Source organism: uncultured Paracoccus sp. (assembly GCF_947496875.1).
Classification (GTDB): Bacteria; Pseudomonadota; Alphaproteobacteria; order Rhodobacterales; family Rhodobacteraceae; genus Paracoccus.
In genome coordinates this window covers 1-56,396 of sequence record NZ_CANMEH010000004.1, presented here as the reverse complement: position 1 = coordinate 56,396, position 56,396 = coordinate 1, and the positions used below count along the sequence as shown (strand labels likewise).

Below are 56,396 nucleotides of genomic sequence, written 5' to 3'. Positions count from 1 at the left end.
TTCGAACTTCGTGTGGCGCTTGGATTGGCTCAGCGGCGGGCTTGGGCATCGATGCTGCGAGAGACGGCAGAGCGTTCCGAGGAAAAGCTTCAGGTTCGACTACTCCGCGCGATGGGCCTGACTGTATCAGGTGAAAAGGCTGACTTACTAGACGTTCTGCGAGAGGCCGCAGACACCATGTCGCGCGGCCTCAAGGACGCACCATTTCAAGACTGGGAGATAGCCGGAATCGAAGATCTGCTCGGCTTCATCCACGACCGGCTCAAGGTCCATCTCCGCGACCAGGGTGTCCGCCATGACGTGATCGACGCGGTGCTGGCGATGCCGGGCAACGATGATCTCGTGCTGCTGGTCGCCCGCGCCACCGCGTTGAACGAGACTCTGGGCACCGATGACGGCACCAACCTGCTGCAGGGGCTTAAACGCGCGGCCAACATCCTCAGCCAGGCAGAGGAAAAGGACGGCGTCGAATACAGCTTCGGGGCCGACCCGAAATTCGCCGACACCGACGAGGAACGCGCCCTGTTTGCGGCACTCGACGCGGCCGAACCGCGCATCCGCGATGCGGTCGCGGCACAGGATTTTCCGGCCGCCATGTCCGCGATCGCGGCGCTGCGTGCGCCCATCGACGCGTTCTTCGAGGCGGTTCAGGTCAACAGTGACAACAGCGTCCTGCGTCGCAACCGCCTGAACCTGCTGAACCGGATCCGCGAAACCGGGCGCCTGATCGCCGATTTCGGACGCGTGGAAGGCTAGCCGCCCCGGACCCGGGTTCTCGCCCGGCCGCGGCCCGCGACCGGGGTGCGTGGCGCAGCGATCAGCGCCGGACCGGACAGGTGCTGACACCCAGCAGGCTGTAGATCCCGCACCAGCCGACAAGGCCGGTGACCAGCGGGATGAAGCCCAGCAGGAACAGCCACCGGTATCCGGCCGCCGGATAAGCGAAATACAATGCGATCAGCACCACACCGACGATGATGCGGATGATGCGGTCAGGCGTGCCCATGTTGCGTGACATCGGCCAACTCCCCTCACATGCGAATGGCGCGATATGTAGCATGACTGAGGAGGTGCAGGAAGTCAGAAGTCCCCGAGCGGGACATGGTGGCGGGACTCATCCTGCCACGGTCACGTGACCGCATCGGTGGCCATCTGCCGGAATGCGTCAGACCCGACCGGTATCGTCTCCGTCGTCAGGGTATTCGTCATCATCGCCGAACCTGGCATCGTCGTCGGATTCATCCTCGCCCTCGCCCACGTATTTCGACGACAGGGCGATCGAATGGTTGTCGTGGAGCGGGTCCATGACGACATCGGCCGGGATCTCGCCGGCCAACCACTCGCGGATCTCCTCGCGCGCCTCTGACGGCTCGGATTCGGTCAGCTGTGCGATATAGGCGACGAACCCCCGCTGGTCCCCGTCGATCTCGTCCAGTTCCGCCTCGTCGGCCTCGGGCCATTTCTCGATGATCGCCTCGTAAAAGGCAGACCAGTTTTCCTTCACATGCGACCACTTCATCGGGTGTCCTTCCAGTTCGACCGGGCGGCGGGGCACGCCCGTCCTGACCGAAACCAAGAAACGGGGTCCGGGTTCCCGCGTCCGCGTGTCGTCAGTCGGACGGCTCGACCCACCAGGTGTCCGGCAGAAAACCCGGCCAGTCGCCATAGATCGGCACATGGTCGGGATAGCGCAGGGCGGCGGAATGGGCGAGCCGGCTGACCTGCGGGTACGACACGGGAATGACATAGCGTCCGGCGGTCAGCAGCCGGTCCAGCGCGCGCACCGCGGCGACGTAATCCTCGCGCGTGGTGGCGTTCACCATGCGCTGGATCATCGCATCCACCGCGGGCGACGCGACGCCCATCCAGTTCTTGCTGCCCGGCTCGGTCGCACTGGCCGATCCCCAGTAAAGCGCCTGTTCGTTGCCCGGCGACAGCGACAGGCCGCGTTCATACCAGGTCATGTCGAACGCGAAGCGGTTGGTCCGCTCGATGTACTGCGCGCTGTCCAGAACCGTCACGCTGGGGCGGATGCCGATATGCTTCAGGGCCTCGACATAGATGCCGACGATCTTCTGCACCTCGCTGCCCGATCGCATGGCGCTGCCCGACTGGTTCAGCACGATCTCGAAATCGAATGGCGTGCCGTCGTCGCGCCGCAGCAGCCCGTCGCCCTGCACCGTCCAGCCTGCGTCGGCCAGCAGCTTCAGTGCCCGGCGCAGACTCTGGCGGTCCAGCGCGCCCGGGTAGCCCGACGGCAGCGTATATCCGGTCAGCGTGTCGGGGGGCAGGTCGGCCGCAAAGGGATTCAGCAGCGCGGCCACGGCCCCCTCGGCCGGCCCGGGCCGCATCGCCAGATCCGAGTTGGCGAAGTAGCTGGTGATCCGGGGGTCGGTGGCGCCGGACAGGGTCATGGCGATGAACTGGTGGTTGAACGCCTCGATCATCGCCTGCCGCACGCGCCAGTCGGCAAAGACCGGACTGCGGGTGTTCATCACGAGCCCGATGATCCCCGAGGGGCGCTGGTGCGGGATCTCGGACTGGACCACCTCGCCCCGGGTCAGCAGCGGAAAGTTGTACTCGCTGGTCCAGCGGGCGCCGTTCAGTTCCCGCCAGACATTGACCTCGCCGGCCTTGAAGGCCTGGAACATCGCGTTGGTGTCCGAGAAATAATCATAGCGGATCGCGTCGACATTGTGCAGGCCGCGACTGACCGGCAGCCCCTGCCCCCACCAGTCGGGGTCACGACGGAACGTGATCGAGCGGCCGGGGTCCACCTGATCGATCACGTAGGGGCCGGATCCGATCGGCGGCTCAAGCCCGGATTGCGCGAAATCCTGACCCTCCCACTGCGCCTTCTTCAGGATCGGGCGCATCCCCATCAGCATCGCCATCTCGCGGTCCGGCGCGTTGAAGGTAAAGCGGATGGTGCGGTCGCCGGTCTGCTCCATGCGCTCGACCTTGCGCCAGGCGCCGGCATAGCGCGGGTGCCCCTGGGTGCCCAGCGTCTCATAGGACCACATCACGTCCTCGACGGTCACCGGCGATCCGTCGGAAAACCGCGCCTCGGGGCGCAGCGTGAATTCCACCCAGGTCCGGTCGGGATCGGTCTCGACGCTTTCGGCCAGCAACCCGTACAGCGTGAAGGCCTCGTCGATCGAGCGGTACATCAGCGTCTCCGCCACCAGCGACCCCACCGCCCACACCGCGTTGCCCTTGAGCACCCAGGGCTTGAGGCTGTCGAAACCGCCCGGCTCGGCCAGGCGAATCGTCCCGCCCTTGGGTGCCTGCGGGTTGGCATACGGCAGGTGCGAAAACCCCGGGGGCAGGGCTGGTTCCCCCACCATTGCAATGGCATGCGCCGGCGCGGCGGCGCTTGCCAGCGGCATCGCTGCAACACCCAGCAGGCCCAGGGCCGCGACACGCAGCAGGCGCCTGATCGCGAAAACGTTAGAGTTTTTGAAGATTCGCATCCGCGCCCGCCTTCTGCTCGTCCGGTTTGTTCCACTGGCCCGGCGCAACCTACCGTTCGGTTAACTGGCTGGCAAACTTGAGCCTTGGACTCGGCGGTTCGACGTCGTATATCAGATGCACTGCTCGATAGGTTTCTTGCCTGTATGAAACCTGCCTCATGACTTGACGCCCGCCTTGTGCGGGCGTCTTTTTGTTTTGCGACCCGCGTCTTCGGCCCCTGACGCCAAGCCGATCCGGCCGCCTGTCCCATGCGCTTCCGCCCGAACCCCGGGGCTGATGCCGCGGCCGCAGCCGGTTCGCAAGGTCTGGCAGTTCCCGCTGTGCCGGCGTTAAGATCGCGCCGCGCAGAACGGGGGACGCGACATGACGGACAGGTTCCTGACGGGCAGGACGGCGATCATCACCGGATCGAACAGCGGCATCGGCCTGGGCATCGCCCGGGCGCTGGGCGGGGCAGGGGCCGACTTGGTGATCAACAGCTTCACCGACAGCGCCGAGGATCACGCGCTCGCCGAGCGACTGGCGTCGGATCACGATGTGACGGTCCGCTATATCCAGGCCGACATGTCGCGGCCGGATCAGTGCCGGGCGCTGGTGGAACAGGCGGGGCGCTGCGACATCCTGGTCAACAACGCCGGCATCCAGCATGTCGCCCCGATCCCCGATTTCCCCGCCGAGAGATGGGATGCGATCATCGCCATCAACATGTCGTCGGCCTTTCACACCACCGCGGTGGCGCTGCCGATGATGCGGAACGGCGGCTGGGGCCGGGTGATCAACGTGGCCTCGGCCCATGGCCTGACCGCCAGCCCCTACAAGTCCGCCTATGTCGCCGCCAAGCACGGCGTCGTCGGACTGACCAAGGTGACCGCGCTGGAAACCGCGACCGATCCGATCACCTGCAACGCCATCTGCCCCGGTTACGTCCTGACCCCGATCGTCGAAAAGCAGATCCCCGACCAGATGAAGACCCACAACATGAGCCGCGAGGACGTGATCGCAAAGGTCATGCTGCAGCGCCAGCCGTCGGGCGAATTCGTCACGGTGGAACAGCTGGGCGGCACGGCGGCGTTCCTGTGCAGCGACGCTGCCGCACAGATCACCGGCACGTCGATTTCCGTGGATGGCGGCTGGACCGCCTTGTGACACGGCCGCGCGGCCGGCGCGGGTGCGCCACGGCCGCGACCTGAACAGCACACGGCGCAGGCAGGAGGAGAGATCGAATGGATCTGGGCATCACGGGGAAACGGGCGCTGGTCTGCGCGGCTTCCAAGGGCTTGGGACGCGGCTGCGCAGAGGCGCTGGCCGCCGAAGGCGTGAGCCTCGTCATCAACGCCCGGGGACGCGACGTGCTGACCCAGACCGCGTGGGAGATTGCCGACCGCTACAAGGTCGAGGTCACCCCGGTCGCCGCCGACATCACCACCAGCGAGGGGCGCGAAAAGGTGCTCGAGGCGCTGGGCGGGCAGGCCGACATCCTGGTCAACAACGCCGGCGGGCCGCCCCCCGGAAACTGGCTGGACTGGGACCGTGACGACTTCATCCGCGCCATCGAGGGCAACATGCTGTCCGCCGTGTCGCTGATGCAGGCGTTGGTTCCCGGCATGATGGAGCGCGGATGGGGCAGGGTGGTCAACATCACCTCGGCCGCGGTCCGCGCGCCCATCGCGCAGCTGGGTCTGTCGAACACCGCCCGCACCGGGCTGACCGGCTTTGTCGCCGGGGTATCGCGGCAGGTGGCGGGCAAGGGGGTCTGCATCAACAACCTGCTGCCGGGCCTGCACGACACCGACCGCGCCACGGCGCTGGACACGGGCGTGTCCCAGGCGCAGGGGATCACCGTTGCCGAGGCGCGGGCCCGGCGCGAGGCCGCTATCCCCACCGGACGATATGGCCGGGCCGAGGATTTCGGCGCCGCCTGCGCGTTCCTGTGTTCGCAGCAGGCGCGGTTCATCGTCGGCCAGAACCTGATGCTGGACGGTGGCGCGAACAACGCGACGATCTAGCCTCCGGCGATCGGCGCACCGCGTCCGTGGCGTCGGTCAGGCCAGGCCGGCCGGAACTGCCCGGCCGGGGCATCCGTTGGGGTGATCCAAGGCGAAAGGAGACCCGAGATGCATCACGGCAATCACGACATGCAGGCCTGCATCGACGCCTGCCTGACCTGCTATCGCACCTGCCATACCATGATGATGGGCCATTGCGTCGAGACCGGCGGCGCGCATGTCGCCCCCGACCACGTCCGCATCATGACGGCCTGTGCGGAAATGTGCCGCGCCTCCGCCCACATTATGATAACCGGCTCGCCCCTGCACGCGCATAGCTGCCGCGCCTGCGCCGAGTTCTGCGACGCCTGCGCCGCCGATTGCGAGCGGGTCGGCGACATGGAGGACTGCGTCGCCGCCTGCCGGCGCTGCGCCGAGGAATGTCGCAAGATGGCGGCCTGACTGCCGCCGTAATCTGGGCCGACGCCGCGCCACGGTGAACCACTTGCGGCTGGCGGGGTCGGACGAGGCCCTTGCCAGCCGCCCCGACCGGCGGCTATTGCGGACCCAATGTGAAGCACGGCCGACGAGGGATGGCGACCCGCGCCCGGGAGCACGCGGGGCAAGGACGGCCCGTTCATCCGGAGCGCACTGAAACGCAGGGGACGCCGATGGCCGAATTGCGCCGCACACCGCTCTACGACCTTCACCTGTCGCTGGGTGCCAGGATGGTGCCCTTTGCCGGGTGGGAAATGCCCGTCCAGTATCCCACGGGGGTTCTGACCGAACATCGCCACACCCGCGCCGACGCGGGGCTGTTCGATGTCAGCCACATGGGGCAGATCATCCTGCGGGGCGAGAACGCTGCCGCCGCGCTGGAAACCCTGGTTCCCGCCGACATCGTCGGCCTGCCGCCGTTCCGACAGCGCTACGGGCTGTTCACGGCACCCGATGGCGGCATTCTCGACGACCTGATGATCGCCAACAAGGGCGACCACCTGCTGCTTGTGGTCAATGCCGGGCGCGCCGAACAGGATCTGGCCCATCTCGCCCAGCTTGCCGCATCGCATCCCGGCATCCGCGTCGATCCGGTCGAGGATAGGGCGCTGCTGGCGCTGCAGGGGCCGGGCGCCGAACGGGCGTTCAGCTGGCTGGTCCCGACCGCACCCGATCTGCGGTTCATGGATGCCAGCGATCTGGACTGGGACGGCACGTCCCTCTGGGTCAGCCGTTCCGGCTATACGGGCGAGGACGGCTTCGAGATTTCGGTGCAGGCCGACCGCGCCGAAACTCTGGCGCGGTTGCTGCTGGCACACGACGGGGTCGCGCCGATCGGTCTCGGCGCCCGCGACAGCCTGCGGCTGGAAGCGGGGCTGCCGCTCTATGGCCACGACATGGACGAAACGATCACTCCGGCGCAGGCCGGGCTTGGGTGGTCCATTCCGAAAATCCGCCGCACAGGGGGCGCGCGCGCCGGTGGCTTTCCGGGGGCCGACATCATCCTGCCGGAACTGACCGCGCCGACCCGCGTCCGGCGCGGCCTGCGGCCCGAGGGTCGCGCCCCGATCCGCGAGGGGGTGACACTCTACGCGCAGCCCGAGGGTGGCGAGCCGATCGGTCGGGTGACATCCGGCGGGTTCGGCCCGTCGATCGATGCGCCGATCGCCATGGCCATCCTGCCCGCCGACCTGCCCGATGGCGCGACCGTCCATGCCGAGCTGCGCGGTCGCCGGGTGCCGGTGACGATTGTGCCGACCCCGTTCATCAAACCCACCTACAAGCGCTGAGGCTGCATATGCTGAGATACACCGAAGACCACGAGTGGCTGCGCGCCGAGGGCGACGAGATCGTCGTGGGCATCACCCGGCACGCCAGCGAGCAGCTGGGCGACGTGGTGTTCATCGAACTGCCGGAGACGGGACGCGAGGTGGCGGCCGGCGAAGAGGTCGTGGTGATCGAGTCCGTCAAGGCGGCGTCGGACATCCTGGCCCCGGTGGCGGGCACCATCACCGCCGTGAACTCGGGCCTTGCCGATACGCCCGGCGAGGTGAACGAGGATCCGATGGCTGCCTGGTTCTTCCGGGTGAAACCCGCAGACGGCGCGTGGCTGGACGGGTTCATGGACGAGGCGGCCTATCAGGCGATGATCGCCGGCTAACCGGTCGCCGCCTTGCCAGCCCGAGAACTGACCCCGCCTGGGCGGTCGACGAACCGTTCAAGCGCGACTCGTTGCTGATGGGGCGCGGACCGGCCACTCTGATCCAGAAGAACCGGGCATTGCGAGGCTTAAGGCGGCCGAGCGGCCAGCGCGTGGGTCAGTCGGCTGATCGGTCCGGGGCGTCGGACCCGCGGCGCGGGGCGTCGTAGGATGCCTGCTTGACGATCTCGCCCGAGGCATCGACGGTCAGGCGCAGCGCCCGTCCTTCGTGATAGAAGGTCAGCCGGTGAAAGCCGGCGTGTTCCTCCTGCCCGGTTTCGGTGCGGCTGGTCAGCCGCCCGGACCGCATCAGATCCGGTATCTCCGCCGGATCCAGCCCCAGCCCCGTGCCGATGATCCGGGCATCCACGACAATGCCGGATTCGGTAAAGTCCACCTCGCTCATCCGCCTACCTCCTGTGCCGCCACCATCGTGGCACAAGCAGGCGCGAACGCAACAGCGCCGCGGAGGACGAAGGAGGCGCGGGGACGGGGGGAGCCCGTCCGACCAGCCCGGCCGCGCGGCTTGTGGAGTGCTTCAGGCAGCCAGTGCCATGGCGACGGCGGTCCGCCCGGCCGCCCAGCGTCTCTGCAGCGACGCCGGCGTGTAATCGAATGCCTTGCCGCCCACTTCCCAGTCGGTCTGGTTCAGGATGAGTTCGCGGAATTCCACCGGTCCGGTGTTCGCGTCGGCCCGGTCCAGCAGGGTTCGGACATGTTCCAGCGCCCATTGCCGCTGGGCGGCGAATGCCAGATCCTGGGTGCGGCCCAGAACCTCGTCCAGCGAGGACGCGCGCGGGGCCCTGGCGGGCCACAGGTCGGCGACCCAGCACCGGGTGGGCCGGGTGATCGGGTGATCGAACAGCCGGCGGACCGGGCAGTTTTCCGACAGCCCGGCATCCACCATCGGCCGCCCGTCGATCAGGACAGGCGGAAACGCCAGGGGAAGCGATGAACTGGCCAGCACGTGGTCGATCGTCAGGTCGATGCTGCGGTTGTCGAAGGTCAGGACCTCGCCGCTCGACTGGTCCAGCGACAGCATGGTGACGCGGGTCGGGCTGGCGTTCAGGGCATCGACATCGACCAGGCGTTCCAGCAGGCGGTGCATCGGTCGGGTGTCGAACAGGTGATCATCTGCCGGGGCCCCCGGGAGCGCCGCCAGGAAGCCCGGAAAGCTCGGGTGGAACAGCCCGGCCCGGCCCAGCAGCAGGGCACGGGTCAGCGCGCTCTTGCGCCATGTCGTGGTCAGTCCGAACCCAGACTTGTCTGCCGCGGCCTGCCAGAAGGCGCGCAGCCGATCTACCGCGCCGTCGACCGGTCCGCCCAGCCATAGCGCCGCGGTCACCGCGCCGATCGAGGTGCCCGCGACGTGTTGCGGCAGGATGCCGTGGTCGAGGAACGCCTCGACGACGCCGCCGTGGAACGCCCCCAGCGCGTTGCCGCCGCTGAGCGCCACGATGTCGTCGGGGGCCGATGGTCCCGCGTCGGCCATGATGTCGTCCGCCATCTCCACATCCTTCGCATGTGCCGGTTCTCGGTAACCCGGGACGGGGCGAGATTGCCCGCGTCCGCGCCGACGGCTCAGGGCCGAGGACCTATCGCGCCGCCCACTTCGGATCAACCGGGACGGCCGATCGACTGGGGATCCTGGCCCTGCGCCTTTTCCGGAGGGCCACCACCGTTGTGCCCGGGGCGCCGACATGGGCACCGACTGTCGTCATCGCACCAGCCCCAGCGCGGCGAAATCCAGGTCGAGCGGCCCCGCCAGATCCTCCATGGAGTCGTGCAGCAACTGCAGCGCGTAAGGCGGATTGTGGACATGCGCGCCCGGGTCGGCGTTGACGAACTTCCAGTTGTAGGCGGCCCGCAGCAGGCGGGGTGTCCAGGCGTTGTAGGCGACCGGGCGGCCGCCGGACTGATCCACGACACCGTCGTCATTCGCGTCGGTAAAGAAATACGGATGTCGCTCGCCGTCATAGATGACCGGCACACCGGCGACCTTTGCGGCATAGTCGAGGATCATCGATTTCAGCCGTGCGGCATTGGCGTCGATATCGGCGCGGATCCCCTTTGTCGTCACGCCGCTGCCGTCATGGCTCTGGCGCGAAATGCGGATGTCGCGGGACTGTCCGGTGGTGTGGCAGGTCCTGCACGCCGTCTCGTTCACGCGCAGGCTGTGCGGATCGTGACAGGAATTGCAGGTCGTCACCGGGGGCGCGTGGAGAAAGCGGCCTGCATAGGTCTTGCCGGGGTACTGATAGCCCAGACCGGCATGGCCGCCGAGCCAGGTGGCCGCGGCGATGGCGTAATGCGGATTGATGAAGCTCAGCGCCGGGTTCGGCGTGTCCGGCGGCATGTTCTCGGTCGCTGCGGTCACGCTGTCGCCCGACGAACGGCCCTGGTGACAGGTGAGGCAGGTCACTTCGCCGGGGGGAACGGGATGGCTCATGCCATTCGGCAGCACCACCTCGGTCACGTCGGCGAGACCGGGGCTGTGGCAGGTCGCGCAGTCCACCACGCCGCCCGTCTGCACCGGCGCCTCAAGGGGCCCGGGGCTGCCGCCATCAAGCCCGTGAAAGGCCCGGAACCCCATGCCGGAATGGCAGTTCGCGCAAACCGGCGGGATCTCTCCCTCGTCATTCCAGTGGCTGAAGGCCTCCGAGCCCGCATCGGCATGTGCCGACCGCGCCCAGGCGGCGATGGCGGCGGCATTCGGCACCGGAATGGTTTCGGGGTTGAACGGGCCGGACGGGGGGATCACCCACGGCACCTCGCCCGGCAACGCTGGTGCGGGCACCGGCGCGGCGCCGCTGCCGGCCGACGCGCCTGCCCCCGGGGGTGCGGCGGTTGCACCGCCCGGCTCAAGCCCCGTCTGGGCCAATCCGGGCCGGGGCAGGCCCGGCATCGCGGCGAGTGCGAGGACGATGATCCAGGCAGGTGCAAGGGGGTGTGCAGGCATGGCGTCCTCGACTGTTCTGTGCTAACCGCGTCAGGGGCCATGCTAGCCAGAAATCGCCTTTGAAACAAACCAAAGGGTCACCGGAGGGAGGACAGCCGCGATGCGACTGCCCGCACGACGAGGTCTGACCGTGCCGGTCGGTGCGTCGCCTGCGCCGGATGCGCCGATCGTCACGATGCTGTCGGACGAGGCCGCGGTCCAGCCGGCCCCTGGCGAGGTGCTGCGCGTCGCGCCCCTGGTGGCCGCGGGGGACATCGTGGCCGCCGGCGCACCGCTTGCCCGGCTGCGCCATGCGCCGGAGATCACGCTGACCGCCCCGATGCCGGCCCGTGTCGCCGCGGTGGATCTGGCGCCCGGCCGCATCCTGTCCCGGATCCTGCTGTTCCACGAACCCGGTGCAGATCGCACCCACCTGGATGTCTCTGGCGCGTCGGATGCGGGCGGTCTGCGCGACCTGCTGCTGGCGTCGGGCGCCTGGCGGCTGCTGCGGCGGCGCCCGTTCGGCCGGATGCCGCCGCCCGGGGAACGGCCGGCGGCGATCTTCGTGATGGCTGTGGACAGCCGTCCGGCCGCCCCGGACCCGCTGCGGGCGCTGGAAGGGGCCGAGGCCGACCTTGATCGCGGCCTGGCCGGGCTGGCGATGCTGACCGACGGTCCCGTCCTGCTGTGTCTGCCGGTCGGCGCCGATCCGGCGCTGGGCCGCGGCGTGCCCCGCCTGCGCAGGATCGAGGTGGGCGACGGCCACCCGCTCGGGCTGGCGGGGATGCAGGTTCACGCCCTGCACCCGGCACGGGGTGACAGGCCGGTCTGGGACCTGCATGTCGAGGATGCAGCCGCGATCGGCGGTCTGCTGCGCAGCGGCAGCATGCCGGAGACGCGGCTGGTGTCGGTCGCGGGCGATGCCCTGCGGGCCGGGCGCCTGGTGCGGACGCAGCCCGGCGCGCATCTCGGCGCGCTCAGCCGCGATCTGACGCGTCCCGGTCCCCATTCGGTCCTGTCCGGTTCGGCCCTCGACGGGCACGAGGCCGGCTTCCTGGGCCCGCGGGACCGACAGGTCACGGTGCTGGTCCGCCGCGCCGCCGCCCGGCCGCCGCACTGGTTCGTCGCCGCGCTCGGCCGCGCCTCCCGGCCGCGACCGCTGATCCCGACCGCGGCGCTGGAACAGGCGCTGGGCGGCAGCATTCCCGCGGCCCCCATACTGCGTGCCCTTGCCGCGGGTGACGCGGAGACCGCGCAGCGCCTGGGGGCCCTGTCGCTGGTCGAGGAGGACCTGGCGCTGGCGGACTACGTCACTGGGGCCGTCCCCCGGTTTTCCGCCTTGCTGCGGGTGTTCCTGGACCGCGCGGCGATCGAGCACGAGGGAGCAGAGGCGGCATGATCCGGGGGCTGTGGGACCGCGAGACCGTGGCGTTGCTGATGATCGCGGCCGTTGCCCCGCTGGCGGCCGCATGGCTGTGGTATGGCGGCGTGCCTGCGGCGCTGCGCCTGGTGATGATGCTGCTGATCGCCGGCGCCTGGCACCTGATCTTCCTGCTGGCCCGCGCGCAGCCGCCATCCTACGCGGGCGCCCTGACCGCGCTGGCGGTGGCGATGCTGGCCCCCGGCGGGCTGGGGCCGCTGCAGATCGCATTGGGGCTGAGCTTCGGCGTGGTGATGGGCGAACTGGTGTTTGGGGGATGGGGCCGCAACATCGTCAACCCGGCGACCGTCACGGCGATGTTCCTGGGCTTCGGCTTTCCCGCCGCCGGATGGCCGGGGGTGACGGCGCCGCTCGCCTGGGCGGCGATCGGCGGGGTGGCCCTGGGCGTGGGGTTCGGCGTGATGTCGGCCCGGCTGGCGGCGGGCGCGATCGTCGCCGCGGCGATCGCCTGGGCGGCGGGGATGGCGCCGGACCGCGCCTGGATGGCGGCGGCCGTCGTCTTCGTCCTGCTGGTCGCCGATCCGGTGACGAGCGCCGCGACGGCCTTGGGCCGGTGGCTGGAAGGCGCCGCCTATGCGGGGCTGGTGGTCCTGTTCGCGGCCAACTGGCAGGGCGCGACCCCCGTGCAGCTGTCGGTGGCGGCCGCTTTCCTTGCCTCGCTTGCGGCGCCGCTGCTGGACGAACTGGCGCTGTGGGCGTGGCTGCAGCGGCGGGGGCGGATCCATGGGTGACCTGAACCCGCTGTCGGCGTGGCGCCGGTTCCTCGCTTTGCCGAACGACAGCCGGACCAAGACCCTGATCGTGGCGTTTCTGGTCGCGGGCGTCTGCGCGCTGATGGTCAGCGGCGCGACCGTGCTGCTGCGCCCGATCCAGGCCGCGAACCGCGCGGCCGAGGAACAGGCCCGGCTCGGGGCGCTGGTCGCAGGCGTGCCGGGCATGGAGGACCTGCTGGCCCGGTCGGACGGTGCGCTGAGCACGGTGGTCGTGGACCTCGACCGGGGCGGGGCGGCCGAGGGGGTGACACCCGCCGGCCTGGAGGCGGCTCTGGGAGACGCGGGCAACTGGACCGATCTGGCACAGGCCGACGATGTGGCCGGGCTCGGGCGCCGCCCCGACCTGGCCCAGATCTATCTGCTGCGCCAGGACGACGCAGTCAGGCTGTTGCTGCTGCCGATGGTCGGGTCGGGGTATAACGGGCAGATCCGCGCCCTGATGGCGCTGCAGGGCGACATGGCCACTGTCGCGGGGCTGGCCATCACCGCCCAGCAGGAAACCCCGGGGCTCGGCGCGCGGATCGAGGAACCGGCGTGGCTGGCGCAGTTTCCCGGGCGGCAGGCGGTGGACGACAGCGGCCAGGTCCGGTTCGCCGTCGCCCGCGGCCAGGCCAGCAGCATCCACGAGGTGGACGGGATCACCGGGGCAACCCGGACCAGCAACGGCGTAACGCAGATGGTCCGGTTCTGGCTGGGGCCCAAGGGCTATGGCCCGCTGCTGGATGCGATCCGGCGGGGGGAGTTCTGATCCATGCCCCCGCCAGCCGCCGCCGCACCCGCCACCACGCCAGCCGCGCCGACCGTCGGCCTGTCGCGGCAACGCCTCTGGCGCGCCCTGACGGAACCGCTGCTGCGCCAGAATCCGGTCACCCTGCAGATCCTGGGGATCTGCTCGGCCCTGGCCGTCACCACCTCGCTTGCCGCCGCGCTGACGATGTCGGCGGCGCTGACCGCGGTGGTCGTGATGGCCGCGGGGATCATCAGCGTCATCCGCCGCCACATTCCGCCCTCGATCCGCAACATCGTGCAGATCGTCATCATCGCGTCGCTGGTGGTGGTGATCGATCAGGTGATCCGGGCCTATCTGCCCGACCTCAGCCGGCGGCTGTCGGTGTTCGTCAGCCTGATCGCCACCAACTGCATCGTGATGGGGCGGACGGAATCATTCGCCCGCCGCAACCCCCCGCTGCCTGCGATGGCCGACGCGCTGGGCAACGGGCTGGGATACTCCATCGTCCTCATCCTGATCGGCACGGTGCGCGAACTGTTTGGCGCCGGCACGCTGATGGGACGGCCGATCCTCGTCAGCGTCGATGCCGGCGGCTGGTACGAGCCGCTGGGCCTGATGCTGTTGCCGCCCAGCGCCTTCTTCCTGCTGGGCTTTCTCGTCTGGGCGGTGCGCAGCCGCTGGCCCGAGCAGGCCGAGCCGCCCGATTTCGTCCCGCCTGACGTGGCAGAGGGTCGGCCATGACCGGACTGGGTGCCCTGTTCCTGCAGGCGGCGCTTGTCGAGAACATGCCGCTGACCTTCTTCCTTGGCCTGTGCACCTTTCTGGCGCTGTCGCGCCGGCCAGGAACCGCAGCCGGACTGGGTGCCGCGATGATCTTCGTGCTGGGCGTCACCGTGCCGCTGAACCATCTCGTCTACCGCGCGCTGCTGGCGCCCGGCGCATGGGGATGGGCGGGGATGCCAGAGCTGGACCTGTCCTATCTGTCGCTGATCGCCTTCATCGGGGTGATCGCGGCAACGGTGCAGCTGCTCGAGATGCTGATGGACCGGTTCATGCCCGGACTGCATGCCGCATTCGGGGTGTTCCTGCCGCTGCTCACTGTGCAGTGCGCGATTCTGGGGGGCAGCCTGTTCATGGTCGAACGGCGCTACGGGCTGGCGGAATCTGCGGTCTACGGGCTGGGGGCCGGGGCCGGGTTCGCGCTGGCGGTGGTGATGCTGGGCGCCATCCGCGCCCGGCTGGCCTATGCCGACCTGCCCGCGGGCCTGCGCGGGCTGGGCGTGACCTTCATGCTGGCCGGGATGATGTCGCTGGGCTTTTCGGCCTTTGCGCAGATGGTGGCGCAATGACGGAAATCCTGCTGGCCAGCTCGGTCATCGTGCTGCTCCTCATGGGGCTGACCCTGGGCCTGGTGCTGGCCCGCCAGCGGCTGATCCCGCAGGAGGCGGCGCTGGTCATCGTGAACGACACGACCGAGATCGAGGCGGGGCGTGGCGACAAGCTGCTGACCGTGCTCCACGGCGCCGGCATTGGGATTCCCGCGGCATGCGGCGGCAGCGGCACCTGCGGGCTGTGCCGGGTCACCGCCGAGGGGCCGGGGGTCGGCCAGCCCCAGGCGACCGAGCGGGGCATCCTGTCGGCGGCCGAGCGGCGGGCCCATGTCCGCCTGGCTTGTCAGGTCACGCTGCGCGGCGCTGCCACGGTGACCGTGGGCGGGGATGTGCTGGACGCCGCCAGCTTTGCCTGCCGGGTGGAATCGAACCGTCAGCTGGCCCCGTTGATCCGGGAACTGGTGCTGGCCGTGCCGGACGGGCGCGAGATCGACTTTCGCGCGGGCGGGTTCATGCAGCTGAGCGCGCCACCCTACCGGCTGGACTTTGCCAGCATCGACATAGATCCCGCCTACGAACAGGAATGGCAGATCGCCGGCTGGCCCCCCATCCGGGCGGTGTCGGCCGAGCGCGTGACCCGCGCCTATTCGGTGGCCAACCGGCCCCAGGATGCCGGCCGGCTGGTGTTCAACATCCGCCTGGCGGTCCCGCCCGCCGGACGAGAGGGCGAGGTTCCGCCCGGCGTCGTCTCGTCCTGGCTGTTCGCCCGAAGCCGTGGCGACAGCGTCGACGTGTCGGGTCCGTTCGGCGACTTCTTCGTCCAGCCGACCGGGCGCGAGATGGTCCTGATCGGCGGCGGCGTCGGCATGGCGCCGCTGCGCGCGATGATTCACGACGAGGCCGCCAGGGGCGCCGCCCGCAAGATGACGTTCTTCTATGGCGCGCGGTCCCGGATCGACCTGTTCTACGTCGAGGAGTTCGCGGCCCTGGCGGCCAAACGACCGGCGTTCCGCTTCGTTCCGGCCCTGTCCGACCCCGCACCCGGCGATCGCTGGACCGGGGAAACGGGTTTCATCCATGAAACCGTGCGGGCGCATCTTGCCCGTCATCCGGCGCCCGAGGATTGCGAATACTACCTGTGCGGCCCGCCGGTGATGATCTCGGCCGTGATCGGCGTGCTGGAGTCCCTGGGGGTCGAGCAGGGCAACATCTTCAATGACGATTTCGGAGTGTGACGATGCGCGCTGCTGTCTTTCCGTCAGGCCTGCCGCGCCGACTGCTGCTGACCCGTCGTGACGTCCTGTCCGCCGGCCTGGCCGCGCTGGCGGCGCCTGCACTGGCCCGGGCGGCGGGTCCGGTTGCCGTGCTCGCCGGTGCCGCGTTCGGCACCGGCTGGCGGGTGACGCTGCCCGCCGGGCGGCACGTCGACGTGCATCGCGGGGCAATCGAGGCGTTGCTCGCCAGCCTCGACGCCGCGCTGTCGCCGTGGCGGCCGGACAGCGCCGTGTCCCGGTTCAACGCCGCCGCGGCTGGGGGACGACCGGTGCCGCAATCGACCCTGCGCGTCACCCGGGCCGCGCTGGACATCGCGCGGGCCAGCGCCGGGTGCTTTGATCCAACCGTAGGTCCGCTGGTTGCGCGCTGGGGGTTCGGGCCGATCGCCGGCGATGCGGCGGCGCGCTGGACCGGGGTCCGTGTGGACGGCGGTCATCTGGTCAAGGAAGACGACGGGCTGACCCTGGACCTGTGCGGCATCGGCAAGGGTCATGCGCTGGATCGGATGGCAGAGTTGCTGGTCGAGAGGGGCGAGGCCGATTTCCTCGTCGATCTGGGCGGCGAGCTGCTCGCCCGCGGTCGGCACCCCTCCGGCCGCAACTGGACCGTTGCGGTCGAGGATCCCCGTGCGGACCGGCCGGACGGGATGGCCGCGGCGGTGCTGCGCCTCAACGGCGAGGCGGTGGCGACGTCGGGCACCCGGCGTCAGGGCTATGACCTGGGCGGACGGCGGATCAGCCATATCATCGACCCCCGGCGTCGGGCGCCGCGTCAGGGGCGGCTGGAACAGGTCTCGGTTGTCGCTGCAGATGCGATGACGGCGGATGGCTGGGCAACCGCGCTGATGGCCGCCGGCGCGACCGAAGGTCCGGCGCTGGCTCGCCGCGCCGGGATCAATGCGCTGTTCGTGCTTGCCGACGAGCCGGCGCCGGTGATGACGGGCAGCTTTGCCGCCAGGCTGGTCTGAGGAGGCGGTCATGGAGATGCTGGTTGTCCTTTCGATCCTGATCCTTGCGATGCTGGGCCTGGGCCTCGGTACGCTGCTTGGCCGACCGCTGCGCAGCGGCTGCGGCGGCGGGGAATGCAGCGGGGGCAGTTGCGCCGCCTGCCCGCGCAGGGCCGCCGGGCAGGAGGGGGAGCGATGACCGCCAGTCCCCGCGTCGCTTCGCTGCTGCATGGCCCGGTCACACCGCTGGCCGAATCCGACAGCATCCGCGCGGCTGCGGAACGTCTGGTGGCGTATCGCGCCGCGGCGCTGCCGGTGGCGGATGCGGCGGGAGGGCTGGTCGGCGTGCTGTCGCAGAAGGACTGTTTCGGACCGGCGCTGACCGCGAGCTACCACCAGGAATGGCGGGGAACCGTGGCCGACCACATGGCGCGCGAGGTGATCACCATCGATGCCGAGACCGAGATCGTCGCCGCGGCCCGGATATTCCAGTCCCAGCCCCATCGCACCCTGCCGGTTATGCGCGGAGACGCGCTGGTCGGAATGCTGCGACGCTCGGATGTCCTGCGCGCGTTGCTGGCGATGACCTCGGGGCGGTGGCAGTAACGGACGGCGGACAATCCTGCCGGAGCGGACCGCGCCGTGCGCAGCGAAGGGGTGGCAGGGATGATCGACAGGCTGGCGCGTGAATCTGCGGACGGCCCGGCGGGCAGCGCCGGCGAGGTGTTTTCCGTGTTCCTACGGCTGGGGCTTACCTCGTTCGGTGGACCGATCGCCCATCTCGGCTATTTCCGTGACGAACTGGTGACTCGCCGCCGCTGGCTCGGCGATCCGGCCTATGCCGATCTCGTCGCGCTCTGCCAGTTCCTGCCTGGCCCGGCCTCCAGCCAGGTTGGGTTCGCGCTGGGGATGATGCGGGCCGGGTGGCTCGGCGCGCTGGCGGCCTTTGCGGCCTTTACCCTGCCTTCTGCGCTGATCCTTGTGGGCGTCGCCTACAGCGCCGCACGGATCACCGGACCGCTGGGCAGCGGCGTGCTGCATGGGCTGAAGATCGTGGCAGTGGCGATCGTCGCGCAGGCCGTCTGGGGCATGGCCCGCAACCTCTGCCCGGATCGCAAGCGGGCCAGCATCGCCGTCACCGCCGCCGCCGTGCTGGCCTTCGTACCGGGGGCGTTCGGCATGGTGGGCGCGATCCTCATGGGGGCGCTGGCGGGGCTGTTGCTGGTGCCCGCCGGCGGCCCGCCCGCCGGCGGGCACGTGGCCATGCCGGTGTCGCGCCGGGTGGCCGCTGCAGCGCTGGGATCGTTCGTCGTCCTGCTGTTCGGCCTGCCGCTGGTGGCCGGACAGGCACAGTGGCTTGCGGTCGTCGACAGCTTCTATCGTGCCGGTGCGCTGGTCTTCGGGGGCGGGCATGTCGTCCTGCCGCTGCTGGAGGCCGAGGTCGTCCAATCCGGCTGGGTGACCCGCGACGCCTTCCTCGCCGGCTACGGCGCGGCGCAGGCCGTGCCCGGGCCGCTGTTCACCTTTGCCGCCTATCTCGGGGCCCTGCTTGGCGCGGAACCCAACGAGTTGATTGGCGCCGCCCTCTCCCTGTCTGCCCTGTTCCTGCCGGGATTCCTGCTGCTGGTCGGTGCATTGCCCCTGTGGGATCGGTTTCGGACGCTGGCCCCGGCCCGGTCGATGATGCAGGGCGCGAACGCAGCCGTCGTCGGGATCCTTGCCGCCGCGCTTTACTCCCCGGTTTTCGTCAGCGCCGTCGGCGACATGCGTGACTTCACGCTGGCGCTCGCCTGTTTCGTCGCCCTGACACTGTGGAACTCCCCGCCCTGGCGGGTCGTGGTGCTGGCCGTGGCGGGCGGTGTCCTGCTGGTGCTGACCGCCTGACCGACCTAGACTGCCCGGGTTGTCCGTCGGCCGCGGCGATCGCGCGGCCGGTGCCCCGGACCATCCCTCCTGACGGAGACGCGTGTGCCACAGAGACTGCATCGAACCCCGTCCACCACCCCGCCGGGGATCGTCCATCTCGGCCTCGGCGCCTTCTTTCGTGCCCACGGCGCGCTGTACCTGGCCGAGGCGATGCAACTGTCCGGCACCGACGCGTGGGGCGTCACCGGCGTGTCGCTGCAGTCGCCGGGCACGCGAGACCGGCTGCAGCCGCAGGGCTGGGCCTATACCGCGGTCGAGCTGGGCCCTGATGGCGAGCGGGCGCAGCTGGTGACCGTCCTGCGTGACGTGCTGGTGGCGCCCGAAGATCCGCAGGCGGTGCTGGAGGCGATGGCCGCGCCGACGACACGGATCGTCAGCCTGACGATCACGGAAAAAGGCTACCACCACGCCCCCGCGACAGGCCGGCTGAACCGCGACGACCCGGACATCCGGCACGACATGGACAACCTCCTGCCGAAAACGGCGCCGGGTTTCCTGGTCCGGTCAATGCAGATTCGGCGCGATCGCGGGCTGGATCCCTTTACCGTGCTGTGCTGCGACAACCTGCCCCGGAACGGCGCGGTCGTGCGTGGCGTGGTGCTGGAACTGGCCGGGCTGATCGATCCGCGCCTGGCCGACTGGATCGACCGCAACGGCGCCTTCCCGGCGACGATGGTGGATCGCATCGTGCCGGCCACGACCGACGCCGATCTGGACCGGCTGGCGACAGCCACCGGCATTCGCGACGAGGCCGCGGTGTTCCATGAGCCGTTTCGGCAGTGGGTGGTCGAGGATCGGTTCTGCGCCGGCCGGCCGCCGCTGGACCGCGTGGGCGTGCAGATGGTCGGCGACGTCTCACCCTATGAGCACATGAAGCTGCGGATGCTGAACGGGACCCACAGCGCACTGGCGTATCTGGGCTATCTCGCCGGCCACGAGACGATTGCCGACACGATGGCGGATCCCGTCTTCGTCGCGTATGTGCGGCGCCTCTGGGGCGACGAGATCATTCCCGCGCTGACGCCGCCGCCGGGCGAGGACCTGACGGTCTATGCCGATGCGCTGGCCCACCGCTACGCCAATCCCGCCATTCGCCACCGGCTGTGGCAGATCGCGATGGACGGCAGCCAGAAACTGCCACAACGTATCCTGTCCACCATCGCCGAGAACCGGGCAGCCGGGCGGCCCACCGCCGGCCTGTCGATGGTCGTTGCCGGGTGGATGCAGTATGTGTCCGGCACCGACCTGCAGGGCCGTCCGATCGACGTCAGGGACCCGCTGGCCGCGCGTCTTGCCGAATCGTGGCGCAACGGCGACCCGGCCGCGACGGTGCGCGAATTCCTCGCCCTGTCAGAGGTGTTCCCGCCCGAACTGCGGCACGATGCAGCCTTTGCGGCCGAGCTGACCGTCTCGCTAGCGGGGCTGCTCCGGGACGGCGCCCGCGCCAGCGTCGCAAGGCTCGGTCATTAGGCGGCCGCAATCCCGCCGCGCGACCGCCCGGACAGGCCATGGTCGGGATGCCGCAGGGCAGTTTCGACCCCGCGCAGTTCGGCGAGGCCCTTCAGCCGGCCGATCGCGGGATAGCCGGGCTGCCCGTGCCGCGTCAGGTCGTCCAGGATGTCCTGACCGTGATCGGGGCGCATCGGGATGTCGGCGTCGTCGCGACCAGAGGCACGACGCCTAGCCTCCTGCCGCAGCACCGCGGCGATCAGCGCGACCATGTCCGTGCCTCCCGCCAGATGCTCGTCCTCGAAGAACGAGTTCATCAGCGCCGTACCCTCCAGCCGCACATTCCGCAGATGCAGGAAGTGCACCCGGTCCCCCAGCCGGTCCATCATCCCTGGCAGGTCGTTGTCGGGCCGCGCCCCCAGCGATCCGGAACACAGCGTGATGCCGTTCGCCGGCAGGTCGACGGCGGCCATCCGCTCGGCATAGTCCGCCTCGGTCGACATGATCCGCGCCAGCCCCAGCAGTGGAAACGGCGGATCGTCCGGATGGCAGCACAGGCGCAGGCCGAGATCCTGGGCAACCGGGGCGACTTCGGCGAGGAAATCGTGGAAATGCTGGCGCAGCCGGGCCGAGTCGAGCGGCGCATAGGTCTGCAGCAGGTCCCGCACGTCCTGCAGGGTGAACCGCTCCGCCGCGCCGGGCAGGCCGCAGACGACATTGTCGGCCAGCTGCCGCTTGCGATCTTCTGTCATGGCGGCAAAGCGGCGCGCCGCCTCGTCCCGGACCTCTTCGGGAAAATCGTCGGCAGCGCCGGGTCGGGCCAGGATATGGATGTCGAAGGCCGCGAAGTCGGGCAGGTCGAACCGCATGCAGGTCGCGCCGGTCGGGCGGCGCCATGCCAGATCGGTACGCGTCCAGTCCAGCACCGGCATGAAGTTGTAGCAGATCACCTCGATGCCCGCCCGCCGCAGGGCCTGCATCGAGCTCTTGTAATTGGCGATGTGCTCGCGCCAGTCGCCGGTCTGCGTCTTGATTGCCTCGCTGACCGGCAGGCTTTCGACCACCTCCCACCTCAGGCCCGAGGGGCTGCCGTCCCGCATCCGGCCGATCTCGGCTTGCCGCGCGGCGATCTCGTCGTCAGTCCATGTGGCACCGGTGGGCACGTGGTGAAGGGCGCTGACCACGCCCTGCACCCCTGCCTGCAGCATGTCGTCCGTCGAAACCAGGTCATGGGGACCGAACCACCGCCAGGTGTGACGCATCGAAACTCTCCTTCAGGCCAGATCGTCGGACCAGAGCATGTCGGGGCCCACGTCGCGAATGTCGTTGATGCCGCACAGCGCCATGGTCAGGTCCATCTCGCGGCGGATGATGTCGATGGCCGTCTCGACACCCTTCTGCCCCATGGCACCCAGGCCATAGGTGTAGGCGCGCCCGATGAACACGCCCGCGGCACCCCGTGCGATCGCCTTCAGCGCCTCCTGCCCGGACTGGATGCCCCCGTCGAGATAGACCGGCATTCGGCCATCCACCGCCCGCAGGATGGAGGGCAGCGCCCGGATCGTTGAGGCCGCGCCGTCCAGCTGGCGTCCGCCGTGATTGGAAACGAGCAGCGAATCGGCCCCGGTGTCCAGCGCTCGGCGCGCATCCTCGGGGTCGTTGATGCCCTTCAGGATCACCTTTCCGCCCCAGCGGCGGACGATGTCCTCGACCCGCGCCCAGTCGAGCCGGGGGTCGAACTGGCGCGACGTCCAGTCCATCAGGTCGCCCAGGCTGTCCACCCCCCGGGCATGGCCGACGATGTTGCCGAAGCTGCGCCGGCGGGTGCGCAGCATCCCGAATGCCCAGCGGGGGTGTAGCGCGATGTCGATCAGGTTCGGCAGGGTCAGCCGCGGCGGCGCGGTCATCCGGTTCTTCAGATCCTTGTGGCGCTGCCCCTGGATGGTCAGGTCCAGCGTCAGCACCAGCACGCTGACCCCGGCGCGGCGGGCGCGGTCCAGGATGTCGTCCAGGAAATCCTCGTCGCGCAGCGTGTAGAGCTGAAACCAGAACGGCGCGCCGGTCGCCTCGGCAATGTCTTCCAGCGAGGCCATCGACATCGTCGACATCGTGTAGGGCACGCCGCGTGCGCGGGCCGCCCGGGCGGCATGGATCTCGCCGTCGGGATGCTGCATCCCCAGCAGGCCGACCGGGGCCAGCGCGACCGGCATCGACACCGGCTGGTCCATCATCGTGGTCGACAGGCTGCGGGTCGAGATGTCGCGGGCGACCCGCTGGCGAAAGCGGATGTCGCGGAAATCGGCACGGTTCTCGGCATAGGTCTGGCCGGTCCAGGCGCCCACGTCGACATAGTCGTAGAACATCCGCGGCACCCGCGCCTGATGCAGGCGGCGCAGGTCCTCGATCTCGGTGAAGACCGCCGGCATCAGGTGAAATCAAGCTGGACCTTGACCGCGCGGCTGCGGTCGCTGGCCAGATCGAAGGCGCGCACCGCATCCGCCGCCGGCAGGACGTCGGTCACCATCGGCGACAGGTCGATCCGGCCGGATCCGATCAGGGCCACCGCCTCGGCGTATTCACGGTCGAATCGATGCGTGCCGACCATCCGTATTTCCTTCGACACGATCAGGTTCAGCGGCAGCGGCACGGTGCCGGCCACGCCGATCTGGACCAGCGTGCCCTGGGGCCGCAGGACCGTGATCGCCTGGGCGATGGCCTGCGGATTGGCCGAGCATTCCAGCACCACGTCGAACCGCCCCTTGCCGCCCTGCCAGTCTGCCAGACCATCGGGCGCGGTGGCGACGTTGATGGCGTGATCCGCGCCCATGCGGCGGGAGATGGCCAGGGTGAAGTCCTGGACGTCCGTCGCCACGATCTCGGCGGCGCCGCGCAGCCGGGCCAGGGCGACGCAGATCGCCCCGATCGGCCCGGCGCCGGTGACCAGCACCCGGGCGCCGGCGAGATCGGGCGCGTGGCTCAGCGCGTGCAGGCAGACGGCCAGCGGCTCGGCCCCGGCCGCGGCGGCGGCGGTGGCGCCATGGGGTAGCGGAATGCACTGCGCCGCCGGATGGGCGATGCGGCTGCGGAACAGCCCCTGTTCGTGGGGGACGCGCATCGCGCTGCCGTTGAAGCGCATGTTCAGGCAGTGACGCTCCATTCCCTGCCGGCAGAACGCGCATTCCGCGCAGGGCCGCGACGGCGACAGGGCGACGAGCTGGCCTTGTGTCAGACCCGATCCCTCGGGCGCCTGTTCGACCATGCCGGCGGCCTCATGCCCCAGGATGATCGGCTCGCGCACGCGGATCGGCCCGAAGCCGCCGTCGTGATAGTAATGCAGGTCGGATCCGCAGATGCCGCCCCGCAGCACCCGCACCACGACATCGCCGCGGTCGGGCTGGACGGCCGGCGCGTCTTCGATGCGCAGGTCGTGGGCGGCGTGCAGGCGGCAGGCAAGGTCGGTCATGAGGGTCAATCCATCAACGAGGGCAGCCAGGTCGAGATCGCGGGGATGTAGGACACCAGCAGCAGGACGATGAAGTTGGTCACCAGATAGGGGACCAGCGCCCGGATCACCGGCCCCAGCGGCAGCCGGGCAATATTGGCGCAGACGAACAGGCAGACCCCGACCGGCGGCGTGGTCAGGCCGATCATCAGGTTCAGCACCGCGAACACCGCGAAGTGCAGCGGGTCGATCCCCACGCCCTGCGCCAGTGTCAGCAGCGGCACGAACAGGATGATCAGCGCGGCGATCGTTTCCATGAACATGCCGACGAACAGCAGCACGATGTTGATCAGCAGGATCACCAGGAACTTGTTGTCGGTCACCGACAGCACGGCGCCGGCGATCATCTGCGGGATCTGCTCGCTGACCAGGATCCATCCGAACACGTTGGCGGTGCCGACCAGGAACAGGATCGCGGCCGAGGACACGGCGCTGTCGGTGATGATCTTGGGCACGCGCGCCAGCGGCAGTTCGCGATAGACGAAGGCGCCCACGATGACCGCGTAGACCGAGGCGACGACCGCGGTTTCGGTCGGGGTCACGTAGCCGGTCAGCATGCCGCCGACGATCAGCGCCGTCATCGCCAGCGCCCAGAACGCGCCGATGAACGAGCGGCCAAGCTCTGCCCAGCCCTGCCACGCCTGGCGCGGAAAGTTGCGGCGGACCGAAATGATGTAGGTGGTGACCATCATCGCCACACCCAGCAGGATGCCGGGCAGGGCACCGGCGATGAACATCTTGCCCACCGAAATGCCGGACAGGGAGCCGACGATGATCATCGGCACCGAGGGCGGAATGATGGGCCCCACGGTGGACGACGCGGCGGTGACGGCGGCCGAGAAATCGGCCGGGTAGCCCGCGCGCTTCATGCCGGGGATCATCATCCCGCCGATGGACGCGGCGTCGGCGACCGCGGTGCCGGAGATGCCGCCGAACAACATGGAGGATGCGACGTTGGTCAGGCCCAGCCCGCCGCGCATCCACCCCACCATCGCCTGGGCAAAGCGGATGATGCGTTCGGTGATGCCGCCGCCATTCATCAGGTTGCCGGCCAGGATGAAGCCGGGGATGCACAGCAGGACGAAGACGTCGATGCCGGCATAGATCTTCTGCGGGATAACGACCAGCGGCAGACCCGCCGAGACGATGTAGGCGAGGGACGACACCCCCAGCGTCACCGCAACCGGCAGTCCGATGACCAGCCCGGCCAGGAACGTCAGGGCGAGGATCGCAAGGCTCATTCGATTTCTCCCGGCGCGTGTTCAGGCAGGCCGTCCGTCGTACCGCGCAGCATCCCCGCGACGCGGATCGCCGCGGCCAGCGCCAGCGCCGCCAGCATCAGCAGCACCGCGGCGTGGATCCAGCTCATCTTCAGGCCCAGTGCGGGCGAGCCCTGCATCGCGCCGATCGCGGTGAACCGCCACGCCGGCCAGATCAGCACGAGGCAGAAGCCCAGCGTGATCAGGGCCGAGACCAGCCGCAGCATCCAGGGCGACCGCCCCGGCAGCGACTCGCTGACCAGATCGACATTCACCAGGTCGCCTGTCGACAATGACAGGGCGGTGCCGAATGCGGCGAGGTACAGCAGCGCGAAACGGGTCAGTTCCTCGGTCCACACCGGGGACGACCCGAGGAAGGTTCGCGCGAACACCTGCAGCAGCACCGCAGCCATCAGCACGGCAAACGACAACCCGGTGGCGACGCGCAGCAGGGCGCGGATCAGGGCGGCGGCTCGGTCCATCGGTGCTTTCCTCGGGTGTGTCGGAAAGGGGGCGCCGCGGATGGCGCGCCCCCAAGGCGGCCGGTCAGTCCTGGGCCGCGAACAGCTCTTCGACCGTCGGCTTGATGTCGGCCGAGACGTTGTTCAGCACGGCGTCGCGCGCGGCGGCGGCAAACGCGGCCTTGTCGCTGTCGACGAAGGTCATGCCGCCATCCTTCAGGGTCTGTTCCAGGCTCTGCTCATCGGCCAGGAACAGCTCGCGCTCGTATTCCTGGGCGCGGCGCGCGGCCTCCATCACGGCCTCCTTGTCCTCGTCCGACAGCTTGTTCCACGCCATCTCGGAGATCGTCAGGTAGATCCACGACCGGACGTGCTCGGTCCGGTTCACGAAGTCCTGCACCTCGTTGAACTTGGCGGATTCGATCAGCGCCAGCGGGTTCTCCTGGGCGTCGATCGTGCCGTTCTGCAGCGACGTGAATACCTCGCTGAACGCCATCGGGGTGGGGGCGGCGCCCATCGCTTCCCACGTCTTGAGGAACAGCGGAACGTTGGGAACCCGCAGCTTCAGCCCGTTCAGATCGTCGGGGGTCATGATCTCGCGGTTGGACGTCAGGTTGCGGGGACCGCGGGCGAAATAGGCGATCGGCCGGATCTGCGCCTTGGCGATGATCTCTTCCTCGATCTCGTCCCCGATCGGCCCCGACGCGACCTCGTCCATCTTTTCAAGCGACGGATAGGCATAGGGAACCGCCAGCAGCGCGGCCTTCGGCGCCCAGTTCTGCAGGCTCTCGCCGGTGATCGTCATGTCGGCGGTGCCAAGCTGCATGCCGTTGATCAGGTCCAGTTCCTTGCCGAGCGATTCGTTCGGGAACACCTGAACCTCGATGCGGCCGTCGGTCAGGGCAGCCAGCTCTTCGCCGAATTTCACGGCAGCCTTGTGCCAGCTGTTCTGCTCATTGGCCAGGTGGCCCAGCTTCAGCGTCGTCTCGGCGGCCGCGGCGGGCAGGGCGAGCTGCAGCGACAGCAGCCCGGCGGACAGCGCGGTAAAGGTACGACGGGTCAGATTCATGGTCGGGTCCTCCTTGGATGTCACTCGGTGAAATAGTCGGGGTGGGCGGCCGTGATCTCGGGCAGGTCGGCCAGCAACTGGCGCAGATGGGTACGCATGGCGGCCGTGGCCGGTTCGACCTGGCCGGCGGCAATCGCGTCGACGATGCGGGCGTGCTGGTCGACCAGCCGCCTCAGGTCGGACTGCCGCGCGGTGATGTGGCGGACACGGTTCATGTGCGATTTCAGATCCTCGAGAATCGTCCAGACCTCGGCCTGTCCCGCCAGTTCCGCCAAGGCGCGGTGGAACGCGTCGTCGAGGTCGACGAACCGATGTGCATCCCCGTCCTGCGCCGCTTTGGCCTGATCCTGCAGGGCGGCGCGCACCCGTTCAATGGCGGCTGCGGGCTGCGGGTCCGACGCGAGCAGGGCCACGACATCTGCCTCGATCGCCTCACGCACGAAGCGAGCCGACAGCACCGCCCGGGCCGAGATCATGGTCACGTAGGTTCCGCGCTGCGGGCGGACATCGGCCAGCCCCTCTGCGGCCAGGCGAATGAACGCCTCGCGGACCGGCTGGCGGCTGGTGCCCGCCCTGGCGGCCACGTCGACTTCGGACATGCGGGTCCCGGGCCGCAGCATCCCCCGCAGGATCTGCTGGCGCAGCATGTCGCAGATCTGCGCTGCGCCGGGCGCAAAGCCGGTCAGAGTATGGAATGCGTTCATCCGAATCTCCCCGGGGATCTGATTAACGCGGTCTTCCATACTAGTCTACATTCCTGTGCCCGGGCCGTGAGGGCTCGACTGGCAACGTGGGCGCCGCCTTTTCTTCGGTGCCAGACTGCCGTAATTGCCGTACCTGCTTTGTTCTTATAGGCGACTGAATGAACCTGTCCCTGCGGATTGATGACGCGCATCGCGGGTTCGGACCGTGCAATGACGGGCCCGTGCCGATCGTCGCAGGATTCGAATGTGGCCGGCTGCACTGGAACGGGCACGACCTGCTGCACTCGACGGATCATCTGCCACCGACGGGCATGGGCCACCATTACGCCACGGCAATGGGGCAGGGGATTGCCGGCGCCCGCGACGGCCTGTCCTGGCGGCATGACATCGTTGCGCGGGTGCAGGCGGTCCCTGCCGGGTTGCCGGTGATGTGGGATTTCTGTCATTTCGACCTGCCGCCGCGTGCGGCGGCTCATGCGATTGCCTGCGCCGTGGCGTTGCCGCCGGGTGCCTGGGCCATCGCGGTGAACGAACCCTCGGTCGGCCGGCGGGTGTCGGGGATCACGCCGTCTCGTGCGATCGACGTGGCCCGGCGCATGATGACCAGCGTGGCGATGCTGCCCGACCGGCCCCGCTTTGCCACCAGCGATCCGTTCCATCATCTGGCCCCGTCGGCGTTCCGGGCCACGGACGCGCTGGTCGCGACCGGGCTGATCGAGATGGTCGGGGTGAACTATTATCCCCATCATGCTGTCGAGCCACTGCACCGGGTGCTGCGTGCCGTGGCCGACCGCTATCAGTTGCCCGTGATGATCACCGAGACCGGTTGGCACCAGGGGCTGCCCGCGGCGCATCGGCGTTTCCCGCATGTGGCGGACCGGTGGGCGTGGTTGCAGCACGTCAGGGACGAGATCGCCCTGTCGGGGGTGCCGGTCCGGGGGATCTGCTGGTATCCTTGGCTGGACATGCCGGACTGGGACCATCCGGGTCGCGCGCCCTGGCCGTGCGGATGGCCCGGGCAGCAGCGCTAGGGCACCTTATCACGCACGCGTTAACTTTTTGGTTTCATCAGATGGAACCTTGTGCCATTATCTGGAACAAGGAGGAATCATCAATGCGTATATCTTTGCCTGCCGCCATCCTTGCCGGATCGGTCTTTGCCGTGACGTCGGCGTCTGCCGCCACGACGCTGATCTATGGCGAGGCCGGTCCGAACCGCGGCGTTCGCGCCGAAGCCACGCAGTGGTTCGTCGACGAGGTCGGCGAACTGTCGAACGGCGACCTGAACATCGACGTCCAGTGGGGCGGCGCCCTGTTCTCCGAAAAGGCGGCGGTCCAGTCGCTGCGCGACGGCGTCGCCGACCTGGGCAGCGTCATCGGCGTCTATTTCCCGCAGGACATGATCGCCTATGGCCTGGCCGACCTGCCGATCCCCAACGCCGATCCCTGGGTTGGCATGAAGGCGATCGACGAGATCATGCGCACCAATGAAAAGGTCCGGCAGAACCTCGCCGACCAGGGGCTGGTCTATATCGGCACCTACACCACCTCGGCGGTGCAGGTCGGCTGCAAGGGCAAGACGATCGAGACCCTGGACGACCTGAACGGGCTGAAGATCCGCGGCGTCGGCGCCTATGGCAAGGTGTTCAACGACCTCGGCGCCACGCCCGTCGACATGTCGGTGTACGAGGCCTATCAAGGTCTGGAAACCGGCCTGATCGACTGCACCCAGACCTATCCCTATCTGGTCAAGGCGCTGAAGTTCGACGAGGTGTTCGACAGCTACACCGAACTGAACTGGGGTCAGATCGGCGCGCTCGGCGTGCTGATGAACAAGGCCAGCTTCGACGCGCTGTCGCCCGAACAGCAGCAGACCCTGCTGACCGCGGGCGAGGGGCTTGCCGACGAATTCGGCCGGATCCTCGGCGAGGCGAATGCCGAATCCGTGCAGATCCTGAAGGACAAGGGCACCCCGGTGCTGGCCCTGTCCGATGCCGACCGCCAGAAGCTGATCGAGGCGGGGCAGCCCTATATCGACGAATGGGTGCAGCGCGCCGACGCCGCCGGTCTGGAAGGGCAGGCCCTGGTCGACGAGTACAAGGCGCTGCTGACCAAATACGCCGAACAGCGCGACCAGCAGGGCTATCCGTGGGACAAGGCCGACTGAGGTCCGACGCCTGACGTGCTGTGCCCCTGCGCAAGGGGGCACCCGGTCGCCGGACGCACGGCACGAAACCTGCACGGCGGGGCATGACACCCCGCCGCGACACCCGCCAGGGCGCCGCGCGCGCCCCGGCCTGCACGGATCATGACGGCATGATCCCGGGGGAGGAGCAGCCATGAAGACCATCGAACGCGTCATGCTGGAACTGGCGGTGGTGTCGACCATCGCGCTGACGCTCGCGATCACCGCCAGCGTGATCGGGCGACAGCTGTTCGGCTGGTCCCTGCCGGACATCGTCATCATCGTGCGCGAGCTGATGATCCCGACCATCATGCTGCCGCTGGCGGCCGCGACCGCGAACCGGGCCCATATCGCCGTCACCTTCGTGACCGACAGGATGTCGCCGGGGCTGCGCGGGGCGCTGATCGTGATGGGCTGGATCGTCGCGCTGATCGCGGTCATGCCGCTGATGTACGCAAGCTGGCGTGATCTCTCGTCCACCTGGATCTCGGGCGAATTCTACGACGGCCAGCTTGGCCTGCCGCGCTGGCCCATGCGGGCGGTGTTTCTCATCGGCCTGATCTTCATGACGATCCGCCTGGCCATGCTGGCCGTCCAGGACCTTGCCGAGCTGCGCCGCACCGGTGCCGTCCGCAACGAGAGCCACGTCGAAGAGGAGGCGCTCTGACATGGATGCGGCCACGATCGGTATCATCGCCTTTTCACTCGTCATCCTGCTGCTGGCCCTGCGCGTTCCGATCGCGTTCGTGCTGGCCGGGGTCGCGACGGTCGGCACCTTCTTCGTCTATGCGCTGCGCAGCGGCAGCTTTGCGCCGGAACGCGCCATCATCCCCACCACCTCGATGGTGATGAACAGCTTCTTCGAGCTGATCCACAGCTACGACCTGTCGATGATCCCGCTGTTCGTGGCCCTGGGCAACATCGCCTATCACGCCGGGCTGACCACCCGCATCTACGACGCGGCGAATGTCTGGCTGCGGCAGGTGCCGGGGGGCGTCGGCATGGCGTCGATCATGGGATGCGCCGGGTTCTCGGCGATCTCGGGCTCGTCGATCGCCTGCGCCTCGACCATGGGCCGCATCTGCGTGCCCGAAATGCTGCGGCTCGGCTACAACCCGCGTCTGGCGACGTCGTCGGTCGCCGTGGGCGGCACGCTGGGGTCGCTGATCCCGCCATCGGTCCTGTTCATCCTGTACGGCATCTTCACCGAGACCTCGATCAGCAAGCTGTTCCTGGCCGGCATCCTGCCGGGCCTGTTGAGCCTTGCCGCCTACATCCTGGTGGTCTGGTGGTGGGTCAGGCGCGACCCGGCCGCGGCACCGATCGACCCGCGGCCGCTGGAAAAGGGGGCCCGCCTGCACGCGGCGCTGGCGTCCTGGCCGGCACTGGCCCTGTTCGCGGTCATCATCGGCGGCATCTATGGCGGCTGGTTCACCGCGACGGAGGCCGCGGCGATCAGCGTGGTGCTGACCGTGCTGATCGGCTTTGCCCAGCGCACCCTGACGGCCGGCAAGGTCTGGTCCGCGATCCGCGAAAGCCTGGTGCAGACCGCGGCCATCTTCCTGATCGCCGCCTGCGCCAAGATCTTCGTGTCCTTCGTCGCGCTGACCGGGTCGGCGGGTGCGGTGTCGCAATGGGTCGCGGATGCGGGTCTGCCGCCCCTGATGCTGATGCTCGCCATCTCGGTGCTGTACATCTTCCTGGGCATGTTCCTGGACCCGATCGGCATCATCGTGCTGACCCTGCCCTTCGTCATTCCCCTGATCGACCACATGGGCATGGACCTGATCTGGTTCGGCGTCATCGTGGTCAAGCTGCTGGAGATCGGGCTCATCACCCCGCCTGTCGGCCTGAACGTCTTCGTCGTCGGCAACGTGACCGGTCGCGGCATCCGGGTGGACGACATCTTCCTGGGGGTGATGCGGTTCCTGACGGTCGAGATCGTGGTGCTGGCGCTGCTGATCCTCATTCCGTCGATCTCGACCTTCCTGCCGAACGGGCTCTAGGCGGATGGGCGACGCAGACGATCCACGCTTCGCCACGACGCTCGCACGCGGATTGTCGGTGCTGCGGTCGTTCCGGACCACCGATGACGGTCTCAGCAATGCCGAACTGGCCGAGCGCACCGGCCTGCCGAAATCGACGGTCTCGCGTCTGACCTGGACATTGCGGCGCCTGGGCTACCTGACCCAGTCCGAGCGTGACGACCGCTTTCGCCCCGGGCCGACCCTGGTGGCGGTTGGCCATGTCGCGGCGGTGTCGCTGTCCTTCATGGAACCTGCACACCGGCTGATGGCGGCCCTGGCGAACGAGACCGGGACGCTGGTGGTCCTGTCCGTCCGCGACGGCGACAAGCTGGTGCTGATCCGCACCTGGCGTCCCACCAACGTGTCGTCGCTGTGGCTGGACGTGGGCTATCGCCTGCCTCTTGCCGGCTATTCCTCGGCCCGGGCCTTCGTCGGCGCGCTCAGCCCCGCCGAGTACGCGGGATTGCAGCGCCAGGTGGATCCCGCTGCCGGGTTCGCCCAGCTGGCCGATCCGGGCGAACGCCTGCAGGCCCGCAACGAGCTGATCGCCCGCGGCTTCGTGCTGACGCCCGGCGGCGAGGATGCACCGGCCAGCTACAACGCCGTATCCGTGCCGATCCGACCCAGCGAACTGAACGAGCCGGTGGTCTTTACCTGCGGTGCACTGCCGACCGAGGCCTCGCTGCAGCGGCTCGAGACCGTCGTCGGACCCCGGCTCCGGGCTGCGGTGACCAGCCTGGAACGGCTGACGGGCCAGCTGGGGAACCAGACAAGGTCGAAGGCGTGATCCCATGGTTGCATTGACCCGCCCCAGCGACGACCCTGTGCCAAGACCGTTCGCACCCTGCGCTCGACGCGACAGCGGCCGCGCCCCATCCCGAGGAAGAGGCCCCTCGACCCCCACACCGGAAAGGATGTCAAAATGACCGACGCCGTCATCGTCTCTACCGCCCGGACGGGCATCGCCAAGGCCGGCCGCGGCAGCCTGAACCTGACGCATGGGGCCACGATGGGCGGCCGTGTCGCGGCCGTGGCGATCGAACGTGCCGGGATTGACCCGGCCCTGATCGAGGATTCGATCTGGGGGTGCGGCTATCCCGAATATGTCACCGGCGGCAACATCGCGCGGCAGATCGTCATCCGGGCCGGACTGCCGGTCAGCATTGCCGGGACCACCGTGAACCGCTTCTGTGCCTCGGGCCTGCAGGCGCTGGCGATGGGTGCGCACATGGTCCAGCAGGAAGGTGCCCAGGCGATCCTGACCGGCGGTCTGGAATCGATCAGCCTGGTCCAGCCGCCCCCCCGCCATTCGCGCGAGGCGTGGATCGAGCAGAACAAGCCCGACCTCTATTTGCCGATGATCGACACGGCCGACATCGTCGCCGAACGCTATGGCATCTCGCGCGAGGCACAGGACGAATACGCCCTGCGGTCCCAGCAGCGCATTGCCGCTGCCCAGCAGGCCGGCAAGTTCGCCGACGAGATCATCCCGATCGAGGTCACCCGGGCGGTGATCGACAAGGCCACCAAGGAAACCACGCACGAACAGGTCGTGTTCGACGGTGACGAATGCAACCGCCCCTCCACCACGCTGGAGGGTCTGGCCGGACTGACCCCCGTCAAGGGCGAGGACAAGTTCATCACCGCCGGCAATGCCAGCCAGCTGTCGGATGGCGCGGCAGCGGTGGTCGTGATGAACGGCGATCTGGCGGCGCAGCAGGGCGTGACCCCGCTTGGCGCCTTCCGCGGGTTTGCAGTTGCCGGATGCGAGCCGGACGAGATGGGGATCGGCCCGGTCTTTGCCGTGCCGCGCCTGCTGGAACGCGCCGGGCTGTCGGTGGACGACATCGACCTGTGGGAACTGAACGAGGCGTTCGCCAGCCAGGTCCTCTACTGCCGGGACAAGCTGGGCATCGACCCCGAGAAGCTGAACGTGAATGGCGGCTCGATCGCCATTGGCCACCCGTTCGGAATGACGGGCGCCCGTATGTCCGGCCACATCCTGCTGGAAGGACGCCGCCGGGGCATCAAGTGGGGCGTCGTGACGATGTGCATCGGCGGCGGCCAGGGTGCCGCCGGGCTGATCGAAATCTTTTGAGGAGCGCCCGACATGGACATGAGCTTTTCACCCGAGGATGAGGCGTTTCGCGCCGAGGTCCGCCAGTTCCTGGCCGACCGCCTGCCGTCCCGCCTGTCCGAAAAGGTCAGGCTGCAGCAGGAACTGACCAAGGCCGAAATCGAGGAATGGCACGCCACGCTGAACGAGCGGGGCTGGCTGGCCGGCAATTGGCCCAAGGAATTCGGGGGCGCGGGCTGGACCGCCATCCAGCGGCACATCTTCGAAGAGGAAAGCGCCCGCGCCTTTGCCCCGCGCGTTCTGCCCTTCGGGATCGCGATGCTGGGCCCGGTGCTGCAGAAATTCGGCAGCAAGGAACAGCAGGACCGGTTCCTGCCGCGCATCCTGAACGGCCAAGACTGGTGGTGCCAGGGCTATTCCGAACCGGGCGCCGGGTCCGATCTGGCCGCGGTCAAGACGACGGCGGTGCGCGACGGCGACCACTACGTCGTCAACGGGCAGAAGACGTGGACGACGCTGGGACAGCATGCGAACTGGATCTTCTGCCTGGTGCGCACCCGCACCGAGGGCAAGCCGCAGGAAGGCATCAGCTTTCTGCTGATCGACATGACCACGCCGGGCATTACCGTGCGCCCGATCGTGCTGCTGGAAGGCACGCCCGAGGTGAACGAGGTATTCTTCGACGACGTCCGCGTCCCGGTCGAGAACCTGGTGGGCGAGGAAAACCAGGGCTGGACCTATGCCAAGTACCTGCTGACCCACGAACGCACCAACATCGCGGGTGTGGGCTTTGCCACCGCCGGGCTTGCGGCGCTGAAGCGGATCGCGCGGGCGCAGGTCGCCAACGGCAAGTCGCTGCTCGACAATCCCCTGTTTGCCGCCAGGGTGGCACAGGTCGAGATCGATCTGATGGCGATGTCCACCACCAACCTGCGGATGCTGGCGCAGGCTGCAGCCGGGCAGGCGCCGGGGGTCGAAAGCTCGATGCTCAAGCTGAAGGGCACCCAGATCCGGCAGGCGATCAACGACCTGACCCGGCGCGCGGTCGGCCCTTGGGCGCTGGCCTTTCCGTCCGAGGCGCTGGAAGGCGCCAATGACGATCGTCCCCCCGGCCCGCCCGAGGCCGCGGCGGCGACCCGCGCCTATCTGAACAACCGCAAGCTGTCGATCTATGGCGGCTCCAGCGAGGTGCAGCGCGGTATCATCGCCAAGCAGATGCTCGGTCTCTGACGCCGGCGGGAAAGGAAGGCAGACGATGGAATTCGGATTTACCGACGAACAGACGATGCTGGGCGAAAGCCTCGCCGGCACGCTGGAACGCAGCAGTGACCCCGACGCGCTGATGGAACTGGGCGCCGGGGCGGCGCTGTTGTCCGAGGATCATGGCGGGTTCGGCGGCACCGGGCCCGACATCCTGATGGTGTTCCGCACCGTGGGACGCGCGGCCGCGGTGACCCCGCTGCTGGACAGCGTCCTGCTGGGCGCGGGGATCCTGGCGGCGGCGGGCGAGACCGATCTGGCCGAACAGGCCGCGAGCGGCGGGATCCGCATCGCGGTGGCGCTGGATGAACCCGGCCAGCGCTTTGACGGGACCGTGGCGACCCGGGCCGAGGGTGACCGGCTTACCGGGGAAAAGTCGCTGGTAGTGGGCGCCGACAGCGCCACGCATCTGATCGTGCGCGCAACCGACGGTCTGTACCTGGTCGACGCGACGGCCGAGGGGCTGACCAGGCGCAGCTATCCGCTGATGGACGGGGGGCGCGCATCGGAAGTGTCCCTGACGGACGTGCCGGGGCGCCGGATCGGCGACGCCGACCTGCTGGATCGGCCCATCGCCGCGGCGATCCTTGCCGTCTGCGCCGATGCCCTGGGGGTGATGGAACGGGCGGTCGAACTGACCACCGAGTACCTGAAGACCCGCAAGCAGTTCGGCCGCCCCATCGGGTCGTTCCAGGCGCTGCAGCACCGGATGGCCGATCTGGTGACCGAGGTCGAACAGGCCCGCTCGGCTGTCTGGAACCTTGCCGGGGCGCTGGACACCCCCGACCGCGACCGACATGTCGCGGCGACCAAGTCGCTGGTCGGACGGGTCGCCTGCTACGTGGCCGAGGAAACCATCCAGCTGCATGGCGGGATCGGCATGACCGAGGAATACGAGCTCGCGCCGCTGGCCCGCCGGCTGCTGGCCGCTGACACCCGGTTCGGCGATTGCGACCACCATCTGGGCCGCTTTGTCGAGATGAGTGCGGCATGACCGGCGGCGGGCTGATCCACGACGAAACCGGCACCCAGCGGCTGATCGGGTATGTGCTGGATGTCGGGCAGCCCGACCGCCGCGCCCGGTGCCGGCTGATCGTGGATGACCGCCATACCAACCGCCACGGCGTCCTGCACGGCGGGCTTGCCGCCGTCCTGCTGGACAACGCCTCTGGCGCGACCGCCAGCCTGACGGTCGACGACAGCGGCCGCGCCCCTTTCCTGACCGTGTCGCTGAACACCGATTTCCTGGCCGCCGGCCGCAAGGGCGGGATCACCGCGACCGGCCGGATCGTCGGCGGGGGACGCAGCCTGCTGTTCGTGTCGGGGGAACTCGTGCACGACGATGGTACGCTGATCGCCACGTCGACCGGGGTGTTCAAGCGCGTGCCCGGGCTGAACGTTCCCCCGACGGGGGACGCCTGATGCAACGGGCTGCCCTCACGACCCACACGATCGGCGGCCCGCGTCAATCTGCTGAAACCATCCGACCCGACCTGCCCGCCACCGGCATGGATCGGGGCTGAAGGAAAGATCCACATGATCGACACCACCACGATGACCCGCATCGATCAGGCCCTGGATGTGCAGCGGACCACGCGTCCGCAGGCGATCGCCTTGCGGGACCATGACGGCAAGCAGATCAGCTACGACCAGCTTGGCCAGGTCGTCGATGACCTGGCCGCCGACCTGTCGGCGCGGGGGCTCGGCAAGGGCGACCGGCTGCTGATCCTGGCCGAGAACTGTGCGGCGCTGGTCGGGTTGATCCTGGCCACCACCCGCGTGGGTGCCGTCGCCGTCCCGATCAACGCGCGCATGACCGAGCACGAGCTGGAGCGGATCGCCGAGCATGCCGATCCCCGCCTGACCGTCTATCTGTCCCACGTCTCGTCCCCCGGCGGCGAGCATGCGGCCCATGCCGGGGCCGCTGTCTGGGACACGCCGCTGGGGACGCTGCATGTCGGCGCGACGCGGGCGCAGGCCGTCCCCGAACCGTCGCCATCCGATGCCGGAGCGGTGGCGGTGATCCTTTACACGACCGGGACGACCGGCACCCCCAAGGGGGTGATGCTGTCGCACGGCAATCTGCTGTTCGGGGGCAGCACGTCGGCGCGGATGCGCCACATGACTGCCCATGACGTGATCCTGGGCGTGCTGCCGATGACGCATGTGTTCGGCCTGACCTCGATGATGGTGGCCAGCCTGCTGGCCGGGGCGCAGCTGTGGCTGTTCTCCCGGTTCGCCGCCCCCGCGGTTCTGGACGCGCTGCGCGGCGAGGTCACGGTCATGCCGGCGGTGCCGCAGATCCATGCGCTGATCATGGCCGAGGCCCGGACGCGGGGCATGGACAGGCTGGGCAATCCCCACTTGCGCTATGTCTCGTCAGGGGCCGCGCCGCTGGACCCGGACTGGAAACGGCGAGCCGAAGCGTTCTATGGCATCGCGCTGCAGAACGGCTATGGCATGACGGAAACGACAGCGGGGGTGACCCTGACCACGAACCCGCCGGGCGTGCCGGACGTCAGCGTCGGTCCGCCCCTGCCGGGGGTCGACCTGCGCCTGCGCGACCCGGGCAGCGATGGCGTGGGCGAGGTGCAGACCCGTGGCCCCCATGTCATGCAGGGCTATTTCCGCAACCCCGAGGCGACGGCGGCCGCGTTCGACGGCGATGGCTACCTGTGCACGGGCGATCTGGGTCGCATCGACCAGGACGGCAACCTGCACATCGTGGGCCGGTCGCGGGAGCTGATCATCCGCGGCGGGTTCAACGTGTATCCGCCCGAGGTCGAGGCGGCGCTCAACGACCATCCCCTGGTGCTACAGACTGCGGTGATCGGCCGGACCATCGAGGCCGGCAACGAGGAGGTGCTGGCCTTCTGCCAGGTCGCCGACCCGAATTCGGTCACCGAGGAGGTGCTGCAAGCCCACGCGGCAGAGCGGCTGTCCGCCTACAAGCGGCCGACCCGCATCATCGTCACCACCTCTCTGCCGGCGGCACCCACCGGCAAGATCCTGAAGAACCGGCTGGTCGAGACGTTCCGGGACGACCTGCAGCAGCCGGCTGCCGCTCCGACGTCGAGCTGACCGCCTGGGCGAGTCGCGCCTCGGCTCACTGACCGGGAGTTCGGGGCCTAGACGGGCAGGATCCGCCGCTGCTCGGCCCGGATCTCGGCGATGCTGTCGGCATCCAGCAGATGTTCGCGGGCCAGATCCGCATCACTGGCGTCGACCAGTTGCTGCAGGTTCTCGACCCCCAAGCGTATCAGGCCTTCGCGTGCGCGCGCGCTCAGCACCAGGTGCTTGACGGCGACCCGATGATAGGCGCCTGCCTGCACGAATTGCTGCATGGCCTGCGCCATGGCATCGGACCGGATGCGGCCGCCATCGGCGCGCACCGGTGCCGTTTGGTCATCGGTCTGTGGCGGCGAGGCGGCGGGGTCCTGCGGTCCGGTCATCACATTCCCCTGGGTTGCTGTGCGGTCGGCAAGTCGGCTTGGAGAGAATCAGCCGCGGGTACCCTGCCGTAACGCGGGCGCCGCCATCCGGGTTGCGTTGAACCGGCCACCCACCGCGGCGGCCCGACGAGGCACGAGAACCGAAGGAAAGCCGGGGCAACGATTTGGACAAGAAGATCAGGGCCATGTGCGGGAGTCCGGATCAAGAAAGTGTCGCCAGAAGGCCAGGCGCACCGCGTCACCCGCACCCTTGTCCACAGGTCAGATTGACTCACTCGGCTCGCGGGAACAAAAAGGGAACATAACCTGATCCTCTTTCTGTGCTGCCGGAGCCTGCGTTCACATGTCTGCCCCGATTACTGCCGCTGCCGCCCTGCGGGCGCGGATCGCCCGGATCGAGGGCGATGGCCGGCCCATGCAGGCGGTGCTGCCGTTCGGGATTGCCGCGCTGGACCGGCGGCTGCCCCAGGGCGGGTTGGCGCTGGGTTGCCTGCATGAGGTGGCGGGTGGCGGCAACGGCGCGGTCGACGGGGCTGCCGCGGCCTGCTTCGCGGCCGGGATAGCCGCCCGCACCCAGGGCAAGGTGCTCTGGTGCGTCGTCCGCCAGGATCTGTTCGCGCCGGGGCTGGAGCAGGCGGGGCTGGCGCCCGACCGGGTGATCCATGTCGAGGCGGGCGACGAGCGGGCGGTGCTCGCCTGCATCGAGGAAGGGCTGCGCCATGGCGGGCTCGGCGCGGTGGTGGGCGAGGTGCCGAAGCTTTCGATGACCGCCTCGCGGCGGCTGCACCTCGCCGCCCGGGGCAGCGGGACACTGGGCCTCGCCCTGCGACGCTGGCGTCGACAGACGGAGGCTGTGGATTTCGGCCAGCCGACCGCCGCCATGACGCGCTGGCGGGTTTCGGTCCTGCCCTCGGCCCCGCTGCCGGTGCCGGGAATCGGGCGGGCGCGCTGGCTGGTCGAACTGATCCGCGCCCGTGCGGGAGAGAGCCTGGATATCGAACTGGAGGCATGTGATGGGACGGGTCGTCTCGGTGTTCCTGCCGATGTGGCCGACGGACCGGCTGCGGCGGACGGCTGGCGACGCGGCGCTTTCGCCTGAGATGCCGCTGATCCTGGCGGCGCGCGTCGGCAACCGGCGCGAAGTGACGGCGACGGACGCGGCGGCCCAAGCGCTGGGGCTGCGGGTGGGCATGCCGGTGACCCAGGCGCAGGCGTTGGTGCCGGGCCTGCGGGTCGAGCTCGCCGATCCGCAGGCCGATGCCGCAAGCCTCGAACGGCTGGCGCTGTGGGCGCTGCAGCGCATCTCGCCCGTCGTGGCCGTCGATCCGCCGGACGGCATCGTCATCGATTCGACCGGGGCCGATCACCTGCACGGAGGCGAGGCGGCCATGCTGGACGCGCTGCTGGGTCGGCTGCTGATGTCCGGCGTGACCGCGCGCGCAGCCATCGCCGATAGCTGGGGGGCGGCCCATGCGCTGGCGCGGCACGCCGCCACCCCCGTCTTCCTGGCCCCGCCGGGTCAGGCGCGGTCGGCGCTGGCGCCGCTGCCGCTGCAGGCGCTGCGGTTGCCGGATCCGACCCTGCGCAGCCTGGGCGACCTGGGCTTTGCCAGCATCGGCGATCTTCTTGCGCAGCCGCGGGCGCCGCTGACCCGCCGTTTCGGACCGGATCTGTGTCGCCGGCTGGATCAGGCGCTGGGCAGGATTGCCGAACCCATCGAGCCCGTCCGCCCTGACGATCTGGTCGAGGTCCGCCGCGCCTTTGCGGAACCCATAGCCGCCGCCGAAACCATTGCCCGCCATGTCGGGTTGCTGATGGAACGGCTCTGTGCGGCACTGGAGGCGCGGGGGCTGGGGGCGCGCCGTCTTGATCTGCTCTGCTGGCGGGTCGACAACCGGATCGAGACTGTGCGCGTGGGTCTTGCCGTGCCGCGACGCGCCGCGCCGCGGCTGACGCGGCTGCTCTGCGACCGGATCGAGACCATCGACCCCGGCCACGGCATCGAGATCATGACGCTGACCGCCACCCTGGCCGAGCCTCTGGGGGCGCGCCAGACCGGCAGCCTGCTGGAAGAACCAGCCCCCGATCTGTCGGGGTTGATCGACAGGCTGGTGAACCGGGTGGGCTCGCAGGCGGTCTATCGGTTTGCCCCTGTCCCCAGCGACGTGCCGGAACGCTGCGTCCGCCGCGTCCCGCCGCTGGCCGAACCCGGTGGCGCGGGCTGGCCCGGCCACTGGCCGCGCCCCGCGCGCCTGCTGCCCCGGCCCGAGCCGATCGAGACCATGGCGCTGCTGCCCGACCATCCGCCGAACTGGTTTTCCTGGCGGGGGATCCGCCGCCGCGTCCGGCGCGCCGACGGGCCGGAACGGGTCTTTGGCGAATGGTGGAAGCGTGATGCCGAACTGGTCGCCGTGCGCGACTACTTCCGCGTCGAGGATGACGCAGGCGAACGCTACTGGATCTTTCGCGCCGGCGATGGAGAGGACGCGGCGACCGGCTCGCACCGGTGGTTCCTGCATGGGGTGTTCGGATGAGCGCGCCGGGCTATGCCGAACTGCAGGTGACGAGCCATTTCAGCTTTCTGCGGGGTGCATCCTCGGCCGAGGAGCTGTTCGCCACCGCCGCCGGCATGGGGATCGAGGCGCTGGCGATCACCGACCGCAACAGCCTCGCCGGGATCGTGCGCGCGCATGAGGCGGCGCGGGCCGCCGGTATCCGGCTGATCGTCGGCTGCCGGCTGGATCTGGCCTGCGGCATGTCGGTGCTGGTCTATCCCGGCGACCGCGCAGCCTATGCGCGGCTCTGCCGCCTGCTGACGCTTGGCAAGGGGCGGGCGGGCAAGGGCCGGTGTCATCTGGAATGGACGGACCTGGCCTGCCATGCCGAAGGTCTGATCGCGGTGCTGGTCCCGGACCTCGCGGACGAGACCTGCGCCCTGCGGTTGCGCCGCCTGCGCGATGTCTTCGGGGACCGGGCTTACCTGGCGCTCACCCTGCGGCGGCGACCAAACGACCAGCTGCGGCTGCACGACCTGTCGCACCTCGCCGCCTGCCGGGGGGTGCCGACGGTGGTGACCAACGACGTGCTCTACCATGACCCCGGTCGCCGCATCCTTCAGGATGTCGTCACCGCCATCCGCCACAATGTCACCGTCGAGGCTCTCGGCCTGCGGCGCGAGCGTCATGCCGATCGCCACCTGAAGCCGCCTGCCGAGATGCAGCGGCTGTTTGCCCGCTATCCCGAGGCGATCGCCCGCACGCTGGAGCTCGGCCGGCGCTGCCGCTTCTCGCTGGACGAACTGGCCTATCAGTACCCCGAGGAATGCAGCGACCCCACCCTGACCGCACAGCAGACGCTGGAACGGCTGACCTGGGAAGGCGCGGCCGAACGTTACCCCGAGAACATTCCGGACGACGTCACGGCCACGCTGAACCACGAACTGCGGCTGATCGGCAGGCTCGACTATGCGCCGTATTTCCTGACCGTCCACAGCATCGTCCGCTTTGCCCGGACGCGCGGCATCCTGTGCCAGGGGCGCGGCTCGGCAGCCAATTCGGCGGTCTGCTTCGTCCTCGGCATCACCTCGATCGATCCCGCCCGCAACGACCTGCTGTTCGAGCGTTTCGTCAGCGAGGAACGCCACGAGCCGCCCGACATCGACGTGGATTTCGAGCATGAGCGGCGCGAGGAGGTGATCCAGTGGATCTATGAGCATTATGGCCGCGACCGCGCGGCGCTTTGCGCCACCGTGATCCGCTATCGGTCCAAGGGGGCGCTGCGGGACGTGGGCAAGGCGCTGGGGCTGCCCGAGGATCTGATCCGGGCGCTTTCGTCCCAGCTCTGGGCCTGGTCCGAGGAGGGGGTGACGGATGGGCAGATCCGCGAACTGAACCTCAACCCCCAGGATCGCCGGCTGCGCCTGACGATGGAGCTTGCCGCCCAGCTGCGCGGCGCCCCCCGGCATCTGTCCCAGCATCCCGGCGGCTTCGTGCTGACCCATGACCGGCTAGACGATCTGGTCCCGATCGAGCCGGCAACGATGAAGGATCGCCAGATCATCGAATGGGACAAGGACGACATCGATGCGCTGCGCTTCATGAAGGTCGATGTGCTGGCCCTGGGGATGCTGACCTGCATGGCCAAGGGGCTGGACCTGCTGGCCCGGCACAAGGGCGTCACCTATGATCTGGCGACCATCCCGGCCGAGGATCCGCGCACCTATGCCATGATCCGCCGCGCCGATACGCTCGGCACATTCCAGATCGAGTCCCGGGCGCAGATGGCGATGCTGCCGCGGCTGAAGCCCCGGACCTATTACGATCTGGTGGTGCAGGTCGCCATCGTGCGGCCCGGGCCGATCCAGGGCGACATGGTCCACCCCTATCTGCGCCGCCGGGCGGGGCTGGAACCGGTGGAATATCCGACGCCCGAACTGGAGACGGTCCTGGGCAAGACCCTGGGCGTGCCGCTGTTCCAGGAACAGGCGATGCGCGTGGCCATCGAATGCGCGGGATTCACGCCGGGCGAGGCCGACCTGCTCAGGAAGTCGATGGCGACCTTCAAGTTCACCGGCGGCGTGTCGGCCTTCAAGGACAAGCTGATCGCCGGCATGGTTGCGCGCGGCTACGACCCCGGGTTTGCCGAGCGCACCTTCCGCCAGCTCGAAGGCTTCGGCAGCTACGGCTTTCCCGAAAGCCATGCGGCCTCGTTCGCGCTGATCGCCTATGCCTCGGCCTGGCTCAAGTGCTGGCACCCGGACGTGTTCTGCGCGGCGCTTCTGAACAGCCAGCCGATGGGCTTCTACGCCGCCGCCCAGATCGTCCGCGATGCCCGCGACCACGGCGTCGAGGTCCGCCCGGTCTGCCTCAACGCGAGCCGCTGGGATTGCACGCTGGAACCCGCGGACGACCAGGGGCGGCTGGCTGTCCGGCTGGGGCTGCGCCTGGTGAAGGGACTGGCCAACGTTCATGCGGCGACCATCGTCGCGGCGCGCGCCGACCGGCCCTTTGCGTCGGTCGCGGATCTCTGGCAGCGGGTCCGCGTTCCCTTGGCCGCGCTGACCTGCATTGCCGAGGCGGACGGCTTTCGCCCCGGCCTCGGGCTTTCCCGGCGCGAGACGCTGTGGGCGCTGAAGGGGCTGGGCGACGAGGAGTTGCCGTTGTTCGCGGCCGCAGCGGCGCGCGCAGGCGGGACGGTGCCCGAGGCGGACGAACCCGCTGTCACCTTGCGCCCCATGGCGGCAGGGCGCGAGGTGGTCGAGGATTACGGCCATACCGGGCTGTCGCTGCGCCGCCACCCGGTGTCGTTCCTGCGCGAGGATCTGCGCCGCCGCCGCATCGTCAGCTGCGCCGAGGCGATGGCCGCTCGCGATCGGTTCTGGCTGGAAACGGCGGGGATCGTGCTGGTCCGCCAGCGCCCCGGTTCGGCCAAGGGGGTCATGTTCATCACGCTGGAGGACGAGACCGGCATCGCCAATCTGGTGGTCTGGCCGAAGGTGTTCGAGGCGCATCGCCGCATCGTCCTGTCCGCCGGCATGATCGCGGTAAAGGGCCGCATCCAGCGCGAGGGCGAGGTGGTCCATCTGGTGGTCCATCGCTTGGCGGATCTCTCGGGCGACCTTGCCGGCGTCGGTGGCCGCGAGGCCAGCTTTCCGTTGACCCACGGCCGCGGCGACGAGATATCCCACGGCACGCCCACCCCCGATCCGCGCAGCCAGCCCCCCAAAGGGCCGCGTCCGCGCGACATGTACATCCCCGACCTCCACCTAGACACGATCCGGGTCAGGACGCGGGATTTCAGGTGAGGAGGTCGGCGCCTGCGTTTTCACGTTCATGCCGGATAGGCGGGCCGCGATTGCAATGTGGGGCCACGCGCGTCGAGACACGACTGAGCCCTGCAGTGCCCGGCGTTGGAGGTCACGCGCAATCAGACGATGCAGAGAAGCCCCCATCGAACGACCGTCCGATGCTTTATAAGCAGGTCGGCTCGCGTTCCGGTCCGGCCAACCGCTGATCAGCGCATCGGACCCTACGAACTGGTCGGAGCGAGAGGATCAAAACCCAGTCAGATCCAGCACATTGATTGCATACAACTACTTGACCGTGAAAGGGGTTCAAGCAAACCACTGTTCCGGAATACTGGTCCGGTCGGGTGTGCCGGAGCTCATTGGACAGGACAGCTCATGGCGCGCATCTCGTACTGACCAAGCGCGGTTCGGTCTACTACGCGAGGATCGACGTGCCCACGGATCTTGTTCAGGTCGTCGGGACCCAGCCGATGAAGAAATCCTTGGGAACAAAGAGCGAGACCGAGGCAAAGCGCCTTCTATGGCCGGTCATCCAGGAGTGGCAGCGCGAGTTCGATGACCTGCGCAGTCGTCGCACACTTGTTGCGACCTACCGGGAGCACGCGGTGTGGGATCACTACACATCTGTGCTGGAGCGCGATGAGGCTGACCGGGCACGCCTGCCCGGCGAGGCAGAGATCGAGGCTCTGAGAGTCGACCTTGTCGATCAGGTCGAGCGGGGCAAGATCACCGGTATCGACCCCTTGTCGCTACTGGATGCCACGCTGGAGCTCCAGGTGGCGCAGAATGCGGGGCAGATCTCAGCCGAGACACGGAGGATCAAGCTTGCTGAATTGAAGAAGCACCTGGCCAAAGGTGAAACGGCTCTCATCGCTCATGAAGTTGACGAGTATCTGCGCGTGAACCGGCTGTTCGTTGAGCGATCTACTGCCGATTGGATCAGCCTTGCGCGACACATCATGCGTGCGGAAATTCAAGCGCTGGAGCGATCTCTGGAGCGAGACCAAGGTGCCTTCACCGGCCAGCCTCGCGATCCTCTGGTCAAAGGACGCCGTCAAGCAGTTCATGGACGACCGAGGCTTTGGGAACCGGTGGGGCGAGCTCATGAAGCTGCTTGGCAGGAAGCCTTTGAACGCATCGGTCGGCAGGGCCATGTCGAAGGACACGGCGCTTAAGCCTGACCTCGTCGCAGATTTGGAGCGCTTGATTCGAGCGCACGGTTACATTTCGTAGATCAAGCTACGGAAAGCCCTGCATGCGCTGCCTGTGAGCCCACCAGACGGCCTTTCTGCAACGGAGAACGACCCGTCTACGCTGGCCCGCACGCTGTCCTTCAGGCGGTGTATCGCGACGTATGGAGACGCTGAAGCACCCCCGCCCGCCACTAGTGTTCCACCCGGAGGAGCGCTGGCGAGGAACTCGTCGGATCAGAGTGCTCGTTGCCTGGCAATCCTCCAGGGCTTCGTTCCTCTGTGCCTCTTTCGCTTCATCGGCAGGCGCGGATTTGGGGACCGGCTCGTCAGACGGTCTCTAGCACGCGCACGCCTCTGTCCCAACTCGGACCCATTCAGGGCCGGGACATGCACTGTAAGGGGCGAAGCTAATCGGTGGCGGTTCCCCTCATGCGCCCTACCGTGCAATTCGCTGAGGGTGGAGCCGACGACTGAGACGACAGCTTCGCACAACATCGACACTGATCGAAATTTCGTTTGGAGGCGGCCGTGGTGTTCCGACCCGGATGATAGTCACAGAGACATTTTCGATGATGTCGTGCTGGGTGCATTGTAACCATCGAGCCTGGAAAAACGTGCTCGCTTGTAGTGGTTACGTCGGATGGCAGTGGAGGCCGCCGGAAAACGCCTGCATTTGCTGAAAACCGACATTCTAGCGAGCCATGTCGGGGTGGTAGCAAATGATCGCGCGAGAGTGACTGCACGCTAAGGATAGAGGTTTTCGCGTCGGTCATTCCCAGACCCTACCGCCGCCTTGCGCTAGACGTGTGTCACGGGGCATAGTCCGGACCAAGCCAAGCCCGTGGCTAAGTCTACACCGCAACGCTTCTTCGGGGCGACACGTCTACGGGAAACTGGCATCTACGTTGGAGTGGTGAGGGGAGCTGGGGCACCGCCCCACGCAGACCACGACGGTCCCTGCCTGAGAACGTCACACCGGCACGTTGTCGATCAACCGCACTGGGCCTAACCACGCCGCTGCAAGCAGGCGGGCCGGCTCGCCGATATGCTGCAGTGGCTCCAGCGTCGTGTGGTGGCGGAGCTCGAGATACTCGACACGGTCGAAGCCTGCATCCGTGATCTGCTTGCGGGCGGCGAACAGGATATCTTCGATCTCCTCCCCTGCCTGCAGGCGCTTGGCGGCGTGGGTGAGGGCGGCGAACAGCGCGGGCGCGATGCTGCGGTCACCGGGGCTGAGGCGCTCGTTCCGGGACGACATGGCGAGCCCGTCGGGTTCACGCACCGTCGGGCAACCCGTGATCTCGATAGGAATGTTGAGATCCTGCACCAGACGGCGGACGATCTGCAGCTGCTGCCAGTCCTTCTCGCCAAAGAAGGCCCGCTCGGCCCTGGACATCAGGAACAGCTTCGTGACGATCGTTGCCATCCCGTCGAAGTGACCGGGCCGGAAATCTCCGCACATGCCGCTTGTCAGCCCGGCCACGCTGACGGTCGTGGCGAAACCGGCCGGATAGATCTCTTCTGGCGGGGGCGCGAACAGCAGATCGACGCCGCACGGTTCGAGCATGGCGCTGTCGCGTTCTTCGCTGCGGGGATACTTGCCCAGATCCTCGGGCCTGTCGAACTGGCGGGGGTTCACGAAAAGCGTCACGATCACCCGGTCGCAGAGGGCCCGGGCTCGACCTACGAGACTCAGGTGCCCAGCATGAAGCGCGCCCATGGTGGGCACCAGGGCGACAGTCTGCCCGCTCCTCTGCCAGTCGGAAACGATGCGAAGATCGGCAACGGTCCGGGCGATCTTCATCGGGCTGCCCGGACAGGAAAGACATGGTCCGGCCAAGGACAGCGCCGCGCGCGGACGGCGGCGGCGTATCTGGCAACTGCACGTGCCGCAGCCTCTTCCATCTCGGGACAGCGACGCACGAATATAGCGCGGAAAAGGCCATGCAGCACCATGGCGACGACCAGCAGGACGTCACATTCTGCATCCGAAATCCGAGCGATGGGCGTGGTGCAGGCCGGCAGGCAGACGAGCGGCGTGTCGCCCTTCCGGGCCGCGACGTCAGGCGGCGTCAACTGCTGGATCGGTGCTCTAGCGCTCATGCGTTCATTTCCCCCGACGTTTCTCTCAAGTCAGATTAGCCGCACTGCAGCTCCACAAGAAGCACAAGCCAGAAAGGATCGTCGCCAAGTTCCGACAGGGGCGTCCCGGTCCGCGGAATGGCTGGAATGTGCCTGGCACAGCACGCATGGAACCTGATCCGGATTATGGCGGCGAAGGGGAACGGGCTACAACCTAATGCGGCACTCCTTTTCTTCATGCGTGTCTGGACCGTCCGTTCGTGCCGCCAATCGTTGCGGCGTTCGCAACAATCAATGCAACCTTCTGCCTATTCTGCCAGCACAGCTGCTCCCCGAGATCCGGGACTGAGGCAATGTCGATCGATCTCTATCATCATGTCGCCAGTCCCGGCGCGGGCAACACGCCGCTGGTCTTCGCCTTCCACGGCACCGACGGGGACGAGCACCAGTTCGACGGCATGATCGGGCAGATCCTGCCCAAGGCCGGCATCGTCGCCCCGCGCGGCGATGTCGTCGAACACGGCGCCAACCGCTTCTTCCGCCGCCGGGCCGAGGGTCTTTACGACATGGAGGACCTCGGGGCGGGACGGAGCGGATGACCGCGCTCCTGCGCGCCGCCGCCCGGTTTATGCCCTCGGCTAATTCAACGGCGCCAACATCGTTGCCTCGTATGCGGGCCGGTCTGAGGAGGACCATTCGGCAGTGGCTTCGGAGGCGCTGAGTGACTCGTAGAGAGCCCTAGCGGGGTTGCCGAGGGTGTACCTAGCCGAACGTATGAAGAGCCCGTCAGCGCCTAGCTCAGCGGCTCTCAAGAGGTGTTCCCGGCAGGGGGACGCTCTCAGCCAAACATTTGGTAGAATGGATTGCGCTTCAGCAGGTCCATCTCGTCTTCCTCCGGCATCACGTCCGTTGCGACACGTGTGGCGACGATCTCAGGTCGAAGCGTTATGGTGTCGCCTTTGCGACTGACTGCTTTTGCAACACGCAGCGCCTCATACGCGCGCCGAACGTCTACGGCGTGTTCAGACAGCTCCTCAGCCGCCATGTTGAATGATCCCTCCCGTAGCAGCCGATCCGCGATGAGCCACTTGAAGCTCTGCGGATCTTCATTGGTGAACGGGTTTCTGCCGCTCGCCAGTGCATCACGAATATTCTGCCGTGCAATGTCATTTCGATCCTTGCGTTCGGCCCGGCGCTGTTCGGCTGTGACTTTGACGGAGCGCCGATAGGGCCGGACAGGATCGCTCTTGGTCGCCGCGTAAATCTGCCGCTTCTCTGCAAGCTCGCGCTGATATTCCGGGTTTCTCGCCCGTTTAGCTTTCTCCTTTGCCTTTCGCTCAGGGTCGTTTTGGCGGTTGCGCTTGGGGATGCCGAGGATTTTCTTCTGAAGGTCTGTCAGACTTTCATACCAGCCGGTATAAACATCCTCCCAGTCGGCAGCGCTGTAGTCATCTCTGTTCGGCTTTGATTTGTAAAGTTCGGCAGCATAAGCACCCGGGCTCTTATTCGTCAGGCCACCGGGGTATTTATTCCGGAACCACCGGTTTACGTCCGCATCGGACTGGCCCGAATGCGGCTGTAGGGCTGCGATTTTTGAGTGAGCGGCGACAGCGGCAACGGGGTGTTCCGACACGATTCCTCAAGTCCTTCAAAGTTGACCAGCCGTAGCTAGGTAGACCGGCTCAGCTTTCAAGGAAAAATCTCATTCTATGGTGACGTTTATAGGCCAACTCTGCCACACGCCGCGTCAGTTGCTCTGACCCCCGATAGCTCCTCCATCTGATCCTGGAGTCCGGCGAAAGAAGAGGACCGGATCATGAAGCGATCGAAGTTCACCGGCGAGGAATCCTGCGCGCGAGCAGGAGGCCGGACCGACGACGGCGGAGTTGTGCCGCCGGCATGGGATCAGCACCGCGGCGTTTGACGCCTAAGGATCTGCTGTCGCAGAAATGGTGACGCCCGCCGCGAGGCGCGAAGCCGTCGCGATCCTCGTGGAGTGCCACGAGAGGCCGAGCGGCTGGCGTGTGCCGTAATCGGCGCGGCTCCGACATTGATCCGCTACCGTCGCCGACGCGCCGACGATGACGATCTGCGTGAGCGCCTGCCTGCGCTGGCATCCGAACGCTGCCGGTTTCGCTGTCGGCGGCTGCACGTTGTGCTCAGGCGGGAGGGCTATGTCGTGAACCGCAGAAAGACCCAGCGGCTATACCGGGAAGAGGGCCCGTCGGAGTGCCAGCAAAGGGGGGGGAGACGAGGCGACGGGGACGCGGGCGCCGCTGCTGGCGGTGGCTGTGCCGAACGCGCGCTGGTCGGTCGACTTTCGTCCAGCACCAGTTCGCCCAAGACCGCCGGTTTGGATCTTCAACGTGACCGACGACCTCACGAACGAATGCCTCGCCGCCGTGGTCGACACCCCGATCTGGGGTCGCCGCGTGGCGCGGGAGCGTCGCCCGGCGCGGCCAGGCGAGCCTAAATGGGCGACAATTGCAGGTCTTGAGGTTCTTCTTACGAGCCCGGAAGGGCCAGCCGGGACGAGTAAGAGGGTGCAAGTGAACCATGTGAGACAATTTTCTCCAATATTGTAAATACTGATTACTTAAACAGTATAGTAGAATACCGGAGAAAATTGTCTCACATTCCCTTGCCACAGACCTGTCCCGGGTGATGCTGCGTCAGCAGTCTGGTTCCGTTACATGAAATCCGAGTGACTGATACTTCCGTTCGTTCCGCGTCCCCGTTGTCCCGCTGCTGCAACTCTCAGAACCAGGAACCACGGTTGAGTGGTGACGTGCCAGATCGTTGCTGCCGCTACGGCGTGCTTGATCGTCGGGATCCTGACGGGTAGCCTTCCGATCTCGGACGCCTGTGTCGTAGAGCACACCGTCATGATTGTCCCGAGGAACGATCCTGTCGGCTACTGTCCCTCGCCGGTCGCCGACGGTGACATCCCACCCCGGGCTGGCCATCGGCGTGCACCTAGCCGCCAGCGGTCGTCCATCGTCCGCGCCACGGCCCGCCGGACGACACCCGACACCAACGCGAACATGCCCTGCAGCAGGCTGGCCTCGTCCTGCAGGAGGGCGAGCGACAGGCGGCGCGGATCGGCTGGGGGCACCGCCAGTGCCGCACCCACGTCGACGCCGTCACGGCTCATCGCTGCGCCGGCGCGCCGCGCCTGCCCGATCATCGCCGCGTTGTCTTCCTGAATCTGCAGGTCGATCTCTGGAGCGCCCATCAGGCTGGCCCGCGACGTGGCGCGGGCGAGTAACTCACTGCCCAGCCCGTCGTGGTGATGGGCAGGATCGACCGACAGCGCCACCTGAGCATGGCCAAGCGGGAGCGGGTCGACGAACAGCTCAAACGCCCCGATCAATCGGCCGTCCAGAAAGCAGCCTTCGACATGACAGGTCTCTATCGCGCGGGCGGCATGCGCGCCCAGCGCGTCGTCGCCCAGACACCCGCAGAAGCGCCAGCGGCGCCCTTGTGGGGTCAGCGCCTTGAGATGGGCAGCATATCTGTCGGCTTCCCAAGGGAAGAGACGGCGGAAATGGGCACGGGTCCAACCCGGCATGATGCACCCTCGTCGTCACCAACCTCCCTGTCTTCAGGTAAGCCGACATTGTGACCGGGCAATGACTGCCGCGACGTCAGCGACGGCACGGTTCCGTGAGCTGCTCAGCAACTGTGCAGGGTGACCGGCGGGTGCATCCTTGGCTTCGGCGTGAGGCACCCAGCGATCTCTGGGCGAATATAAACGGAGATATACGCAGCCTGACCCTCCCGACCGGGAGCGGCCGATCACGAAACAGCCTCAAGGGCGGGGCAGGGCTGGAACGGTTGTTTGTCTTGGGTCGGCCAAGACGTCGCCGGCGGTTCACTCCCAGCAGGCTACGGCGTCGGCATTCTGGGTAGCGCCGGGGCACAAAGGCGGGAGTGGGCGGACAAGGGAAGCGTCCGCCCAGCGGCCTGCTAGGCCATGCCGATCTTGCCGCCGCCCTGCCGGGTTATGGCGAGAACGGAGGGGCGGGTCGGCATGTCGGGCCGGAAGTCGGGCCAGCGGGTCGAGAGGTCCTCGTAGTAGGAGACGCGGCCAAAGCCATCCCAGTCCTCGCCGCCATCGGCGGGATGCTGGACGGCGACAAACATCGTCTCAAGGTCCGGGGTCGGGAGCGGTCCGCACATCTCCGCGCCCACGGGCACCCGAAAGAACAGCCTGGAGGTGGGCCGCGCCCCATCCGCGGTGTCCAGAGCCCACAGCCCGTCAGTCCGGCCCGTCCCGGACGGCGAGTTGCCGTCGGTCGAGACCCAGAGGCGCCCCTCCGCATCCACCGCGCAGTTGTCGGGCATCCCGAACCAGCCGTTCTCGCTGGTCTCGGTCGAGAAGGTGGCGCCCACTTCGGCAATGGCGGGATCTCCGCACTGCAGCAGCACCTCCCAGGTGCCGGTGGTCGCGGCGAAGTCGCCGTCTGCCTCCGCGATCTCGATGATGTGGCCGAAGGCGTTTTCGACGCGGGGATTGGCGGCATCCGCCTCGTCGCGGCGCGTGTTGTTGGTCAGCATGACATAGACCCTACCGTTCGCGCCGTTCGGCTCGATGTCCTCGGGCCGGTCCATCTTGGTCGCGCCGAGCAGGTCGGCGGCCCGCCGCATCTCGATCAGCACGTCTGCCTGGCTCTCGAAGCCGTTTTCGGCCGTCAGCGGGCCTTGGCCGTGGACCAGCGGCAGCCATTCCATCGTGCCGTCCTCGGCAAAGCGCGCGACGTAGAGCGTGCCCTCGTCCATCAGGTTCATGTTCGCGGCACGATCGTCGGGGTCGTAGGTGCCGGCCGTCACGAACTTGTAGACATAGTCGAACCGCTCGTCGTCGCCGAGATAGAAGACCACGCGCCCATCGCGCGCGACGATGTTCTGCGCGCCCTCGTGCTTCATGCGACCGAGCGCCGTCCGCTTCCTGGGAACCGAGTTCGGGTCCATCGGATCGACCTCGACCACCCAGCCGAAGCGGTTCGGTTCGTTCGGCTCCTTCGAGAGGTCGAAGCGATCATAGAACTGCGCCCACGCGTAAGCCGCGTCGGGAACGCCATAGCGAGCGTGGTTGATTGCCTCGCGATGGTCGGCGGGCAACTCGCCCGAGAAGTAGCCGTGGAAATTCTCCTCGGCCATGATGTAGGTGCCCCAGGGTGTGACCCCGCCGGCGCAGTTGTTGATGGTTCCCAGCACATGCCGGCCGGTCGGGTCGGCACTGGTCTGCAGGCGAGGGTCGCCCGCTGCCGGTCCGGCGATCTCCATCTCGGTGTCGGCCATGATGCGGCGGTTCAGCGCGCCGTCGCGCACCACCTGCCACTTGCCGGCGCTGCCCCGGCGAATCTCGACGATGGTGCCACCGTGCGCCGCCATCTCGACATCCACACGGTTCCGGTCGGCCGGCGCGATCTGCAGCTCCTGCACGGTCTGCCCGGGATTGTCCTCGTCGGGCACCTCGACCACGGTCACGATGCCCGGGAACATCAGATGCTCGTTCGTGTATTCATGGTTGACGACCAGCAGCCCGTGCGACGACGAGCCGTCGAGCGGGATGTAGCCGACATAGTCGTTGTTGTAACCGAACTGCCGACGCTGCTTGTCAGCAGTCTGGGCGGCCGGATCGAAGGCCGGCGAGTCGGGAAAGATCGGATCGCCCCAGCGCAGCAGGACATCGGCGTCGTAGCCGTCGGCCACATGGTGGGTCTCGTCCACGCCCGCCTCGACCTCCTTGAAGCTGAAGCGCGAGGCGCCCCCGGCATGGGCCTCGTTCGCGGTCAGGATCGCCAGGGGGCTGACGGTTGCGGCGATGGCGGATACGGCCAGCGAGCCGCGCAGGAAACCCCGCCGCGAGAAGCGCGCCGCGATGATCTCGCCCATGGTGGCGTTTTCGGTCGGGTTGAGGCCGGGGCCGTCGGCCGCTTCGAGCTGACTGGTGGTGAAACTGGGTCTCGTGACGCGTTCGGTCATCGCAGAAGCCTTCCTGTCGCGGCGGTCGCTCGGTTCGGGAGGCCAGTTGACCGAAGCTTCACGACCGCGCCGTGACAGGAACATGTCGCCAGCGTGACGATCTGCGGAGCGGCGACACGGGTGCCTTGCCGTGCCTGAGCGCCTGCGCTCCGTTCAACGGCCGACGCCGGCACCGCCTGTTCGCCGTGTCGCTGTCGTGTCTTGAGGATGTTTCGGACTACCCGGTCGACTGCACCCTCTTCCTGGCCAGAGTTTGATGGTTTCGGTGGTGATTTCGGACGTGGATCCAGCACCGCGGTGATCGAGCCGCAGCGTTGCTGTGGTGCGTTGCACTCATCAATGCAGTGATCGTTGCGAACGCCCGATAGGCCGGAACGCTCAAATACCCCGGCCTCACCGAGCGATGGTCGCCGGGTGGAGGAAAGTGCCGTCCCGGCGTCTTGGGCGCGGAACGCACCCCCATCAACCTGCGTGGAACTCCCCAGGACTTCGCATCACGACGCCGCCGCGATCTGTCGATCCACCGCAGCACACGGATGCCCCGTATCGTGTCTCATCTCCAGGCCGTCCGGGGGTAACTGTAAATCAAGCCATTCCTCGTCGGAGGAGTCCGATGCGGGCCCGGGGCGTCTGCTTTGGCATTGACTCGGTTCGCGGCGGGATTGTCTGCTCCACGGGGACCGCCCGTCGGCGCACTCGGAGGAGAGGACATGCGACACCAGCTCATGTGGGCCGCTTCGGCAGCCGCACTCATGGCGATCTCCACCATCGCACCGGCGCTCGCACAGGACGCCCCGCAGGAGGCGGCAGACATCGTGCTGACCGGCGGCAACATCCTGACCGTGGACGAGAGCTTCTCGACCGCCAGTGCCGTCGCCATCGAAGATGGCAGGTTTGTCGCGGTGGGTTCTGATGACGAGGTTGCAGCCTTCGTGGGGCCAGACACACAGACCGTGGACCTTGCCGGCAAGACGGTCATCCCCGGTCTGATAGACAACCATCTCCACCAGCTCCGCGCCGCGCTGAACGCGCCCCTGGTGTCATTCCTTGAGGCGCGGTCGATCGCCGATGTGCAGGAAGCACTGGCCGCGCGGGTCGCGAAAACCCCGCCGGGGGAATGGATCCAGGCCTCCAGCGCCTGGCACGAAAGCACGCTGTCCGAAGGGCGGCTGCCCACCCGGCACGAACTGGACGAGGTCTCGCCCGACAACCCGGTCTTCGTGCCCCGCGGCGGCCACGTCGTGACCGCGAACAGTGCAGCCCTCGAAGCGGCCGGGATCACCAAGGACACGCCGGACCCCGAAGGCGGGATCATCGTCCGCGACGAGAGCGGTGAGCCAACCGGCGTGCTTCTGGAAACCGCGGCGGACATGCTGGACGAGGTGCTGCCGCCGGCATCTGCGCCCGAGGCCAGGCCAGGCTCCTGGTCGACTTCATGAAGCAGCTGAACGCCTACGGCGTGGTCGGCGTCGTCGAGCCGGGCCTGAGCGCGAAGCAGATCGAGCTCTACGATGAGCTGCGTCAGTCCGGTGACCTGACCGTCCGCACCAGCCTCCTCTACCGGATCGCGGGCGCCGAGGACGCCAGGGCCTTCGTCGAGACCTATGACCGCGACTTCAGCGACGACATGCTGTCGATCGACGGCGTCAAATACCTGCTCGATGGCGGCGTGGAAGGCGCCTATCTGAACGAGCCCTACCAGCTCGTCGAGGGCGAGCAGACCGACCCGGAGTTCCGCGGCGTGCTGCTGCTGCCAAAAGGGGGTCAGGACGAGCTGGTCGAGGCGTTCAACGTCATCGCCGAGGATGGCTGGCAGGTGCAGACACATGCCGTAGGCGACGCCACCATCGACGCGGCCCTCGATGCCTATGACGCCGTGAACGCGACGACGCCGATCGGCGACCTTCGCTGGGCGCTGATGCACGTCTTCCTGCCCTCGTCCGAGGCCATGGAGCGCATGAAGGAGATGCAGGTGCTCGCCACCGTGCAGGATCACGCGCTGCTGCTCGGCCACAACCAGCTGCGCTACTGGGGCGACGAGCGGGCGGCCTACGCCATTCCGATCCGGTCGCTGCTCGATGCCGGGGTCGAGACCAGCGGCGGCACCGATGCGCCGGTCCTGCCGGCGAGCCCGTTCCTGTCGATGGCGTGGATGACCACGCGGGAGTTGATGAATGGTTCGACCCTTGGACCCGACCAGGCCATCAGCCGCGAGGAGGCGCTGCGTCTGTGGACGATCGAGAGCGCCTACCTGATCGGCGCCGAAGACGAACGCGGATCGATCGAGGTCGGCAAGCTGGCCGACCTCACGGTGCTGAGCGGCGACCTGATGACGGTGTCCGACGAGGAGCTGAAGTCGATGGAAGCCTCGGCCACGCTGCTGGGCGGAGAGGTCGTGCACGGGGCTCTGGACGAGTAGAGCCAACTCTCGTGGGACGGATGGATGGCGCACCTGTCGAAGCGGTAGGCATCGCTTTGCAGGCGGAAGTTTCGGACGACGATGACAAGGTGATGTGTGCGGGACGAGAGGCATGCGCGTGGGGCTTCAGCCTCGAGCGCTCGCCGCGGCCGCAACATCGGCTCTGAAGAATCGAAGGCTCGATCCGGTGGGCTGACCGCCGCGACTGCTTCCTTATCGGCAGCAATCATCTTCCCCGTGGCCAGATAATCATCCAGGCTGACACTGGCCATCTTCTCACCATCAGCGACGCACCCGCGCGCTCGCCCTGAGGAGAACCGACATGACCTTTGCTTCCATCGACTCGCGGCCATCCCTCGTTGCGGATGGGTAGTGTCCGAGCACGTGGTGTAATTTCAGCGCCGTCGACGGTGTGATCCCGGGTGGTCACCGAGGTGTATGGTC

The 56,396-nt window shown here is 68.0% G+C and carries 53 protein-coding genes (1 of these 53 running past the window's edge); 34 read left to right on the top strand and 19 right to left on the bottom strand.

Features of this window, described 5'->3' with window-relative positions; translation table 11 throughout:
* Positions 1–756, top strand: partial view of a glycine--tRNA ligase subunit beta gene (gene glyS, locus Q0938_RS06720; RefSeq protein WP_299360448.1) — the 3' portion only. 1,485 nt of this gene lie to the left of the window's left edge; the window shows 756 of its 2,241 coding nt (coding positions 1,486–2,241); its start codon lies off the left edge, out of view; it ends in the stop codon at positions 754–756.
* A gap of 61 nt (positions 757–817) precedes the next feature.
* Here the strand turns inward: glyS and Q0938_RS06715 are convergent, their stop codons facing one another.
* The 3 genes from Q0938_RS06715 to Q0938_RS06705 form a co-directional block, all read right to left on the bottom strand.
* Entirely contained in the window at positions 818–1,018 is a 201-nt protein-coding gene (locus Q0938_RS06715) for a DUF2892 domain-containing protein (protein WP_299360445.1), read from the bottom strand.
* Between the two features lie 147 nt (positions 1,019–1,165).
* Positions 1,166–1,519, bottom strand: coding sequence for a hypothetical protein (locus Q0938_RS06710; protein ID WP_299360444.1), 354 nt, complete (start codon positions 1,517–1,519; stop codon positions 1,166–1,168).
* Between the two features lie 91 nt (positions 1,520–1,610).
* Complete coding sequence (locus Q0938_RS06705) at positions 1,611–3,473, bottom strand: extracellular solute-binding protein (RefSeq protein ID WP_299360443.1); 1,863 nt, start codon at positions 3,471–3,473, stop codon at positions 1,611–1,613.
* 364 nt (positions 3,474–3,837) lie between these two features.
* Here Q0938_RS06705 and Q0938_RS06700 point away from each other — a divergent pair, with 364 nt between their 5' ends.
* The 5 genes from Q0938_RS06700 to gcvH all read left to right on the top strand — a co-directional run bounded on the left by Q0938_RS06700 (position 3,838) and on the right by gcvH (position 7,617).
* Positions 3,838–4,620 (top strand): 3-hydroxybutyrate dehydrogenase, encoded by a 783-nt coding sequence (locus tag Q0938_RS06700; RefSeq protein ID WP_299360441.1) that lies wholly within the window; start codon positions 3,838–3,840, stop codon positions 4,618–4,620.
* Between the two features lie 77 nt (positions 4,621–4,697).
* On the top strand, positions 4,698–5,480 hold the full coding sequence (locus tag Q0938_RS06695; RefSeq protein WP_299360439.1) for an SDR family oxidoreductase: 783 nt from the start codon (positions 4,698–4,700) through the stop codon (positions 5,478–5,480).
* A 108-nt stretch (positions 5,481–5,588) separates the two neighbouring features.
* Positions 5,589–5,921, top strand: a complete 333-nt coding sequence (locus Q0938_RS06690) for a four-helix bundle copper-binding protein (protein ID WP_299360437.1) — start codon at positions 5,589–5,591, stop codon at positions 5,919–5,921.
* A gap of 209 nt (positions 5,922–6,130) precedes the next feature.
* Positions 6,131–7,246, top strand: a complete 1,116-nt coding sequence (gene gcvT / locus Q0938_RS06685; RefSeq protein WP_299360435.1) for a glycine cleavage system aminomethyltransferase GcvT — start codon at positions 6,131–6,133, stop codon at positions 7,244–7,246.
* 8 nt (positions 7,247–7,254) lie between these two features.
* Positions 7,255–7,617 carry a glycine cleavage system protein GcvH gene (gene gcvH, locus Q0938_RS06680; protein WP_299360433.1) on the top strand — a complete coding sequence of 121 codons (363 nt, stop codon included), beginning with the start codon at positions 7,255–7,257 and terminating at the stop codon, positions 7,615–7,617.
* 157 nt (positions 7,618–7,774) lie between these two features.
* Here the strand turns inward: gcvH and Q0938_RS06675 are convergent, their stop codons facing one another.
* The 3 genes from Q0938_RS06675 to Q0938_RS06665 all read right to left on the bottom strand — a co-directional run bounded on the left by Q0938_RS06675 (position 7,775) and on the right by Q0938_RS06665 (position 10,615).
* A complete protein-coding gene (locus Q0938_RS06675) occupies positions 7,775–8,062 on the bottom strand; it encodes a DUF6522 family protein (RefSeq protein ID WP_299360431.1) in 288 nt (95 codons plus the stop codon).
* 132 nt (positions 8,063–8,194) lie between these two features.
* A complete protein-coding gene (locus Q0938_RS06670) occupies positions 8,195–9,163 on the bottom strand; it encodes a patatin-like phospholipase family protein (RefSeq protein WP_299360429.1) in 969 nt (322 codons plus the stop codon).
* Positions 9,164–9,373: 210 nt separating this feature from the next.
* Entirely contained in the window at positions 9,374–10,615 is a 1,242-nt protein-coding gene (locus tag Q0938_RS06665; protein WP_299360427.1) for a cytochrome C, read from the bottom strand.
* Between the two features lie 100 nt (positions 10,616–10,715).
* Between Q0938_RS06665 and Q0938_RS06660 the strand changes: the two genes are divergently transcribed.
* The 11 genes from Q0938_RS06660 (at position 10,716) to Q0938_RS06610 (ending at position 20,486) form a co-directional block, all read left to right on the top strand.
* Complete coding sequence (locus Q0938_RS06660; RefSeq protein WP_299360425.1) at positions 10,716–11,993, top strand: Na(+)-translocating NADH-quinone reductase subunit A; 1,278 nt, start codon at positions 10,716–10,718, stop codon at positions 11,991–11,993.
* The gene (locus tag Q0938_RS06655; protein WP_299360424.1) at positions 11,990–12,766 is read left to right on the top strand and encodes an RnfABCDGE type electron transport complex subunit D; all 777 of its coding nucleotides are present in this window, start codon (positions 11,990–11,992) and stop codon (positions 12,764–12,766) included. The genes Q0938_RS06660 and Q0938_RS06655 overlap by 4 nt, the downstream gene beginning before the upstream one ends.
* Positions 12,759–13,556 (top strand): FMN-binding protein, encoded by a 798-nt coding sequence (locus tag Q0938_RS06650; protein WP_299360423.1) that lies wholly within the window; start codon positions 12,759–12,761, stop codon positions 13,554–13,556. The genes Q0938_RS06655 and Q0938_RS06650 overlap by 8 nt, the downstream gene beginning before the upstream one ends.
* A 3-nt stretch (positions 13,557–13,559) precedes the next feature.
* On the top strand, positions 13,560–14,279 hold the full coding sequence (locus Q0938_RS06645) for an NADH:ubiquinone reductase (Na(+)-transporting) subunit D (RefSeq protein ID WP_299360421.1): 720 nt from the start codon (positions 13,560–13,562) through the stop codon (positions 14,277–14,279).
* Complete coding sequence (nqrE, locus tag Q0938_RS06640) at positions 14,276–14,887, top strand: NADH:ubiquinone reductase (Na(+)-transporting) subunit E (RefSeq protein WP_299360420.1); 612 nt, start codon at positions 14,276–14,278, stop codon at positions 14,885–14,887. Before Q0938_RS06645 ends, nqrE begins: the two co-directional genes overlap by 4 nt.
* Positions 14,884–16,104 carry an NADH:ubiquinone reductase (Na(+)-transporting) subunit F gene (nqrF, locus tag Q0938_RS06635; protein WP_299360418.1) on the top strand — a complete coding sequence of 407 codons (1,221 nt, stop codon included), beginning with the start codon at positions 14,884–14,886 and terminating at the stop codon, positions 16,102–16,104. Before nqrE ends, nqrF begins: the two co-directional genes overlap by 4 nt.
* A 2-nt stretch (positions 16,105–16,106) precedes the next feature.
* A complete protein-coding gene (locus tag Q0938_RS06630) occupies positions 16,107–17,111 on the top strand; it encodes an FAD:protein FMN transferase (RefSeq protein ID WP_299360417.1) in 1,005 nt (334 codons plus the stop codon).
* Positions 17,112–17,121: 10 nt separating this feature from the next.
* On the top strand, positions 17,122–17,289 hold the full coding sequence (locus Q0938_RS06625; protein WP_299360416.1) for a hypothetical protein: 168 nt from the start codon (positions 17,122–17,124) through the stop codon (positions 17,287–17,289).
* Positions 17,286–17,696, top strand: coding sequence for a CBS domain-containing protein (locus Q0938_RS06620; RefSeq protein ID WP_299360414.1), 411 nt, complete (start codon positions 17,286–17,288; stop codon positions 17,694–17,696). The genes Q0938_RS06625 and Q0938_RS06620 overlap by 4 nt, the downstream gene beginning before the upstream one ends.
* Before the next feature lie 60 nt (positions 17,697–17,756).
* Entirely contained in the window at positions 17,757–18,974 is a 1,218-nt protein-coding gene (gene chrA / locus Q0938_RS06615; RefSeq protein ID WP_299360413.1) for a chromate efflux transporter, read from the top strand.
* An 84-nt stretch (positions 18,975–19,058) separates the two neighbouring features.
* Positions 19,059–20,486 (top strand): mannitol dehydrogenase family protein, encoded by a 1,428-nt coding sequence (locus Q0938_RS06610; protein ID WP_299360411.1) that lies wholly within the window; start codon positions 19,059–19,061, stop codon positions 20,484–20,486.
* Here Q0938_RS06610 and uxuA read toward each other — a convergent pair.
* From uxuA to Q0938_RS06575, 7 genes are all read right to left on the bottom strand, one after another.
* The gene (gene uxuA / locus Q0938_RS06605) at positions 20,483–21,727 is read right to left on the bottom strand and encodes a mannonate dehydratase (RefSeq protein WP_299360409.1); all 1,245 of its coding nucleotides are present in this window, start codon (positions 21,725–21,727) and stop codon (positions 20,483–20,485) included. The genes Q0938_RS06610 and uxuA overlap by 4 nt on opposite strands.
* A gap of 12 nt (positions 21,728–21,739) precedes the next feature.
* Entirely contained in the window at positions 21,740–22,891 is a 1,152-nt protein-coding gene (locus tag Q0938_RS06600; protein ID WP_299360407.1) for an alpha-hydroxy acid oxidase, read from the bottom strand.
* Complete coding sequence (locus tag Q0938_RS06595) at positions 22,891–23,928, bottom strand: L-idonate 5-dehydrogenase (protein ID WP_299360405.1); 1,038 nt, start codon at positions 23,926–23,928, stop codon at positions 22,891–22,893. Before Q0938_RS06595 ends, Q0938_RS06600 begins: the two co-directional genes overlap by 1 nt.
* A gap of 5 nt (positions 23,929–23,933) precedes the next feature.
* Positions 23,934–25,208: a TRAP transporter large permease gene (locus tag Q0938_RS06590; RefSeq protein WP_299360404.1), complete on the bottom strand. Its 1,275-nt coding sequence runs from the start codon at positions 25,206–25,208 to the stop codon at positions 23,934–23,936.
* Positions 25,205–25,708 carry a TRAP transporter small permease gene (locus tag Q0938_RS06585; RefSeq protein ID WP_299360402.1) on the bottom strand — a complete coding sequence of 168 codons (504 nt, stop codon included), beginning with the start codon at positions 25,706–25,708 and terminating at the stop codon, positions 25,205–25,207. Before Q0938_RS06585 ends, Q0938_RS06590 begins: the two co-directional genes overlap by 4 nt.
* A 64-nt stretch (positions 25,709–25,772) precedes the next feature.
* A complete protein-coding gene (locus tag Q0938_RS06580) occupies positions 25,773–26,756 on the bottom strand; it encodes a TRAP transporter substrate-binding protein (protein WP_299360401.1) in 984 nt (327 codons plus the stop codon).
* Between the two features lie 20 nt (positions 26,757–26,776).
* Complete coding sequence (locus Q0938_RS06575) at positions 26,777–27,460, bottom strand: GntR family transcriptional regulator (RefSeq protein WP_299360400.1); 684 nt, start codon at positions 27,458–27,460, stop codon at positions 26,777–26,779.
* Positions 27,461–27,618: 158 nt separating this feature from the next.
* Between Q0938_RS06575 and Q0938_RS06570 the strand changes: the two genes are divergently transcribed.
* The 10 genes from Q0938_RS06570 (at position 27,619) to Q0938_RS06525 (ending at position 38,090) form a co-directional block, all read left to right on the top strand.
* Positions 27,619–28,491 (top strand): hypothetical protein, encoded by an 873-nt coding sequence (locus Q0938_RS06570; RefSeq protein ID WP_299360397.1) that lies wholly within the window; start codon positions 27,619–27,621, stop codon positions 28,489–28,491.
* An 83-nt stretch (positions 28,492–28,574) separates the two neighbouring features.
* Positions 28,575–29,627, top strand: coding sequence for a C4-dicarboxylate TRAP transporter substrate-binding protein (locus Q0938_RS06565; protein ID WP_299360395.1), 1,053 nt, complete (start codon positions 28,575–28,577; stop codon positions 29,625–29,627).
* 172 nt (positions 29,628–29,799) lie between these two features.
* Positions 29,800–30,312, top strand: coding sequence for a TRAP transporter small permease (locus Q0938_RS06560; protein ID WP_299360393.1), 513 nt, complete (start codon positions 29,800–29,802; stop codon positions 30,310–30,312).
* Between the two features lies 1 nt (position 30,313).
* Positions 30,314–31,651, top strand: coding sequence for a TRAP transporter large permease (locus Q0938_RS06555; RefSeq protein WP_299360391.1), 1,338 nt, complete (start codon positions 30,314–30,316; stop codon positions 31,649–31,651).
* A 4-nt stretch (positions 31,652–31,655) separates the two neighbouring features.
* Positions 31,656–32,459, top strand: coding sequence for an IclR family transcriptional regulator (locus Q0938_RS06550; protein ID WP_299360390.1), 804 nt, complete (start codon positions 31,656–31,658; stop codon positions 32,457–32,459).
* A gap of 135 nt (positions 32,460–32,594) precedes the next feature.
* Positions 32,595–33,770 (top strand): acetyl-CoA C-acyltransferase, encoded by a 1,176-nt coding sequence (locus Q0938_RS06545; RefSeq protein ID WP_299360389.1) that lies wholly within the window; start codon positions 32,595–32,597, stop codon positions 33,768–33,770.
* A gap of 12 nt (positions 33,771–33,782) precedes the next feature.
* Positions 33,783–34,979: an acyl-CoA dehydrogenase family protein gene (locus tag Q0938_RS06540; RefSeq protein WP_299360388.1), complete on the top strand. Its 1,197-nt coding sequence runs from the start codon at positions 33,783–33,785 to the stop codon at positions 34,977–34,979.
* 25 nt (positions 34,980–35,004) lie between these two features.
* A complete protein-coding gene (locus Q0938_RS06535; protein ID WP_299360387.1) occupies positions 35,005–36,003 on the top strand; it encodes an acyl-CoA dehydrogenase in 999 nt (332 codons plus the stop codon).
* Positions 36,000–36,431 (top strand): PaaI family thioesterase, encoded by a 432-nt coding sequence (locus Q0938_RS06530; RefSeq protein ID WP_299360386.1) that lies wholly within the window; start codon positions 36,000–36,002, stop codon positions 36,429–36,431. The genes Q0938_RS06535 and Q0938_RS06530 overlap by 4 nt, the downstream gene beginning before the upstream one ends.
* 114 nt (positions 36,432–36,545) lie before the next feature.
* Positions 36,546–38,090, top strand: a complete 1,545-nt coding sequence (locus tag Q0938_RS06525) for a class I adenylate-forming enzyme family protein (protein WP_299360385.1) — start codon at positions 36,546–36,548, stop codon at positions 38,088–38,090.
* Between the two features lie 47 nt (positions 38,091–38,137).
* Here the strand turns inward: Q0938_RS06525 and Q0938_RS06520 are convergent, their stop codons facing one another.
* On the bottom strand, positions 38,138–38,461 hold the full coding sequence (locus Q0938_RS06520) for a DNA-directed RNA polymerase subunit alpha C-terminal domain-containing protein (RefSeq protein WP_299360383.1): 324 nt from the start codon (positions 38,459–38,461) through the stop codon (positions 38,138–38,140).
* Positions 38,462–38,804: 343 nt separating this feature from the next.
* On the opposite strand from Q0938_RS06520, the gene Q0938_RS06515 reads away from it, so the two are divergent.
* From Q0938_RS06515 to Q0938_RS06500, 4 genes are all read left to right on the top strand, one after another.
* Positions 38,805–39,560 (top strand): damage-inducible protein, encoded by a 756-nt coding sequence (locus tag Q0938_RS06515; RefSeq protein WP_299360382.1) that lies wholly within the window; start codon positions 38,805–38,807, stop codon positions 39,558–39,560.
* Complete coding sequence (locus Q0938_RS06510) at positions 39,475–40,995, top strand: DNA polymerase Y family protein (RefSeq protein WP_299360381.1); 1,521 nt, start codon at positions 39,475–39,477, stop codon at positions 40,993–40,995. Before Q0938_RS06515 ends, Q0938_RS06510 begins: the two co-directional genes overlap by 86 nt.
* Positions 40,992–44,264 (top strand): error-prone DNA polymerase, encoded by a 3,273-nt coding sequence (locus Q0938_RS06505; protein ID WP_299360380.1) that lies wholly within the window; start codon positions 40,992–40,994, stop codon positions 44,262–44,264. The genes Q0938_RS06510 and Q0938_RS06505 overlap by 4 nt, the downstream gene beginning before the upstream one ends.
* A 347-nt stretch (positions 44,265–44,611) precedes the next feature.
* Positions 44,612–45,442, top strand: coding sequence for a DUF6538 domain-containing protein (locus tag Q0938_RS06500; RefSeq protein WP_366942735.1), 831 nt, complete (start codon positions 44,612–44,614; stop codon positions 45,440–45,442).
* A gap of 988 nt (positions 45,443–46,430) precedes the next feature.
* On the opposite strand, the gene panC is transcribed toward Q0938_RS06500, so the two are convergent.
* Both panC and Q0938_RS19370 read right to left on the bottom strand, forming a co-directional pair.
* Complete coding sequence (panC, locus tag Q0938_RS06495; RefSeq protein ID WP_299360377.1) at positions 46,431–47,264, bottom strand: pantoate--beta-alanine ligase; 834 nt, start codon at positions 47,262–47,264, stop codon at positions 46,431–46,433.
* A complete protein-coding gene (locus Q0938_RS19370; protein ID WP_366942734.1) occupies positions 47,261–47,563 on the bottom strand; it encodes a hypothetical protein in 303 nt (100 codons plus the stop codon). Before Q0938_RS19370 ends, panC begins: the two co-directional genes overlap by 4 nt.
* Positions 47,564–47,895: 332 nt before the next feature.
* Here Q0938_RS19370 and Q0938_RS06485 point away from each other — a divergent pair, with 332 nt between their 5' ends.
* Positions 47,896–48,141 carry a hypothetical protein gene (locus Q0938_RS06485; protein ID WP_299360376.1) on the top strand — a complete coding sequence of 82 codons (246 nt, stop codon included), beginning with the start codon at positions 47,896–47,898 and terminating at the stop codon, positions 48,139–48,141.
* A gap of 239 nt (positions 48,142–48,380) precedes the next feature.
* Here the strand turns inward: Q0938_RS06485 and Q0938_RS06480 are convergent, their stop codons facing one another.
* The 3 genes from Q0938_RS06480 to Q0938_RS06470 form a co-directional block, all read right to left on the bottom strand.
* Complete coding sequence (locus Q0938_RS06480; protein ID WP_299360375.1) at positions 48,381–49,175, bottom strand: hypothetical protein; 795 nt, start codon at positions 49,173–49,175, stop codon at positions 48,381–48,383.
* A gap of 1,281 nt (positions 49,176–50,456) precedes the next feature.
* A complete protein-coding gene (locus Q0938_RS06475) occupies positions 50,457–51,113 on the bottom strand; it encodes a GNAT family N-acetyltransferase (protein ID WP_299360374.1) in 657 nt (218 codons plus the stop codon).
* A gap of 398 nt (positions 51,114–51,511) precedes the next feature.
* Positions 51,512–53,533 carry a PhoX family phosphatase gene (locus Q0938_RS06470; protein ID WP_299360373.1) on the bottom strand — a complete coding sequence of 674 codons (2,022 nt, stop codon included), beginning with the start codon at positions 53,531–53,533 and terminating at the stop codon, positions 51,512–51,514.
* Between the two features lie 710 nt (positions 53,534–54,243).
* Here Q0938_RS06470 and Q0938_RS06465 point away from each other — a divergent pair.
* On the top strand, positions 54,244–54,972 hold the full coding sequence (locus Q0938_RS06465) for an amidohydrolase family protein (protein ID WP_299360372.1): 729 nt from the start codon (positions 54,244–54,246) through the stop codon (positions 54,970–54,972).
* The gene (locus Q0938_RS06460) at positions 54,969–55,952 is read left to right on the top strand and encodes an amidohydrolase family protein (RefSeq protein WP_299360371.1); all 984 of its coding nucleotides are present in this window, start codon (positions 54,969–54,971) and stop codon (positions 55,950–55,952) included. Before Q0938_RS06465 ends, Q0938_RS06460 begins: the two co-directional genes overlap by 4 nt.
* The last annotated feature ends 444 nt before the right edge of the window (positions 55,953–56,396 follow it).

Coding starts and splice junctions, on each gene's coding strand:
- Q0938_RS06715 (WP_299360445.1), bottom strand. CDS start 1,018: ATGTCACGCAACATGGGCACGCCTGACCGCATCATCCGCATCATCGTC.
- Q0938_RS06710 (WP_299360444.1), bottom strand. CDS start 1,519: ATGAAGTGGTCGCATGTGAAGGAAAACTGGTCTGCCTTTTACGAGGCG.
- Q0938_RS06705 (WP_299360443.1), bottom strand. CDS start 3,473: ATGCGAATCTTCAAAAACTCTAACGTTTTCGCGATCAGGCGCCTGCTG.
- Q0938_RS06700 (WP_299360441.1), top strand. CDS start 3,838: ATGACGGACAGGTTCCTGACGGGCAGGACGGCGATCATCACCGGATCG.
- Q0938_RS06695 (WP_299360439.1), top strand. CDS start 4,698: ATGGATCTGGGCATCACGGGGAAACGGGCGCTGGTCTGCGCGGCTTCC.
- Q0938_RS06690 (WP_299360437.1), top strand. CDS start 5,589: ATGCATCACGGCAATCACGACATGCAGGCCTGCATCGACGCCTGCCTG.
- gcvT (WP_299360435.1), top strand. CDS start 6,131: ATGGCCGAATTGCGCCGCACACCGCTCTACGACCTTCACCTGTCGCTG.
- gcvH (WP_299360433.1), top strand. CDS start 7,255: ATGCTGAGATACACCGAAGACCACGAGTGGCTGCGCGCCGAGGGCGAC.
- Q0938_RS06675 (WP_299360431.1), bottom strand. CDS start 8,062: ATGAGCGAGGTGGACTTTACCGAATCCGGCATTGTCGTGGATGCCCGG.
- Q0938_RS06670 (WP_299360429.1), bottom strand. CDS start 9,163: ATGGCGGACGACATCATGGCCGACGCGGGACCATCGGCCCCCGACGAC.
- Q0938_RS06665 (WP_299360427.1), bottom strand. CDS start 10,615: ATGCCTGCACACCCCCTTGCACCTGCCTGGATCATCGTCCTCGCACTC.
- Q0938_RS06660 (WP_299360425.1), top strand. CDS start 10,716: ATGCGACTGCCCGCACGACGAGGTCTGACCGTGCCGGTCGGTGCGTCG.
- Q0938_RS06655 (WP_299360424.1), top strand. CDS start 11,990: ATGATCCGGGGGCTGTGGGACCGCGAGACCGTGGCGTTGCTGATGATC.
- Q0938_RS06650 (WP_299360423.1), top strand. CDS start 12,759: ATGGGTGACCTGAACCCGCTGTCGGCGTGGCGCCGGTTCCTCGCTTTG.
- Q0938_RS06645 (WP_299360421.1), top strand. CDS start 13,560: ATGCCCCCGCCAGCCGCCGCCGCACCCGCCACCACGCCAGCCGCGCCG.
- nqrE (WP_299360420.1), top strand. CDS start 14,276: ATGACCGGACTGGGTGCCCTGTTCCTGCAGGCGGCGCTTGTCGAGAAC.
- nqrF (WP_299360418.1), top strand. CDS start 14,884: ATGACGGAAATCCTGCTGGCCAGCTCGGTCATCGTGCTGCTCCTCATG.
- Q0938_RS06630 (WP_299360417.1), top strand. CDS start 16,107: ATGCGCGCTGCTGTCTTTCCGTCAGGCCTGCCGCGCCGACTGCTGCTG.
- Q0938_RS06625 (WP_299360416.1), top strand. CDS start 17,122: ATGGAGATGCTGGTTGTCCTTTCGATCCTGATCCTTGCGATGCTGGGC.
- Q0938_RS06620 (WP_299360414.1), top strand. CDS start 17,286: ATGACCGCCAGTCCCCGCGTCGCTTCGCTGCTGCATGGCCCGGTCACA.
- chrA (WP_299360413.1), top strand. CDS start 17,757: ATGATCGACAGGCTGGCGCGTGAATCTGCGGACGGCCCGGCGGGCAGC.
- uxuA (WP_299360409.1), bottom strand. CDS start 21,727: ATGCGTCACACCTGGCGGTGGTTCGGTCCCCATGACCTGGTTTCGACG.
- Q0938_RS06600 (WP_299360407.1), bottom strand. CDS start 22,891: ATGCCGGCGGTCTTCACCGAGATCGAGGACCTGCGCCGCCTGCATCAG.
- Q0938_RS06595 (WP_299360405.1), bottom strand. CDS start 23,928: ATGACCGACCTTGCCTGCCGCCTGCACGCCGCCCACGACCTGCGCATC.
- Q0938_RS06590 (WP_299360404.1), bottom strand. CDS start 25,208: ATGAGCCTTGCGATCCTCGCCCTGACGTTCCTGGCCGGGCTGGTCATC.
- Q0938_RS06585 (WP_299360402.1), bottom strand. CDS start 25,708: ATGGACCGAGCCGCCGCCCTGATCCGCGCCCTGCTGCGCGTCGCCACC.
- Q0938_RS06580 (WP_299360401.1), bottom strand. CDS start 26,756: ATGAATCTGACCCGTCGTACCTTTACCGCGCTGTCCGCCGGGCTGCTG.
- Q0938_RS06575 (WP_299360400.1), bottom strand. CDS start 27,460: ATGAACGCATTCCATACTCTGACCGGCTTTGCGCCCGGCGCAGCGCAG.
- Q0938_RS06570 (WP_299360397.1), top strand. CDS start 27,619: ATGAACCTGTCCCTGCGGATTGATGACGCGCATCGCGGGTTCGGACCG.
- Q0938_RS06565 (WP_299360395.1), top strand. CDS start 28,575: ATGCGTATATCTTTGCCTGCCGCCATCCTTGCCGGATCGGTCTTTGCC.
- Q0938_RS06560 (WP_299360393.1), top strand. CDS start 29,800: ATGAAGACCATCGAACGCGTCATGCTGGAACTGGCGGTGGTGTCGACC.
- Q0938_RS06555 (WP_299360391.1), top strand. CDS start 30,314: ATGGATGCGGCCACGATCGGTATCATCGCCTTTTCACTCGTCATCCTG.
- Q0938_RS06550 (WP_299360390.1), top strand. CDS start 31,656: ATGGGCGACGCAGACGATCCACGCTTCGCCACGACGCTCGCACGCGGA.
- Q0938_RS06545 (WP_299360389.1), top strand. CDS start 32,595: ATGACCGACGCCGTCATCGTCTCTACCGCCCGGACGGGCATCGCCAAG.
- Q0938_RS06540 (WP_299360388.1), top strand. CDS start 33,783: ATGGACATGAGCTTTTCACCCGAGGATGAGGCGTTTCGCGCCGAGGTC.
- Q0938_RS06535 (WP_299360387.1), top strand. CDS start 35,005: ATGGAATTCGGATTTACCGACGAACAGACGATGCTGGGCGAAAGCCTC.
- Q0938_RS06530 (WP_299360386.1), top strand. CDS start 36,000: ATGACCGGCGGCGGGCTGATCCACGACGAAACCGGCACCCAGCGGCTG.
- Q0938_RS06525 (WP_299360385.1), top strand. CDS start 36,546: ATGATCGACACCACCACGATGACCCGCATCGATCAGGCCCTGGATGTG.
- Q0938_RS06520 (WP_299360383.1), bottom strand. CDS start 38,461: ATGACCGGACCGCAGGACCCCGCCGCCTCGCCGCCACAGACCGATGAC.
- Q0938_RS06515 (WP_299360382.1), top strand. CDS start 38,805: ATGTCTGCCCCGATTACTGCCGCTGCCGCCCTGCGGGCGCGGATCGCC.
- Q0938_RS06510 (WP_299360381.1), top strand. CDS start 39,475: ATGGGACGGGTCGTCTCGGTGTTCCTGCCGATGTGGCCGACGGACCGG.
- Q0938_RS06505 (WP_299360380.1), top strand. CDS start 40,992: ATGAGCGCGCCGGGCTATGCCGAACTGCAGGTGACGAGCCATTTCAGC.
- panC (WP_299360377.1), bottom strand. CDS start 47,264: ATGAAGATCGCCCGGACCGTTGCCGATCTTCGCATCGTTTCCGACTGG.
- Q0938_RS19370 (WP_366942734.1), bottom strand. CDS start 47,563: ATGAGCGCTAGAGCACCGATCCAGCAGTTGACGCCGCCTGACGTCGCG.
- Q0938_RS06485 (WP_299360376.1), top strand. CDS start 47,896: ATGTCGATCGATCTCTATCATCATGTCGCCAGTCCCGGCGCGGGCAAC.
- Q0938_RS06475 (WP_299360374.1), bottom strand. CDS start 51,113: ATGCCGGGTTGGACCCGTGCCCATTTCCGCCGTCTCTTCCCTTGGGAA.
- Q0938_RS06470 (WP_299360373.1), bottom strand. CDS start 53,533: ATGACCGAACGCGTCACGAGACCCAGTTTCACCACCAGTCAGCTCGAA.
- Q0938_RS06465 (WP_299360372.1), top strand. CDS start 54,244: ATGCGACACCAGCTCATGTGGGCCGCTTCGGCAGCCGCACTCATGGCG.
- Q0938_RS06460 (WP_299360371.1), top strand. CDS start 54,969: ATGAAGCAGCTGAACGCCTACGGCGTGGTCGGCGTCGTCGAGCCGGGC.